Annotated in this window: 51 protein-coding genes (1 of these 51 only partly in view); 24 read left to right on the top strand and 27 right to left on the bottom strand. The window is 60.9% G+C overall.

Annotation, left to right across the window (positions count from 1 at the left end; genetic code table 11):
* A protein-coding gene (locus BN1123_RS05500) for a glycosyl hydrolase family 18 protein (RefSeq protein WP_052449244.1) crosses the window boundary here: on the top strand, positions 1-2,558 show its 3' portion. 481 nt of this gene lie to the left of the window's left edge; 2,558 of the gene's 3,039 nt are visible here — the last part of the coding sequence; the start codon falls outside the window, past its left edge; its stop codon occupies positions 2,556-2,558.
* A 139-nt stretch (positions 2,559-2,697) separates the two neighbouring features.
* Entirely contained in the window at positions 2,698-3,642 is a 945-nt protein-coding gene (locus tag BN1123_RS05495) for a chemotaxis protein CheV (protein WP_042025772.1), read from the top strand.
* A gap of 89 nt (positions 3,643-3,731) precedes the next feature.
* Here the strand turns inward: BN1123_RS05495 and BN1123_RS05490 are convergent, their stop codons facing one another.
* Positions 3,732-4,331, bottom strand: a complete 600-nt coding sequence (locus tag BN1123_RS05490; RefSeq protein WP_026458101.1) for an arylesterase — start codon at positions 4,329-4,331, stop codon at positions 3,732-3,734.
* 110 nt (positions 4,332-4,441) lie between these two features.
* Between BN1123_RS05490 and BN1123_RS05485 the strand changes: the two genes are divergently transcribed.
* Positions 4,442-5,137: an ABC transporter ATP-binding protein gene (locus BN1123_RS05485; RefSeq protein ID WP_042025769.1), complete on the top strand. Its 696-nt coding sequence runs from the start codon at positions 4,442-4,444 to the stop codon at positions 5,135-5,137.
* A 55-nt stretch (positions 5,138-5,192) separates the two neighbouring features.
* Positions 5,193-7,640, top strand: a complete 2,448-nt coding sequence (locus BN1123_RS05480; protein ID WP_042025768.1) for an ABC transporter permease — start codon at positions 5,193-5,195, stop codon at positions 7,638-7,640.
* 77 nt (positions 7,641-7,717) lie between these two features.
* On the opposite strand, the gene BN1123_RS05475 is transcribed toward BN1123_RS05480, so the two are convergent.
* Both BN1123_RS05475 and BN1123_RS05470 read right to left on the bottom strand, forming a co-directional pair.
* A complete protein-coding gene (locus BN1123_RS05475; RefSeq protein ID WP_042025767.1) occupies positions 7,718-8,623 on the bottom strand; it encodes a TIGR01777 family oxidoreductase in 906 nt (301 codons plus the stop codon).
* A 173-nt stretch (positions 8,624-8,796) separates the two neighbouring features.
* Positions 8,797-9,978: an aminotransferase-like domain-containing protein gene (locus tag BN1123_RS05470; RefSeq protein WP_042025766.1), complete on the bottom strand. Its 1,182-nt coding sequence runs from the start codon at positions 9,976-9,978 to the stop codon at positions 8,797-8,799.
* Between the two features lie 327 nt (positions 9,979-10,305).
* On the opposite strand from BN1123_RS05470, the gene trmB reads away from it, so the two are divergent.
* The 7 genes from trmB to BN1123_RS05435 all read left to right on the top strand — a co-directional run bounded on the left by trmB (position 10,306) and on the right by BN1123_RS05435 (position 15,906).
* Complete coding sequence (trmB, locus tag BN1123_RS05465; RefSeq protein WP_042025765.1) at positions 10,306-11,019, top strand: tRNA (guanosine(46)-N7)-methyltransferase TrmB; 714 nt, start codon at positions 10,306-10,308, stop codon at positions 11,017-11,019.
* A 13-nt stretch (positions 11,020-11,032) separates the two neighbouring features.
* The gene (locus BN1123_RS05460) at positions 11,033-11,365 is read left to right on the top strand and encodes a YggL family protein (RefSeq protein ID WP_042025764.1); all 333 of its coding nucleotides are present in this window, start codon (positions 11,033-11,035) and stop codon (positions 11,363-11,365) included.
* Between the two features lie 103 nt (positions 11,366-11,468).
* A complete protein-coding gene (gene glsB / locus BN1123_RS05455; protein ID WP_042025762.1) occupies positions 11,469-12,389 on the top strand; it encodes a glutaminase B in 921 nt (306 codons plus the stop codon).
* A 27-nt stretch (positions 12,390-12,416) separates the two neighbouring features.
* Positions 12,417-13,709 (top strand): rhodanese-like domain-containing protein, encoded by a 1,293-nt coding sequence (locus tag BN1123_RS05450; protein ID WP_042025761.1) that lies wholly within the window; start codon positions 12,417-12,419, stop codon positions 13,707-13,709.
* Between the two features lie 118 nt (positions 13,710-13,827).
* Positions 13,828-15,009, top strand: a complete 1,182-nt coding sequence (locus BN1123_RS05445; protein WP_042025760.1) for a S8 family peptidase — start codon at positions 13,828-13,830, stop codon at positions 15,007-15,009.
* Positions 15,010-15,108: 99 nt separating this feature from the next.
* Complete coding sequence (locus tag BN1123_RS05440; protein WP_026456840.1) at positions 15,109-15,318, top strand: YgdI/YgdR family lipoprotein; 210 nt, start codon at positions 15,109-15,111, stop codon at positions 15,316-15,318.
* 186 nt (positions 15,319-15,504) lie between these two features.
* Complete coding sequence (locus BN1123_RS05435; protein ID WP_042025759.1) at positions 15,505-15,906, top strand: DUF2541 family protein; 402 nt, start codon at positions 15,505-15,507, stop codon at positions 15,904-15,906.
* Positions 15,907-15,977: 71 nt separating this feature from the next.
* Here BN1123_RS05435 and mog read toward each other — a convergent pair whose 3' ends face one another.
* Positions 15,978-16,508 carry a molybdopterin adenylyltransferase gene (gene mog / locus BN1123_RS05430; protein WP_042025758.1) on the bottom strand — a complete coding sequence of 177 codons (531 nt, stop codon included), beginning with the start codon at positions 16,506-16,508 and terminating at the stop codon, positions 15,978-15,980.
* 396 nt (positions 16,509-16,904) lie between these two features.
* Between mog and BN1123_RS05425 the strand changes: the two genes are divergently transcribed.
* From BN1123_RS05425 to proX, 7 genes are all read left to right on the top strand, one after another.
* On the top strand, positions 16,905-17,237 hold the full coding sequence (locus BN1123_RS05425; RefSeq protein ID WP_042025790.1) for a DUF3135 domain-containing protein: 333 nt from the start codon (positions 16,905-16,907) through the stop codon (positions 17,235-17,237).
* Between the two features lie 224 nt (positions 17,238-17,461).
* Positions 17,462-18,259: a threonine/serine exporter family protein gene (locus BN1123_RS05420; RefSeq protein WP_042025757.1), complete on the top strand. Its 798-nt coding sequence runs from the start codon at positions 17,462-17,464 to the stop codon at positions 18,257-18,259.
* Positions 18,260-18,365: 106 nt separating this feature from the next.
* Positions 18,366-18,833, top strand: a complete 468-nt coding sequence (locus BN1123_RS05415; RefSeq protein WP_026456638.1) for a threonine/serine exporter family protein — start codon at positions 18,366-18,368, stop codon at positions 18,831-18,833.
* 24 nt (positions 18,834-18,857) lie between these two features.
* A complete protein-coding gene (gene folA / locus BN1123_RS05410; protein WP_042025756.1) occupies positions 18,858-19,358 on the top strand; it encodes a type 3 dihydrofolate reductase in 501 nt (166 codons plus the stop codon).
* 681 nt (positions 19,359-20,039) lie between these two features.
* A complete protein-coding gene (gene proV, locus BN1123_RS05405; protein ID WP_042025755.1) occupies positions 20,040-21,236 on the top strand; it encodes a glycine betaine/L-proline ABC transporter ATP-binding protein ProV in 1,197 nt (398 codons plus the stop codon).
* Entirely contained in the window at positions 21,233-22,387 is a 1,155-nt protein-coding gene (gene proW / locus BN1123_RS05400) for a glycine betaine/L-proline ABC transporter permease ProW (protein ID WP_042025754.1), read from the top strand. The genes proV and proW overlap by 4 nt, the downstream gene beginning before the upstream one ends.
* Positions 22,384-23,355, top strand: coding sequence for a glycine betaine/L-proline ABC transporter substrate-binding protein ProX (gene proX / locus BN1123_RS05395; RefSeq protein ID WP_042025753.1), 972 nt, complete (start codon positions 22,384-22,386; stop codon positions 23,353-23,355). The genes proW and proX overlap by 4 nt, the downstream gene beginning before the upstream one ends.
* A gap of 129 nt (positions 23,356-23,484) precedes the next feature.
* Here the strand turns inward: proX and BN1123_RS05390 are convergent, their stop codons facing one another.
* The 3 genes from BN1123_RS05390 to BN1123_RS05380 are packed head-to-tail and all read right to left on the bottom strand — an operon-like array spanning position 23,485 to position 27,783.
* Entirely contained in the window at positions 23,485-24,291 is an 807-nt protein-coding gene (locus tag BN1123_RS05390; RefSeq protein ID WP_042025752.1) for a phosphoadenylyl-sulfate reductase, read from the bottom strand.
* Complete coding sequence (gene cysI / locus BN1123_RS05385) at positions 24,281-25,993, bottom strand: assimilatory sulfite reductase (NADPH) hemoprotein subunit (RefSeq protein ID WP_042025750.1); 1,713 nt, start codon at positions 25,991-25,993, stop codon at positions 24,281-24,283. The genes BN1123_RS05390 and cysI overlap by 11 nt, the downstream gene beginning before the upstream one ends.
* Positions 25,993-27,783, bottom strand: a complete 1,791-nt coding sequence (locus BN1123_RS05380) for an assimilatory sulfite reductase (NADPH) flavoprotein subunit (RefSeq protein ID WP_042025748.1) — start codon at positions 27,781-27,783, stop codon at positions 25,993-25,995. Before BN1123_RS05380 ends, cysI begins: the two co-directional genes overlap by 1 nt.
* 198 nt (positions 27,784-27,981) lie before the next feature.
* Between BN1123_RS05380 and BN1123_RS05375 the strand changes: the two genes are divergently transcribed.
* Positions 27,982-28,788 (top strand): PhzF family phenazine biosynthesis protein, encoded by an 807-nt coding sequence (locus tag BN1123_RS05375; RefSeq protein ID WP_042025747.1) that lies wholly within the window; start codon positions 27,982-27,984, stop codon positions 28,786-28,788.
* A 131-nt stretch (positions 28,789-28,919) separates the two neighbouring features.
* Here BN1123_RS05375 and lysS read toward each other — a convergent pair whose 3' ends face one another.
* The gene (lysS, locus tag BN1123_RS05370; protein WP_042025745.1) at positions 28,920-30,455 is read right to left on the bottom strand and encodes a lysine--tRNA ligase; all 1,536 of its coding nucleotides are present in this window, start codon (positions 30,453-30,455) and stop codon (positions 28,920-28,922) included.
* A gap of 16 nt (positions 30,456-30,471) precedes the next feature.
* Positions 30,472-31,570 (bottom strand): peptide chain release factor 2 gene (prfB, locus tag BN1123_RS05365; RefSeq protein WP_124239217.1). Its coding sequence is split into 2 segments (ribosomal slippage): positions 30,472-31,494 and positions 31,496-31,570, totalling 1,098 coding nucleotides; the frame shifts between segments, so codons are not numbered across the junction.
* Positions 31,571-31,821: 251 nt separating this feature from the next.
* Here prfB and BN1123_RS05360 point away from each other — a divergent pair.
* On the top strand, positions 31,822-33,693 hold the full coding sequence (locus BN1123_RS05360) for a methyl-accepting chemotaxis protein (RefSeq protein WP_042025744.1): 1,872 nt from the start codon (positions 31,822-31,824) through the stop codon (positions 33,691-33,693).
* A gap of 270 nt (positions 33,694-33,963) precedes the next feature.
* Here the strand turns inward: BN1123_RS05360 and gltS are convergent, their stop codons facing one another.
* Positions 33,964-35,163, bottom strand: coding sequence for a sodium/glutamate symporter (gene gltS, locus BN1123_RS05355; protein ID WP_042025743.1), 1,200 nt, complete (start codon positions 35,161-35,163; stop codon positions 33,964-33,966).
* 508 nt (positions 35,164-35,671) lie between these two features.
* Here gltS and ansA point away from each other — a divergent pair.
* Entirely contained in the window at positions 35,672-36,679 is a 1,008-nt protein-coding gene (ansA, locus tag BN1123_RS05350) for an asparaginase (RefSeq protein ID WP_042025741.1), read from the top strand.
* A gap of 91 nt (positions 36,680-36,770) precedes the next feature.
* On the opposite strand, the gene BN1123_RS05345 is transcribed toward ansA, so the two are convergent.
* Positions 36,771-37,064 (bottom strand): YeaC family protein, encoded by a 294-nt coding sequence (locus tag BN1123_RS05345; protein WP_026457591.1) that lies wholly within the window; start codon positions 37,062-37,064, stop codon positions 36,771-36,773.
* A 59-nt stretch (positions 37,065-37,123) separates the two neighbouring features.
* The gene (locus tag BN1123_RS05340; protein ID WP_042025739.1) at positions 37,124-38,557 is read right to left on the bottom strand and encodes a glyceraldehyde-3-phosphate dehydrogenase; all 1,434 of its coding nucleotides are present in this window, start codon (positions 38,555-38,557) and stop codon (positions 37,124-37,126) included.
* Positions 38,558-38,754: 197 nt separating this feature from the next.
* On the opposite strand from BN1123_RS05340, the gene BN1123_RS05335 reads away from it, so the two are divergent.
* Positions 38,755-39,555, top strand: coding sequence for a DUF2989 domain-containing protein (locus tag BN1123_RS05335; RefSeq protein ID WP_042025738.1), 801 nt, complete (start codon positions 38,755-38,757; stop codon positions 39,553-39,555).
* A gap of 7 nt (positions 39,556-39,562) precedes the next feature.
* Positions 39,563-40,123, top strand: a complete 561-nt coding sequence (locus BN1123_RS05330) for an NUDIX domain-containing protein (protein WP_412149509.1) — start codon at positions 39,563-39,565, stop codon at positions 40,121-40,123.
* 62 nt (positions 40,124-40,185) lie between these two features.
* Here BN1123_RS05330 and lipA read toward each other — a convergent pair whose 3' ends face one another.
* From lipA to leuS, 14 genes are all read right to left on the bottom strand, one after another.
* Entirely contained in the window at positions 40,186-41,151 is a 966-nt protein-coding gene (lipA, locus tag BN1123_RS05325; protein ID WP_042025734.1) for a lipoyl synthase, read from the bottom strand.
* Complete coding sequence (gene lipB, locus BN1123_RS05320; RefSeq protein WP_026457355.1) at positions 41,148-41,825, bottom strand: lipoyl(octanoyl) transferase LipB; 678 nt, start codon at positions 41,823-41,825, stop codon at positions 41,148-41,150. Before lipB ends, lipA begins: the two co-directional genes overlap by 4 nt.
* Before the next feature lie 62 nt (positions 41,826-41,887).
* A complete protein-coding gene (gene ybeD / locus BN1123_RS05315; protein WP_026457356.1) occupies positions 41,888-42,151 on the bottom strand; it encodes a DUF493 family protein YbeD in 264 nt (87 codons plus the stop codon).
* Positions 42,152-42,421: 270 nt separating this feature from the next.
* Positions 42,422-43,612, bottom strand: a complete 1,191-nt coding sequence (locus tag BN1123_RS05310; RefSeq protein WP_042025733.1) for a D-alanyl-D-alanine carboxypeptidase family protein — start codon at positions 43,610-43,612, stop codon at positions 42,422-42,424.
* A 182-nt stretch (positions 43,613-43,794) separates the two neighbouring features.
* Positions 43,795-44,700, bottom strand: a complete 906-nt coding sequence (locus BN1123_RS05305) for a septal ring lytic transglycosylase RlpA family protein (RefSeq protein ID WP_042025732.1) — start codon at positions 44,698-44,700, stop codon at positions 43,795-43,797.
* Positions 44,642-45,640, bottom strand: coding sequence for a lytic murein transglycosylase B (gene mltB, locus BN1123_RS05300; protein ID WP_042025731.1), 999 nt, complete (start codon positions 45,638-45,640; stop codon positions 44,642-44,644). The genes BN1123_RS05305 and mltB overlap by 59 nt, the downstream gene beginning before the upstream one ends.
* Positions 45,640-46,743: a rod shape-determining protein RodA gene (rodA, locus tag BN1123_RS05295; RefSeq protein ID WP_042025730.1), complete on the bottom strand. Its 1,104-nt coding sequence runs from the start codon at positions 46,741-46,743 to the stop codon at positions 45,640-45,642. The genes mltB and rodA overlap by 1 nt, the downstream gene beginning before the upstream one ends.
* The gene (mrdA, locus tag BN1123_RS05290; RefSeq protein ID WP_042025729.1) at positions 46,736-48,658 is read right to left on the bottom strand and encodes a penicillin-binding protein 2; all 1,923 of its coding nucleotides are present in this window, start codon (positions 48,656-48,658) and stop codon (positions 46,736-46,738) included. Before mrdA ends, rodA begins: the two co-directional genes overlap by 8 nt.
* Positions 48,659-48,761: 103 nt before the next feature.
* Positions 48,762-49,229 (bottom strand): 23S rRNA (pseudouridine(1915)-N(3))-methyltransferase RlmH, encoded by a 468-nt coding sequence (gene rlmH, locus BN1123_RS05285; protein WP_042025728.1) that lies wholly within the window; start codon positions 49,227-49,229, stop codon positions 48,762-48,764.
* Between the two features lie 5 nt (positions 49,230-49,234).
* The gene (gene rsfS, locus BN1123_RS05280; protein ID WP_026456714.1) at positions 49,235-49,570 is read right to left on the bottom strand and encodes a ribosome silencing factor; all 336 of its coding nucleotides are present in this window, start codon (positions 49,568-49,570) and stop codon (positions 49,235-49,237) included.
* Between the two features lie 106 nt (positions 49,571-49,676).
* On the bottom strand, positions 49,677-50,345 hold the full coding sequence (gene nadD / locus BN1123_RS05275; protein ID WP_411662582.1) for a nicotinate-nucleotide adenylyltransferase: 669 nt from the start codon (positions 50,343-50,345) through the stop codon (positions 49,677-49,679).
* On the bottom strand, positions 50,342-51,379 hold the full coding sequence (gene holA / locus BN1123_RS05270) for a DNA polymerase III subunit delta (protein WP_042025725.1): 1,038 nt from the start codon (positions 51,377-51,379) through the stop codon (positions 50,342-50,344). The genes nadD and holA overlap by 4 nt, the downstream gene beginning before the upstream one ends.
* A complete protein-coding gene (locus BN1123_RS05265) occupies positions 51,379-51,861 on the bottom strand; it encodes an LPS-assembly lipoprotein LptE (RefSeq protein WP_042025723.1) in 483 nt (160 codons plus the stop codon). Before BN1123_RS05265 ends, holA begins: the two co-directional genes overlap by 1 nt.
* An 84-nt stretch (positions 51,862-51,945) precedes the next feature.
* Positions 51,946-54,522 carry a leucine--tRNA ligase gene (leuS, locus tag BN1123_RS05260; protein ID WP_042025722.1) on the bottom strand — a complete coding sequence of 859 codons (2,577 nt, stop codon included), beginning with the start codon at positions 54,520-54,522 and terminating at the stop codon, positions 51,946-51,948.
* A 145-nt stretch (positions 54,523-54,667) separates the two neighbouring features.
* On the opposite strand from leuS, the gene BN1123_RS05255 reads away from it, so the two are divergent.
* Positions 54,668-55,156 carry a zinc ribbon-containing protein gene (locus tag BN1123_RS05255; protein WP_026458125.1) on the top strand — a complete coding sequence of 163 codons (489 nt, stop codon included), beginning with the start codon at positions 54,668-54,670 and terminating at the stop codon, positions 55,154-55,156.
* 69 nt (positions 55,157-55,225) lie between these two features.
* Here the strand turns inward: BN1123_RS05255 and BN1123_RS05250 are convergent, their stop codons facing one another.
* Entirely contained in the window at positions 55,226-56,566 is a 1,341-nt protein-coding gene (locus BN1123_RS05250; RefSeq protein WP_042025721.1) for a TldD/PmbA family protein, read from the bottom strand.
* Positions 56,567-56,615 lie beyond the last annotated feature (49 nt).

Genomic DNA, 56,615 nt, shown 5'->3' with positions numbered 1-56,615 from the left:
CGCTGGACAAGGACGGCAAGGTGCTGAGTGAGGCGGACGCCAGTTTCAGCATCAATGCCGTGGTGGCGCCAGAAGCGCCCAAGGTGAACATCAGCAGCCCGGCCAATGGTGCCAAGGTGACCCTGGGCCGCAGCGTGGCGGTGAGCGGCAATGTGACCGACGCCAACAACGATGTCGCCAAAGTCGAGCTGTTTGTCGATGGCAAGAAGATAGGAGAGGACACCAGCGCGCCCTGGCAGGTAAGCTGGATCCCGCAAGCCAAGGGGGTGGCGGCACTCAAGCTGGTGGCGACCGACAAGGCAAACCTCACTGGCGAATCTGCCCTGGTCGACGTGCAGGTGGAAGAGGCTACCCTGCCACCCACCGGTGGCAACCTCTCCTGCGACATCCGCCAGATCTACCGCCCGGACGGCTACGAGTGCATGGGGGATGACCATGCCCGCCGGGTCATCGGTTACTTCACCTCCTGGCGTACCGGCAAGAACGGCCTGCCCGCCTATCTGGTCAACGATATCCCCTGGGACAAGATCACTCACATCAACTATGCCTTCGCGGCGGTGGATGAACAGAGCCATACCATCAAGGTGGATGACTCCGCCACCAAGATGACCTGGGACGGAGTGCCGGGCGCCGAGATGGATCCCGAATTCGCCTACCAGGGCCACTTCAACCTGCTCTCCAAATACAAGAAGCAGTACCCGGACGTGAAGACCCTGATCTCGGTCGGTGGCTGGGCCGATACCCGCGGCTTCTACACCGCCACCACCAAGGGCGACTGCTCGGTCAACACCGCCGGCATCAACGCCTTTGCCGACTCGGCGGTGAGCTTCATCCGCCAATACGGTTTCGATGGGGTGGATGTGGACTACGAGTACCCCACCTCCATGAAGGATGCGGGCAACCCGAATGACTTCCCGCTCTCCAACCAGTGCCGCGCCAAGTTGTTTGCCAACTACGAGGTGCTGATGAAGACCCTGCGTGAGCGGCTCGACAGCGCCGGCACCGAGGATGGCCGCAAGTACATGCTGACCATCGCCTCGCCGGCATCGGCCTATTTGCTGCGCGGTATGGAGAACTTCCAGGTCACCCAGTATCTGGATTACGTCAACCTGATGACCTATGACTTCCACGGTGCCTGGAACCATTTCGTCGGTCACAACGCGGCCCTGTTTGACAACAATGCCGACCCCGAACTCTCCCACTGGGGCGTCTATACCCAGACCCAGTTCGGCGGCATCGGCTATCTGAATGCGGCCTGGTCTGCCCACTACTTCCGCGGCGCCCTGGCGGCCGGCAAGATCAACGTGGGTGTGCCCTATTACACCCGCGGTTGGCAGGGGGTGAGCGGCGGTACTCACGGCCTGGGTGGCAAGGCGGCCTTGCCGAGCCAGAACGAGTGCCAGCCGGGCACTGGTGGCAGCACCATTCCGTGCGGCAATGGGGCGGTCGGCATCGACAACATCTGGCACGATCTCGACAAGAACGGCAAGGAGATCGGCGGTGGCGCCGTGCCCATGTGGCATGCCAAGAACCTGGAGCATGCGGCCAGCCTCGGCATCACTACCTTGCCGAGCTATGGCACGGCCTGGGGTCTGGATCCCAACAATCCGGCGCACGTGATGCAGGGACAATATGTCCGTTACTACGATGACAAGGCCCATGCGCCCTGGCTGTGGAACGAACAGAAGAAGGTGTTCCTCTCCACCGAAGATGAAGAGTCCATGGGCCACAAGCTCGACTACATCATCAAGCGCGGTCTGGGCGGCGTCATGTTCTGGGAGATGGCGGGTGACTACGCCTTCGATCCGGCCAAGAACGAGTACGGCATGGGCAGTACCCTGACTACTCTTGCCTACGAGAAGTTTGCCAAGGCCGCGCCTTACAATACCCAGCAGAACGATCTGCCGGCGCCGAGCGCCCAGCTCGACATCCAGGTCAGCCTGTATGGCTTCAAGGAAGGGGACTCCAACTACCCGATCAACCCGAAACTCAAGCTGGTCAACAAGTCGACCCAGACCATTCCGGGCGGCGCCAGAATCGAGTTCCTGGTCCCCACCTCCACCTCTGACACCATCACGGATCAGAGTGGCATGGGGCTCAAGGTGGTCGAAAGCGGTGGCAACGACAACTCGGAAGGCATCGCAAACGAGAAGGACTTCCACAAGGTGGCCATGAACCTGCCGGGCTGGCAGACCCTGGCACCGGGAGCCGAGGTGGAAGTGGCGATGACCTACTATCTGCCGGCCGCCGGCGTACCGAGCGGGATGCGCATCATCAGCGGCAGCCAGACCATAGGTCTCAAGGCCGAGTTCCCGACCCTGCCCGAAGCGGTACTGGGCACGGGGGGCACTGGTGGCGGTGGTTCCGATGGTTCGACCTGCAGCAGCCAGAACGTGGATCCGGCCTCCTACCCGGCCTACCCGAGCTGGCCGCGCGGGGATCACGCCAGCGGCGGCGATCGCATCACCCACAACAAAGCGGTGTGGCAGGCCAACTGGTGGACCAGCAGTGAACCCAAAGCCGGCGACGGCAGTTGGAAGTCAGTCTGTAGCTATTGATTTTAAAATCAATGTGATAAGTGAGGCTTCGGCCTCACTTTTTTTGTCTGATTGGTCGCTCTGCTGGAAAAAGCGTCTGCCTTTCCTGGCCGCTGCTCTCTATAATAGAGTCGATTAATAATCAGATGGATGTCAGCATATGGCGAGTATATTGGATTCAGTTGATCAACGAACCCAGCTGGTGGGCGAAAACCGCCTGGAGTTGTTGATGTTCCGCCTCGGCACCCGCCAGATGTTTGCGATCAACGTCTTCAAGGTGAGGGAGGTCGTCAAGTTGCCCCACCTCAACAAGATGCCGGGGTCCCATCACAACATCAGCGGCGTGGCCAATATCCGGGGTACCTCGATTCCGGTCATCAACCTACGCAGCGCCATCGGCATGCGCCCCATGCCCATCGACAGCGAATCCAACCTCATCATCACCGAATACAACCGCACCATTCAGGGCTTTCTGGTGGGGCAGGTGGCCAATATCGTCAATATGACCTGGAAGGATATTCTGCCGCCGCCGCGTTCCGCCGGGCGGGCGAACTACCTGACCGCCATCACCCGGATCCCGGAGGACGGGGTCGATCAGATCGTCGAGATTATAGACGTGGAGAAGGTGCTGGCGGAGATCATCACCTATGACATCCGCATCTCGGAAGAGGTGCTGGATCGGGAGATCCTGCCCGAGATGCACGGTCGCAAGGTGCTCATCGTGGATGACTCCAGTACGGCCCGCAATCAGGTGCGTGAAACCCTGGGGCAGCTTGGCCTTGAGGTTATCGAGTGTCAGGATGGCTTGCAGGCCCTCACCCTGCTCAAGGGGTGGTGCGATGCGGGCAAGAAGGTGACCGACGAGATCCTGCTGATGATCACGGATGCTGAGATGCCGGAGATGGACGGCTATCGCCTGACCCACGAGGTGCGCAGCGATGCGCGCATGGCCGATCTCTTCATCACCCTCAACACCTCCCTGAGCGGCAACTTCAACGAAGCCATGGTCAAGAAGGTGGGGTGTGACCGCTTCATCTCCAAGTTTCAGCCCGACTTGCTGGTCGGAGTGGCGCAGGAGCGTCTGCGCCAGGTGCTGGAGCAGTAAATTTCGTGTGTCTTTGATAAAACAAACATCCCGCCCTGGCGGGATGTTTGTTTATGGGGAGGAGGTCGGTATGAAGGACGGGTTAGGCCTCAGCGCTCTAACAGAGGCTCGATGAAACGGGCCACCTTGTCGCGGATTTGCGGCTGGGCGGCTGGCGTCGGATGGATGCCATCGTTCATCATGAGTTCAGGGCGCAGCGCAATATCATCCATGAAGAAGGGGAGCAGCGGCAGTTTGTTGGCCTCGGCCAGTTCCGGGAAGATCTGCTCGAACTGGCGCAGATAGCGGGCACCATAGTTGCGCGGCAGCTGGATCTGGGTCAAGACCACGCGCGTCTGGTTGGCCTTGGCCAAGGCAATCATGTCGGCCAGGTTCTTGCGGGTGATGGCCGGCGCGAAGCCGCGCAGACCGTCATTGCCTCCCAGCTCGATCAGCAGCCAGTCCGGCTGGTGTTCTTCCAGCAGGGCGGGCAGGCGGGCCAGTCCCCCCTGAGTCGTTTCGCCGCTGATGCTGGCGTTGATCAGGGAGTGCACAGCCCCTTCATTTTGCCACTTCTGGTTGAGCAGGGCAGGCCAGCTCTGCTGGGCCTGCATCTGATAACCGGCACTCAGGCTGTCCCCCAGCACCAGCAGGGTCTGGGCCTGAACGGATGAAATCAGGAAACAGAGGGCAAACAGAATACGCGCCATAACATCAACTCCCTTCAGTGATTGGCATTAAAAAAGGACAAGGGCCTGCACAGGGTGCCGACACTCTATGGTGACGGTCACCAAGGCCCTGAATAAACAGGATACGCAGCATGAGTTCAACACCCATTATCGTCGTCAGGAGCCTGGGCAAATCGGTTCGCCTCGGCCAGGAAAGCCTCACCATCCTTGAAGGGATCGATCTGCAAGTCAATAGCGGCGAGACGGTGGCCCTGGTGGGGGCGTCCGGATCGGGTAAATCCACCCTGCTGGGGCTGCTGGCAGGCCTCGATCTGCCGAGCCAGGGGGAGATAGAGATCCTCGGCAAATCCCTCGGCGAGCTGGATGAGGAGGGGCGGGCGCGGCTGCGGGCCGAGCAGATCGGTTTCGTATTCCAATCCTTCCTGCTGCTGCCCACCATGACAGCCCTTGAAAACGTGATGCTGCCGGCCGAGCTGCGCGGCGAGCGGGAGTGCGAGCAGAGGGCCCGCGAGCTGCTGGCGGCGGTGGGCTTGAGTGAACGGCTGCACCATCTGCCGCCCCGCCTCTCCGGTGGCGAGCAGCAGAGGGTCGCCATCGCACGAGCCTTTATGACCCGGCCCAGCCTGCTGCTGGCCGACGAGCCGACCGGCAACCTCGACAGCAAGACGGGCGAGAAAGTGATAGAGCTGTTGTTCGAGCTCAACCGCAAGCACGGCACGACCCTGGTGGTGGTGACCCACGACCACGAGCTGGCCCGGCGCTGCCAGCGCCAGATAGTGATGGCGGCCGGACGGCTGGATGGGGCAGCCGAAGGAGTGGAGGCATGAGACGATCCGGGACGGCATGCCTGCCTGTTTGGCCAGTAAATGGAGGTCAGGGGGAATGATGCAGTGGCGACTGGGATGGCGACTGCTTCGCCGGGAGGGATTCAACGGCGAGTTGCGCTGGTTTGTGCTGGCGCTGGCCCTAAGCGTGGCTTGCGTGCTGAGCGTGGCGCTGGTGGCCGATCGGCTTGATGCCGGCCTCAAGGCATCGGGCCGCGACTTTATCGGGGCGGATCGGGTGCTGCGCACCGCCACGGCCATGCCGGATGGCTGGTTGCAGCAGGCCAAAAATGACGGATTGGCGGTGCAGACTACGGTCAGCTTCAACAGCATGCTGTTTCATGGTGAGGCGCTGCAGCTGGCCTCCATTCGGGCGGTGCCGGACGGTTTTCCCTTCTACGGCAAGCTGGAGTTGACCCCGCAGCGTTCTCCCGCGCCCGGGGAGATCTGGCTGTCGGCCCGGGTGATGCAGCTGCTGGCGGCCAAGCCGGGGGACGAACTGGAGGTCGGCAATACGGTGCTGAAAGTGGCCGGGCTGCTTGGCGAGGAGCCGGATCAGGGCTTCAGCCCCTTCCTGCTGGCGCCCAGGGCTCTCATTCACAGTGCCGATATCGAGGCGACCGGCGCCCTGTTGCCCGGCTCGCGCCAGCAGTGGCGCTATCTGTTCCAGGGCTCGCGGGAGTCACTGGCCCGCTACGAGCTCTGGCTGGAACCAAAGCTGCAGCCGGGCCAGAAGTGGATCAAGCCGGATGACGGCGAGTCCCGGGTGGGGCGCTCGCTCGCCAATGCGGAGCGTTTCTTCCGTCTAGCCTCCTTAAGCGGCGTACTGCTGGGGGCGCTGGCCATGGGGATCGCAGTGCGCCACTTTGCCGAGCGCCAGACCAATATGGTGGCGCTGCTCAAGACCCTGGGGGCTTCCCGTGCCAGCCTGTGGCAACTGATGAGCGTGCTGCTGCTCTCCCTGACCCTGATTGGCGCCCTGCTTGGCCTGCTGGCGGGCACTGTGATGCAGTGGGTCACTCTGCAACTATTGGGAGCGTTGCTGCCCCCGGATCTGCCGCCTCCCTCCTGGCGTCCTTTCGCCCTCGGGGTGGCGGTTGCCTTCTTCATCACCCTGTTGCTCGCCTTCGTGCCCTTCCTGCGCCTGCTCAAGGTGCCGCCCCTGCGAGTGTTGCGCCGCGAGCTGGAGGCGAGCGTGCCCCCCTGGCTGGCGTTGCCGGTCGGGTTGCTCGGCCTGTTTGCCCTGGTGTGGGGCTTTACCGCCGACATGCGTCTGGCGTTCGGGCTGGTCGGGGGCATGGGCCTGCTGATGGGGTTGCTGGCGCTGCTGGCCGCCGGCTTGCTGCGGCTGGGGGCCAGGGTCAATGGCCCTCACGCCCTGCGTCTGGCACTGGCCCATCTCTCCCGCGAGCGCAGCAGCGGCCTGTTCCAGCTGGCGGGCTTTGCCTTGGCACTCATGCTGTTTGGCCTCTTGTGGGCGGCGCGCGTCGATCTGCTGGACGAATTCTCGGCCCGTCTGCCCGCCGATGCCCCCAACCGGTTTCTGGTCAATGTGGCGGAACATGAGCGCGAGGGGATCCTGGCCGATCTGGCGGCGGCGGGCGCGGTCACTTCGGACTTCTACCCCATGGTGCGCGGTCGCCTGACCCACATCGCCGGCGAGGCGGTGGGTGAGGGGGCCGCCAGCGGCCGCGAGGGGGTCGATCGGGAGCTCAATTTCACCACTACCAGCACCCTGCCGGTCGACAACCAGCTGGTGGCGGGGCGCTGGTTTGACGGGCCCGGGGAAGTGTCGGTGGACAGCGAGCTGGCCGGCAGGCTCGGCATCAAGCTGGGGGACATGCTCGGTTTCACTATTGACGGGCGCAGCTTCGGGGCTCGAGTGACCAGCCTTCGCAGCATCAAGTGGGACAACATGCGCCCCAACTTCTACATGATTTTCTCGGAGGATCTGCTCTCCTCCTTCTCCCGTACCTGGCTCGGCAGCTACCGCTTGCCCGCCGCCGGGCGCGCCGCCGAGGTGGAGATCATCCGCCGCCATCCCACGGTCAGCCTCATTGACGTAGATGACTTGATCGCCCGCCTGAGCCAAGTTTCCGCACAGGTGAGCCGGGCGCTGGCCCTGATGCTGGGGTTGGTGACGGTGGCGGCGCTGCTGGTGCTGCTGACCCAGACCCAGGCCAGCATGGCCCACCGGCGCCGCGAGCTGCTGCTGATGCGCACCCTGGGGGCCGGCAGCGCACTGCTCAAGAGGATGCTGCGTTGGGAGCTGGTGGCGAGCGGTGCACTGGCGGGGCTGTGCGCCGCCATGGTGGTGGAGCTCTGCTCATTCGGTCTGCAGTGGTGGTGGTTCGAGGGGCAGTGGCAGTTCCATTGGGCCATCTGGCTGACCTTGCCGGCCCTGGGGGCCGTGCTGGTGACGCTGGCCGGGCAGGGGATGCGTCGCCAACTGCTGGCGGGCACCCTGAGCGATCGCTTGCGCGGCTTGGGGCAGGGCTTGCTGTAAGCGGCGGCAGGCAAAATTGCAGTCAATAAAAACAACCCGGCCAATTGGCCGGGTTGTTTTTATTGGGATCGGGCGTGCTAGCGGGGAGATCTCAGCAGATTGGTGAGGGCCTGGGGGAGTTCAGGGTAAGTGAAGTGAAAACCGGCCTGCTGCAGGCGGGCGGGTAGCACGTGTTGTCCGGTCAGCAGCAGATCCGATGCCTCTCCCATCATCAGGCGCAGCAAGGCTGCGGGCACGAAAAAGAGATGGGGGCGGTGAAGGGTGTGCGCCAGAGTCTGGCTGAACTCCCTGTTGCTGACCGGATGGGGGGCGGTACCGTTGAAGATGCCGTCACACTCGCCGTGCTCCAGCAAAAACAGGATGGCACGCACCAGATCCTGCACATGGATCCAGCTCATCACCTGGTTGCCGGCGCCCATGGGACCGCCGAGACCAAACCGGTAGGGGGGCAGCATTTTGGGCAGGGCGCCGCCATCGGTGCCAAGCACCAGCCCGATCCGCACGATGCAGACCCGGGTCAGGCGGCTGCGGGCCTCCTGAGCCAGGGTTTCCCACTGCTGGCAGAGCTGGTGGGTGAACTCGTCGTGGGGCGTCTGACACTGCTCATCCAGCGGCGCATCGTCTTGCCTGCCATACCAGCCGATGGCGGAGGCGTTGATCAGCACCTTGGGGGGCGTGGTCGAGAGCTTGATGAGATCCACCAGCTGTTCGGTCAGCAGCCAGCGGCTGTCGCAGAGCAGCTGCTTGCGCTGCTCGCTCCAGCGTCCGGCGGCGATGGGCTCCCCCGCCAGGTTGATGACCGCATCCACGTCATTGAGATCGTCGAGCCTGTCCAGGCTGTCGAGCACCTTGATGTCGTGACCCAGCAGGGTATAAGCGCGACTGCCCTGGCGGCTCAATACTACCACCTCGTGGTTTACCTTGAGATGGGCCACCAGTCGACGGCCGATAAAGCCGGTGCCCCCCGTGATCAGAATCTTCATCGCTGTGCTCCCTAATTCGTTGTTTTCACTCTAATCAGCTCTTGGGCATTGAACAAGTGGCCGCTGGGTCATCATTGTCTGCCGGCTCTGTTACCGCCGCTGGATGCGGGCGAAAAAAAACCAGCGGATCACTCGCTGGTTTCAGGAACGTGCTCGCCGTCATGGCGGCTCTATCAGAGCATGCGGGTGAGAGCGCGGCAGAGGCGCTTGACCCCCTCTTCGATGGTTGCCTCATCCACGCAGGAGAAGCTCAGGCGCAGGGTGTTCTGGATCTCGGGGCGCACGTAGAAGGGGGCCCCGGGTACGAAGGCAACTTTCTCCTTGATCGCCTCGTCAAACAGCGCCATGGCACTGACGCTCGGCGGCAGGGTCAGCCAGAGGAACATGCCCCCTTCCGGTCGGGTGTAGCTGACGCCGGGCGGGCAGTGACGGGCCAGGGCAGCCTCCATGGCGGCGCGCTGGCGGCCATAGACCTCCTTGATCTTTTCCAGATGGGCATCCAGCGAGTTGTCGCAGAGGAAGCGGTGTAGCACCTGCTGGCTGAAGGCATTGCTGTGCAGATCGGTGGCCTGCTTGGCGATGGTGACCTTCTTGCGCAGCCAGTCCGGCACCAGCATCCAGCCGAGGCGGAAGGCCGGGACGACGGTCTTGGAGAAGGAGCCGAGCAGCACGGTATTGTTCGGCGCCAGCTTGGCGATAGGGGGCAGGTGCTCGCCCTCGAAACGCAGCTCGCCGTAGGGGTCGTCTTCCACCATCAGCAGCTCGTGGCGCACCAGCCGCTCGGCCAGCGCCTCGCGGTTGGCGCGGTTGTAGGAGACGCCGCTCGGGTTCTGGAAATTAGGCACGCCGTAGAGCAGCTTGGCGTTGGAACCCTGCTCCAGCAGCGCATCCAGCGCCGCCAGATCCAGCCCCTCCTCGCCGAGGGTGATGGGCTTGAAGGTGGGCTGATAGACGGAAAACGCCTGGATGGCGCCAAGATAGCCAGGCTCCTCGATGATGAGGTCTTGTCCTTCGTCGATCAGTACCTTGCCCAGCAGATCCAGCGCCTGCTGGGAGCCGCTGGTGATGAGGATGTTGTCCGGGTTGACCTGCATGCCGTGGCGGCTCAGATAGCGGTCGGCAATGTATTGGCGCAGCGGAGCGAAGCCCTCGGTGGCGGCATACTGCAGGGCGGCGGCACCCTGCTCGCGCAGCACGTCCTGGCAGGCCTGGTCGATGGCCTTGACTGGGAACAGGTGCGGGTTGGGCAGACCGCCGGCGAAGGAGATGATCTCCGGATTGGCGGCAACTTTAAGGATTTCGCGGATAAAGGAAGGCTCGACTTTTTCGAAACGCTGGGCAAAAAACGGCTGCATAGGACTCTCTCTGGCATGATGAGCGGTCACTCCATTCGACCGCCAAGTTATCCGGTTGTATCAGATTTAAAAAATGAGGCAATGGCTGTAACAATATTCGCCAAAAAAGAGCCGGTTTGGCGCCGTGGCGGCGGCCACTGCCCATGACTGCGAGATCCGCGGGCGTGGATGGAAGATTTGTTGTGCGAAACACTTGCGCCCAGTGGCTATCTTGGGATAATTCGCTCCCCTGTTTTCGCCAGGCGATGAAATAACGAGCGTCGAGCCGTCCTTGCGCTGAGCGGATCCAAGACGTATTACCCGGATTGATGAAATAACGAGACAATTATGCCTGTGACCCAAGATGTATTTAACGAAGACGGCAAGTTCATGCGCAAAATCCGCAGCTTTGTCCGTCGCGAAGGCCGCCTGACCAAAGGGCAGGAGAAGGCCCTGGAAGAACTCTGGCCGGTCATGGGCATCGATTTCGCGCCAGAGCCGCTCGATCTGGTCGCCCTGTTTGGCCGCGAAGCGCCGGTAGTGCTGGAGATCGGTTTCGGCATGGGCGCCTCCCTGGTCGAGATGGCCAAGAACGCCCCCGAGAAAAACTTCATCGGCATCGAGGTGCACACCCCGGGTGTGGGGGCTTGCCTGGGTACCGCCCAGGAAGCGGGCGTCACCAATCTCAAGGTCATTTGCCACGACGCGGTCGAGGTGCTGGAGCACATGATCCCGAACGGCTCTCTCGCCTGCCTGCAGCTCTTCTTCCCTGACCCCTGGCACAAGAGTCGCCACCACAAGCGCCGCATCGTGCAGCCGGCGTTCGCCCAGGCCATTCGTCAGAAGCTGGCCATCGGTGGTGTCTTCCACATGGCCACCGACTGGGAAAATTATGCCGAGCACATGCTGGAGGTGATGAGCGCTGCCGAGGGGTACGAAAACACCTCTGCCACCGGCAACTGGGTGCCGCGTCCCGACTGGCGTCCGCTGACCAAATTCGAACAACGGGGCCATCGTCTTGGTCACGGGGTTTGGGATCTGATTTTCAAACGTGTCAACTAACTAAGGAGCTATCATGGCCAATCGTAGCCGCCGCCTGCGTAAGAAACTGCGCGTCGATGAATTCCAGGAAATGGGGTTCGACATCGGTTTCAACTTCCCGGTCGGCACTGCCGAAGAGACCATCGATGCGGTAGTCGATGCGATGATCGATGAAGTGATTGAACCCCGCAAACTGGCCTTCGCCGGTTCCGGCCACCTGGCCTGGGAAGGGATGATCTGCACCCAGCAGCTCGGCAAGTGCACCGAAGAAGATCGCGCCGCCGTCAAAGCCTGGCTGGAAGCCAAGGGGATGGAAGCTGTGGTGGTCAGCGAGCTGTTTGACCTCTGGTACGGTGAACCGGCCTAATCATCTCTTGCCCATGGTGGGCAGATAGACAAATCCCGCCGCTGGCGGGATTTTTGTCAGTGGACCCGGGTTCTTCGCAGCCGTTTTAGTCATGGAATCGCTTATGGTGTTGTCATCCGAATTACTGGCCAGCATTCTGGAAGAGGTGCGCCCGCTGCTGGGGCAAGGCAAGGTGGCCGACTACATTCCCGCCCTGGCCCAGGTGCCCGCCGATCGGCTCGGTATGGCGGTCTGTACCGTGGAGGGAGAGCTGTTCACCGCAGGTGATGCCTTCGAGCCCTTCTCCATCCAGAGTATCTCCAAGGCCCTGAGCCTTACGCTGGCCCTCACCCTCTATCAGGAGGAGGAGATCTGGGCCCGGGTGGGCAAGGAGCCGTCCGGTCAGCCATTCAACTCCCTGGTCCAGCTGGAATTCGAACAGGGCATTCCCCGCAACCCCTTCATCAATGCCGGAGCCCTGGTAGTGAGCGATCTGCTGGAGACCCGCCTGACCGCCCCGCGCCAGCGTACTCTGGAGCTGGCCCGCCGTCTTTCCGGCAACCCGGCCATCATGGCGGATCAGATAGTGGCTCGCTCCGAATACCAGCACTCCGCCCGCAACGCCGCCATCGCCTACCTGATGAAGGCTTATGGCAACTTCGAAAATGAAGTGGACAAGGTGCTGCAAAGCTACTTCAATGCCTGCGCGATCCGTATGAGTTGCGTCGATCTGGCGCGGGCCTTCATCTATCTGGCCAACCGGGGTGTGCCGCTCGGTGAGACGACGCCGCTGCTGCCGGCCCGTACCACCAAGCAGGTCAATGCCCTGCTTGCCACCTGCGGCCTCTATGACGAGGCCGGTGATTTTGCCTATCGGGTGGGGATGCCGGGCAAATCCGGGGTCGGCGGCGGCATCATCGCCCTCATCCCGGGTGAGTTGTGCGTCTGTGTCTGGTCGCCCGAGCTCAACAAGGCCGGCAATTCGCTGGCGGGCACGGCGGCGCTGGAGTTGCTGGCCGAGCGCTTGGGCCGCTCCATTTTTTAACCTTGTTCAATGAATCGAGAGATCATCATGAAACGATATCTTCGCTCTCTGCAGGCCGCACTGGCGACCTTGCTGCTCTGGTGTGCCTGGCCCGTCCTTGCTGCCGAATTGCCGTCGCTCATCCTGACCGATGCCAAAGCCAAGCAGGCGGTCATCCTGGATACCCGTGCCAGCTACTTCTATCAGGGGTGGCCAATGGAGGGCGAGCAGCAGGGTGGCCATGTGGCCGGGGCCGAACTCCTCTCCGCTGACTGGAAATACAGTGATGAAGAGTGGCCCAAGGCGCTTGCCGCCAAGGGACTGAAAGCCGATCGCCCGGTCGTTCTCTACGGTGCGCCGCGCGAGGTGGCCGAGGTGGCCCGCCTGTTGCGCCAGCAGGGCATCAAGCAGCTGTTCGAGCTGCAGGATTGGCAGAGTGTCCCGCGCGAGCATCTGGTTCGCTGGCAGCAGCTGGTCTATCCGCAGTGGCTGGCCGATCTGCAGGCCGGCAAGCCGGTAGTTGCCGCGCCGAAAGGGGAGTGGAAGTTGTTCGAGGTGGATTGGGGGGCACCCAAGGCCTACCTTATCAGCCACATTCCGGGGGCGGGGTATATCGACACCAACCGCCTGGAGGAGGAGCCGCTGTGGAACAAGGTCTCTGACGAGGCGCTCAAGAAGCTGCTGCTGGAAAATGGTATCCGTCACGATACCACCATCATCCTCTATGGTCGCAACACCATGGCGGCGGCCCGGGCGGCCCACCTGATGATGTATGCCGGAGTGGAAGATGTGCGGCTGCTGGACGGCGGCCTGGAGGCCTGGTTTGGCCAGCATCTGCGCACCGAAACCGGCCTGCCCAACACCTTTGCACCGGTCAAAGAGTTCGGGGCCACCATTCCTGTGCATCCCGAGTACCTCACCACTCTGGCCCAGGCCAAGGAGCTGCTCAAACAGCCCGATGGCGCTCTGGTCAGTGTTCGTACCTGGGACGAGTTTGTCGGCAACTCCTCGGGTTACAGCTACATCAAGCCGAAAGGGGACATCCCGGGGGCCAAGTGGGGGCGTGGTGGCGTGGATGCCAACAGCATGAGCGGCTTCCACAACCCGGACGGCACCATGAAACCGGCCGGCGAGATCCTCGCCATGTGGGATGAGTGGAACATAGAGCCGACCCAGCAGGCCGCCTTCTATTGCGGTACCGGCTGGCGCGCTTCCGAGGCCTTCTTCTACGCCTGGCTGATGGACTGGAAACGGATCAGCGTCTATGACGGTGGCTGGTACGAGTGGAGCATGGATCCCATGAATCCCACGGTGACCGGTGAGCGTCAGCCCGCCAAGTAATTGATAATCGTGAAAAGGCCGGACATCTGTCCGGCTTTTTTTATCCCGGTTCGTGTCAGTGGCCACGGAACACTACACTTTTTGCGAAGAGATATCAGATCGACGTGAGGAGTGACTGATGAAACGGATATGGATAAGTCTGCTGGTGGCAGGGATGTTGGGGCAGGGGGCCATGGCCGCAGAGCGGGCCCGCTATCTGGTGCAGATCAAACCGGGTGCCAGCGACTCCGTGCTGGTCCAGAGTCGGGGGATGGGGGGCGAGCTGGCACTGGCGCTGACGGAGCAAAATGCCCTTGCACTCTGGTTGCCGTCGACGGCAGTCACAGCCTTGGCGCGTAATCCCAACGTGCTCTGGGTTGAACCGGATGCCAAACGTTATGCCAGTGCCGAAACGCTGCCTTACGGCATTCCCATGGTGCAGGCGCCGCAGCTGAGCGATGCGGCGGCCGGGGAGGTGCTGGTATGCATCATCGACTCGGGTTACAGCGGCAATCATCCCGACTTGCCGCATGGGGCTCAGGTACAGGGCAGTGACAATGCCGGTACCGGCAGCTGGAGCAGCGACGAAAATGGCCACGGCACCCATGTGGCGGGCACCATAGCCGCAGTGGGTGGCAACGACATGGGCGTGGTCGGGGGGCTGCCGAACCAGAGCGTGCCGCTGCACATCATCAAGGTGTTTGGCGCCAATGGCTGGGCCTATACCTCCAACCTGGTGGGGGCGCTTAACGCCTGCCAGCAGGCAATGTCCAGCCGTGGTTTTACCCGCATGGTCATCAATATGAGTCTGGGGGGGAGTGTCCCCAGCAAGACCGAAGAGAGAGCCTTCAACCAGGCCTACAGCCAGAATGTGCTGAGCGTGGCGGCGGCAGGCAATGCCGGCAATACCAGCAAGTCCTATCCTGCCTCCTACAGCAGTGTGGTGAGCGTGGCAGCCATCGATGCCAACAAGCAGCTTGCCTATTTCTCCCAACGCAACGATCAGGTGGAGCTGGCGGCCCCCGGTGTCTCGGTGATGTCGACCGTGCCGGGCGGTTACGCCTACTACAGTGGCACTTCGATGGCGACCCCCCACGTGGTCGGGGTGGCCGCCCTGGCCTGGTCGCAGCGGCTGGAGTGCAGCAACGATCAATTGCGCCAGACCTTGCGCCTCAGCTCTCAGGATCTGGGTACGGCCGGACGGGACAACAGCTATGGCTACGGCCTGGTGCAGGCCAGGGCGGCTGCGGATCGGCTGGCGCTCGGGTGTGACGGCAGCACTAGCAGCACGGGCGGTGGCAAGCAAGGTGGACGCAAGTAGCTGATAGTTGGCTAAAATCCCTCAGGCTTGGCGATTCTGGACTAGGCTTCAAACACCGCCCTCGGTGTTGAGGGAGAACACAGGGAGATGAGACTGGTGATGAAACAACTGATGATTATCCTGGTATGTGCATTCGGGTTGGTGGCGTGCAGTTCCCAATACATCATGAGTACCAAAGACGGGAAAATGATCACCACCGACAGCAAGCCCAGGCTGGACGAGAGCACCGGCATGTATCGTTATTACGATGAAGAAGGGCGTGAGGTGATGATCAAGAAGGATGACGTCACCCAGATCATGGAGCGCTGATTGCCATCAGTGGTCACAGGGGCTGCCCATGGGCGGCCCCTGTCATTTTCGGGCCTCTCCCCCGAAATGATTAATTCGCTCACACTTTGTTATTAGTGGATGATTTTTCAGCAATATTTATTAATCAGGTACAGCTGCCGTTATGGTTGCGCCGCTATCATGACGCTCCGTTTTATTGGAGGTGTTATGTCCCTGATGTCTGTCCTTAAATCACGTTTTTCCGTCCGAGCCCTGCTGGGGGGCGCCTTGCTGGCCGTTGCATCGAGCAGCTACGCAGGTGATGACCAATTTACCCTGGGACGGACTATACTGCTGGGGGCCGGGGATCATGGCGCAACCATCCCTTTGGTGATCTGCCGTCAGACCAAATATATCAAGGTGAAGGCCGAGCGGGATTTGACCCTGGAGCGTGTGGTGGTGACCTATGGTGGTGATCGCACCAAAACCATCTATTTTGATCGGGAAATGCGTGGCGAGAAAGAAACGGAGTGGCGCTCGCTGGGTTCACGTCGCTGCGTGAAGAAAATTGAAGTCTATGGTAATTCAGAGCGTAGCAAGGCTGGCGTTAAAGTATTTGGTCGCAAGTAAACGAATACTGCCTGGATATTAATTTTCTTGTTCCGTGAATATGGCGAGCCGGGTGGCTCGCCATTTTTTTATTATTTTTTCGGACGGAAGGGTTTGATGACGGTTTCATCGCATTCGAGATAAGGTCCTTCCATCAGATCGATACAGTAGGGGATGGCGGGGAAGACGGCGTCCAGGCACTCACGGATGGACTTTGGCTTGCCCGGCAAGTTGACGATCAGGGTGTCATCCCGCAAGCCGGCGGTCTGGCGGGAGAGAATGGCGGTTGGCACAAACTTGAGAGATTCGGCCCGCATCAGCTCGCCAAAGCCGGGCATCATGCGATCGCATACCGCTTCGGTGGCTTCCGGGGTGACATCTCGCTTGGCCGGGCCGGTACCGCCGGTGGTGACCACAAGGCAGCACTCCTCTTCATCCGCCAGGCGGATCAGGGTTGCCTCGATCTGATCCTGCTCATCCGGGATCACCTGGTAAACAGGCTCCCACTCCGAAGTCAGGTAGGCGTTTAGGGTGTCGATGATGGCCTTGCCGGAGAGGTCTTCATAGATGCCGGCACTGGCACGATCGCTGACAGTAACGATACCGATTTTTGCCTTGCTCATGGTCTGCTCTTGGTTGCGCTGAATAAGTGGAAAATAAAATAGCATAATCAGCAAGATAAGTTAAACGATGGTAGCTTGGGCAGCGATGCTTGATTGAAATATAAGTGTCGAATGAAGCAAAAATAATGAGTCTGGTTCGTTTGGTCGCAATAAAAGAGGAGCGGGATAATACAAAATTGTATAAGTGGAACCGAGTTCAGGATTGAATTAATAATTTATTGAAATGTATCGATAATTACAGGCTTTGCTGTCAGTTTGAGTCTTATTGTTTCTGGCAAGGCGCACTTTTGGGAGTGAACCCGGGATTGTTCAGGCGTATATAAAAACGAGAGAGGCCGATGATGAGCCGTCGTCTTTTCTCAGTCCATATTGCGGTGCATGATGGAGGGCATCTTTATGGAATTGCCTGATTTCGATACCCTGAAAGAGCTTGCCGCCACTGAGCCGGCCCAACTCGAGACGATACTGCAGCAACAGATAGATGAGTTGATGGCCCGGGCGGGGCCTGAGCAGCAGCGTCGTCTGTTGGGCCTGCAGTTCCAGATTGATGGCCAGCGCCGTCTGGCAAAAAACAATCTCGACAGTTGCATCCGGATTGCCAATATGATGAAAGACTCCTTTTATTTGATGCAAACCGAAATGATGCAATTCAAGGAGGAGGAGCTGCCAGATGAAAACGATAGCAGCAGCAAAATAGTCCGGCTGGCAGATTATCAACATCTTAAATAATCTTCTGTAGTTTATTTTTACCTGATTAAATCCAGCAAGCCTGACAGGAATATAGTCGGAGAGGGGATTCTGTTGTTATTTATAAGATGACTTGTAATGAAGTTGTGATTGCCTTGGCGTTATTTAATAAATAATGACGATATGTCACTGATAGCAGTAGATGAATAGCGGCAAGAAGTAAGCTAGTATGACCAAAGTTTTAATTGCTACGACTCGAAGGGATTATGAGAAGTATCACGCCAAGGCGGGTGTTGTCGCGGGAGCAGCAGACCGAGATCACCCGCATTATCGTCAAGGTGGGGCAAATGCTGGCCCAGTTTGGCGCAGAAAGCCGCATCATAGAGCAGACCACGGTTCGGTTGGGGTTGGCGCTGGGGCTGGAGAGCGTCGAGATGGCCATCTCCTCCAGCGCTATCGTGCTTACCAGCCTCTATCAGGGAGGATGCGTCACCACCACCCGCAGAGTACGGGAGCATGGCATCAATATGCAGGTGGTGTGCGAAATCCAGCGTATCTGCATCATGGCGGAAAAAGAATTGATTGGTGCCCGAGAAGTGCGCCAACGGCTCGAGGCCATAGTGCCGTTTCACTACCATCCCTGGTTGGTGGTGCCCATGGTCGGGCTATCCTGCGGCGCGTTCAGCCTGCTGTTTGGCGGTGACTGGCCCATCTTCCTGGTCACCTGTTTCTCCTCCGCCGTGGCGATGCGGGTGCGCCAGCTGATGGCTCGCCATCACCACAGCCCCTTGATCAACTTTGCTGTGACCGGCTTTATCGCGACCCTGCTCTCCTCCAGCGCCACCTTCTTCCATTGGGGTGAGCAACCCTATCTGGCCATGGCGGCCAGCGTGTTGCTGCTGGTGCCGGGCTTCCCGCTCATCAATGCGGTCTCCGATATGGTGAAGGGCTACTTCAATATGGGGCTGGCCCGCTGGGGCACGGCGACCCTGCTGACCATCAGCGCTGCCATCGGTATTATCCTGGCGATGACGGTGACGGGCATCTGGGGGTGGAAGGTATGATGGTTGTTGACTCTGAGTTGGCACATGAGGATCTGGCCATCAGCGCAGGAAGCCATATCGGCATCATTCTGACCATCTCGGTGACCGGAATCAGGGGGGGGACAGTATGATGGATCTGCTCTGGCTGCTGGCCAAGGATGCCTTCTGGTCGGCCATACCGGCGGTGGGTTTTGCCATGATCTTCAACGTGCCGCCGCGCATGCTCAAATATTGCGCCATGGGCGGGGCGCTGGCCCACAGCCTGCGTACCCTGCTCATCCATTACGGCATGACCATCGAATGGGCTACCCTGGCGGCGGCGACCACGGTCGGGTTTGTCTGCGTCTACTGGTCACGCCGCCTGCTGGCGCCCCGCCCCGTATTCAGCGTCGCTTCCATCATTCCCATGATCCCGGGCAGCTATGCGTTCAAGACCATGATTGCGGTGGTTGAGCTCAATATCTCGGGGGTGAGCATGGAGCTTATCCAGAGCGCGGTGGAGAACGGGTTAAAGTCTATCTTTATCGTAGGGGCCCTAAGTTTTGGGTTGGCGATCCCCTCTCTGGTCGTATATCGTAACCGGCCCATAATTTAGATGGTTTTGTGAGAGGCTGACACCATGAAGATTTCCATGATCGCCGCCATGGCCCAGGATCGGGTGATCGGCAAGGACAACCAGATGCCTTGGCATCTGCCGGCCGATCTGGCCCACTTCAAGCGGGTCACGCTCGGCAAGCCGGTACTGATGGGGCGCAAGACCTTCGAGTCCATTGGTCGCCCCTTGCCCGGGCGTCGCAATTTGATTATTAGCCGCAACGCCGCCTATGCAGCCCCTGAAGGAACCGAGGTATTTCCATCCATCGAGGCCGTGTTGGCAACGCTGGCAGAGGTGGGGGAAGTGGACGAGTTGATGGTGATCGGCGGTGGTCACCTCTATGGCCAGCTGCTGGCCAAGGCCGATTGCCTCTATCTGACCCGCATCGAGCTGGCGGTGGAGGGGGACACCCGCTTTCCTGCGTTTGATGACGGCCAGTGGCAGCTTGTTGAAAGCGAAGCCCATCCCGCCGACGAGAAAAACCCGCATCCCTATCGTTTCGAGACCTGGCAGCGCTGCTGCTGAACCTCATTGCATCATCGTTGAAGCCAAAAAGCCCCTGGTGCCGCACAAGGGGCTTTTTCTTGCAATGAAGCTTCTGCCTGGCAGACAAGATCTCTGCCATGGCTGCACCAAAGCGCGCTACTTCATTCGCTCCTTTTTTGGCTTGATATCGTTAGGGTTGTAATAATTTTTACAGCTTTGATGACTGTTCGGGAGCATGTCCCGGCGCCACCCCCGAAAAGCCTGATCTTTCTCCCGCTCTTCCTGACTGGTCAAAACGCAACAATGATGAGTTACCTGACCACATAATTCATGCTGGCATGGTCCATGCTTTTTTGACTCTCAAGCTTTCCTGTTTTTCATCCCGGCGATGGCGTCGCCAACCTTGTTAATACGGGTGATTCTGAACCTGCTGACGACTCCCATTTTCTTGCCAGCGTTCCCTCTGTCACTGACTGTTCAATAAAAATATCAATTATTTAAATGGCGAAGCATTTTTCATCCTGTCATCTGAATAATGTTCAACTTAATGTATTTTTATTGTTCAAATAAACCCTTTTCAATCAATGAATTGGCTGATTCCGTTCTTTTGGGTTGGGATATAACCCTTTTTTTCTAGATACAAATTGCTTAGTGTTAAAAGTAATTGGCTCACGTTCGGCAGGCAAATTGTCAAGATGTCGACCATGAAAAAAGGACAGTATGACAGTCAAAATCGAAGTCAAATCACTCTATAAAATCTTCGGAGAACAGCCGGAAAAGGCGTTCAAATTGCTGGCGAAAGGGCACGATCGCGCCAGCATTCTAAAAAAGACCGGACAGACCCTGGGTGTGCAGGGGGTCGATCTGGCCATCCACGAGGGGGAGATCTTCGTCGTGATGGGTTTGTCCGGCTCGGGTAAATCTACTCTGGTGCGGCTCTTCAACCGGCTGATCGAGCCGACCCGTGGTCAGGTACTGATCGATGGTGAAGACATTGCCACCATCTCGGACAGAGAACTGCGTCAGGTGCGGCGCAAGAAGATCAGCATGGTGTTTCAGTCTTTTGCTCTTATGCCTCATCTGACCGTGCTGGAAAATACCGCCTTTGGCCTGGAGCTGGCTGGTGTGCCACTTCTCGAGCGCCAGCAAAGTGCCCGTCAGGCTCTCGATCAGGTGGGGCTGGGGCCCTGGATGAATGCCTTCCCCGACGCCCTCTCCGGTGGCATGAAGCAGCGGGTTGGCTTGGCCCGCGCACTTGCCAATGATCCCGACATTCTGTTGATGGATGAGGCCTTCTCCGCGCTGGATCCGCTGATCCGCACCGAGATGCAGGATGAGTTGCTCAAGCTGCAGGCCAGCCATCAACGCACCATCGTCTTCATATCTCACGACCTGGATGAGGCGATGCGCATCGGTGATCGCATCGCCATCATGCAGGATGGGCAGGTGATCCAGGTCGGGACGCCCGACGAGATCCTGAGTCAGCCTGCCAACGACTATGTGCGTGCCTTTTTTCGCGGTGTGGATCTGGCCAACGTGTTCAGTGCCCGCGATATCGTCAGCCGCAAGCAGATGCCGCTTATCAAGAAGCACACCACGGACGGGCCGGCCAACGCCCTGCGCCAACTCAAGCAGCAGGATCGTGAGTTTGGTTATGTGGTTGATCGTGCTCGTCGTTTCGTGGGCGTTGTCTCTCTCGCATCGCTGGCGCGCACTGTGGATAGCAAGGGCAGCCTGGAACAGGCCTTGCTGGATGAGGTGACGCCGCTATTGGCTGATACCCCGCTGCATGAGCTGATCAGCCAGGTAGCGGCGGCTCCCTGCCAGGTGCCGGTTATTGAGGAAGATGGTACTTACCTGGGCCTCATTTCGAAGGCGAATCTACTCAACACCCTGGACAGGAGTACCCCGGCATGAAGCAATTACTCTCCCTCTGCCTGGCACTCCTGTTGCTGGCAAGCTACCCCGCATGGGCTGAAGAGGCGACGGCCAATCATCAAGATGATGCGGTCAGCAGTGAGACTAAGGACGCGGCCGAGGATCCCTGGGGCAGTTCAACCGAGACGGCGGTGGCCAGCAATGACTGGCAGGCCGAGCTTGCTGCGAAAGCGGAAGAGCCGGCTTTCGACCCCCTGGATCCTTTCCAGCATGCCTGGGTGCCACTCGATAGCTGGGTCGAACAGGGCATTGGCGTGCTGGTGAGCAACTTCAGACCCCTGTTCCAGATCATACGTGCACCCGTCGAAGTGACACTCAATGCGCTGACCAGTGCGCTGCAGAGCATTCCTTCTTCCATCATGGTTGTGCTATTGACCCTGGTTGCCTGGCAACTGGTCAGTGGGCGGATGGCGTTGGGGACGTTGGTCTCGCTGATCGGCATAGGTCTTATCGGTGCCTGGGCTGATGCCATGGTGACCCTGTCGCTGGTGCTGACTTCACTCTTCTTCTGCATCCTGATTGGCTTGCCGGCCGGTATTCTGCTGGCCCGTAGCGAGAAAGCGACCAGCTGGACCCGGCCGTTGCTGGATGCCATGCAGACGACCCCGGCCTTTGTCTATCTCATCCCCATCGTCATGTTGTTTGGCATAGGGAATGTGCCCGGGGTGGTGGTGACCATCATCTTTGCATTGCCGCCCATGATCAGACTGACCATCCTCGGCATTCGTCAGGTACCGGAGGATCTCATCGAAGCCGGGAATTCATTTGGTGCCAGCCCCTCCCAGCTGCTGCTCAAGGTGCAGCTGCCGCTCGCCATGCCCACCATCATGGCAGGGGTCAATCAGTCGCTGATGCTTTCCCTCTCCATGGTGGTGATCGCCTCCATGATAGCCGTGGGGGGTCTTGGCCAGATGGTATTGCGCGGTATCGGACGTCTCGACATGGGGATGGCCTCGGTAGGGGGGCTTGGCATTGTGCTGCTGGCCATAGTGCTGGATCGCATGACCCAGGCGATGGGCCAGTCCAAATCAGGGCATGTTGGCCGCTGGTATCGGCGTGGTCCTATTGCCCTGTTGCTCGCCCCGTTCGAACATCGCCACAAGACTCACACCAAAGGAGGACAAGTATGAAAGCCATTACCCAAGGAATGACGCTGGGTTGCCTGCTGCTGAGCACGGCCGCCATGGCCGGTGTCACGGTTCAACCCATCCAGAGTACGTTGCCGGAGGAAGCCTTTCAGACCCTGCTGGTGAGCAAGCTGCTGGGTGAGCTGGGTTATGATGTCAAACCAGCCAAAGAGGCGGACTACAACGTAGGATATGCCTCGGTCGCCAGTGGCGATGCCACTTTTCTCGCTTTCAACTGGGATCCGCTCCATAAGGACAAGTATGAAAAGGCCGGGGGCGATACCAAGTTCTACCGCAAGGGTACCTATGTGACCGGGGCGGCCCAGGGTTATCTCATCGACAAGGCTACTGCCGACAAATACGGCATCACCAACATAGCCCAGTTGAAGGATCCCAAGCTGGCTGCCCTGTTTGACAGCGATGGCGATGGCAAGGCTGATCTGGCCGGCTGCAATCCGGGTTGGGGCTGCGAGATGGTGATCAATCATCAGCTCAAGACGTACGGTCTGGCACAGACAGTGACGCATCAACAGGGCAATTATGCGGCCATCATTGCCGACACTATTACCCGCTTCAAGGAACAAAAACCCGTGCTCTACTACACCTGGACCCCGTACTGGGTGAGTGGTGAGCTGGTGCCCGGCAAGGATGTGGTATGGCTGGAAGTGCCTTATACCGCCTTGCCAGAGGGACGTGAGGGGGATACCCAATTGGCGAATGGCAAAAACTATGGCTTTGAAATGAATACCATGCACATAGTGGCTAACAAGGGGTTTGCCGAGGCCAACCCCTCTGCCGCCAAGCTGTTTGCCGAGATGAAGCTGCCCATCAATGACATCAACGTACAAAATGGGCTGATGAAGCAGGGTCAGAACAAGCCGGCGGATATCGAGCGTCACGCAGATGCCTGGCTCAAGGGGCACAAGGATTTGGTCAACGACTGGCTGACTCGGGCTCGCGCCGCGAAGTAAGCGGGGGCTGGGAACAAGAAAATGCAGCCATACCGCTCAGGTATCCAAGTTCTTTGAGTGTCACTTATAAAAGCGCCCGGCAGTTGCCGGGCGCTTTTTGTTGTCGGAAGGGTGCGTTGCCGGACGGGATCAGATGCCTGAACCGTCGCTCTCGCCGCTCTCCTCGTGCAGGCCGCATTCACGCTTGAGGCCGAAGAAGCGGGTCTGCTCCTCGCTCATGCCAGGCTCCCACTTGGTGGTGGTGTGCACGTCGCCGACCGACAGGTAACCTTGCTCCCACAGGGGGTGGTAGGGGAGGTCGAACTCCTTGAAGTAGTAGAAGACGTCCTTGTTGCTCCAGTCGATCACCGGCAGGAACTTGAAGCGGCCGCGCTGGATGGCCAGCACCGGCAGTGTGCCCCGGCTGCCGGACTGCTCCCGGCGCAGGCCCGAAAACCAGGTGCGGGCGCCGAGCTCGTTCAGGGCGCGGTCCATGGGCTCCACCTTGTTGAACTGGTTGTAGCGGGTGATCCCCTCCACTCCCTGCTCCCACAGGAGGCCGAAGCGGGCCTCCTGCCAGGCCGGACTGAGCGCGGCCCGGTAGATTTTGAGGTTGAGGGCGAGACGCTCGGTCAGCTCGTCGATAAAGCGGTAGGTCTCGGGGAAGAGATAACCGGTATCGGTCAGCACCACGGGCACGTCGGCCCGCTCGCGGCTCACCAGGTGCAGCATCAGCGCCGCCTGGATGCCGAAGCTCGATGACAGCACGTGCTCTCCTGGCAGGTTGGCCAAGGCCCAGCGCACCCGCTCGGGGGCGCTCATGGCGTCCAGCGCCCGGTTGAGGGGCGCCAGCGCCTCGACCTGCTCCTCCCGGCTCAAGGCCAGCAGGGCGTCGAGGTCGAGCCGACCGTCGGCGGTGCGCGCCAGCCGGGCTGTATCAGTCTGTTCAGGCTGCATAGAAGTCCCTCGCGGAGTCGATGACCGGAGCTATGATGCCGGCGCGAATGACGAAGTCGCCGAAGCACTCGCCCGGGTTGCGATCCTTGGCCCAACGGCCGATCAGGGCGTCCAGTTCGGTCAGGATCTGCGGCTCTGTGATGTTCTCCAGGTGCAGGCGCGGGATGCGGGTTCCCTCCAGGTTGCCACCCAGGTGCAGGTTGTAGCGACCCGGCGCCTTGCCCACCAGTCCCACCTCCGCCAGCATGGCGCGGCCGCAGCCGTTGGGGCAGCCGGTGACCCGGAAGATGATGGCGTCATCGGCGAGATCGTGCTTGGCTAGCAGCCCCTCGATGTCGGTGACGAAAGCCGGCAGCATGCGCTCGGCCTCGGCCATCGCCAGCGGGCAGGTGGGCAGGGCCACGCAGGCCATGGACTGCTTGCGCTGCTCGCTCACGCCGTCATCCAGCAGGCCGTACTGGCGCGCCAGGGCTTCGATGCGGGCCTTCTCGCTGGCGGGTACCCCTGCGATGATGAGGTTCTGGTTGGCGGTCAGGCGAAAATCCCCCTGATGCACCTTGGCGATCTCCAGCATGCCGCTCTTGAGGGGCTTGCCCGGGAAGTCCAGCAGGCGGCCGTTCTCGATGAACAGGGTCAGGTGATGCTTGCCGTCGATCCCCTCCACCCAGCCGAAGCGATCGCCACGGCTGGTGAACTCATAGGGACGTACCGGCCCGAACTGGATACCGGCACGGCTCTCCACCTCGGCTTTGAAGGCCTCGACGCCGACGCGCTCGAGGGTGTACTTGGTCTTGGCGTTTTTGCGGTTGACCCGGTTGCCCCAGTCGCGCTGGGTGCTGACCACGGCGGCCGCCACCTCCAGCACGTGGGAGAGGGGCACGAAGCCGAAATCGCTCGCCTTGCGCGGGTAGGTGCTGGTGTCGCCGTGGGTCATGGCCAGACCCCCGCCCACCAGCACGTTGAAGCCCACCAGCTTGCCACCTTCGGCGATGGCCACGAAGTTGAGATCGTTGGCGTGGATGTCCACGTCGTTGTGGGGCGGGATCACCACGGTCGTCTTGAATTTGCGCGGCAGGTAGTTGGAACCCAGGATCGGCTCCTCGTCATCCCCCAGCTTCTCGCCGTCCAGCCAGATCTCCACGTAGGCGCGGGTCTTGGGCAGCAGGTGCTCGGAGATCTTCTTGGCCCACTCGTAGGCCTCCTGGTGCAGTTCGGATTCCACCGGGTTGCTGGTGCAGAGCACGTTGCGGTTCACGTCGCCCGCGGTGGCGATGGAATCGATGCCGGTGCTGTTGAGGGTCTGGTGCATCAGCTTGATGTCGCGCTTCAGTACCCCGTGGAACTGGAAGGTCTGGCGGGTAGTCAGGCGGATGCTGCCGTACAGGCTGTGTTCCTCGGCAAACTGGTCGATCACCTGCCACTGGGCCGGGGTGATGATGCCGCCGGGCAGGCGGGCACGCAGCATGACGTTGTGCAGTGGCTCCAGCTTCTGGGCCGCGCGCTCGGGGCGAATGTCGCGGTCATCCTGCTGATACATGCCGTGAAAGCGGATCAGCTGGAAGTTGTCGCCGTTGAAGCCGCCAGTGAGCGGGTCCTTGAGATCCTGCTCTATGGTGCCGCGCAGAAAGTTGCTCTCGCGTTTCAGACGTTCGTTGTCCGCCAGCGGTCCTTCCACCGGTCCTGGAATAACTTGTTTGCTCATCAATAGACATCCCTTTGATAACGTTTGGCACGACGCAATTCGCTCAGATACTCTTCTGCTTCCTCACGGCTCTTCTGGCCATGTTCGGCAATCACATCCAGCAGGGCTTCCTGCACATCTTTGGCCATATGATTGGCATCGCCGCACACATAGAAGTGAGCGCCTGCTTCCAGCCACTGGTAGAGCTCGAGCCCTGCCTCGCGCAGGCGGTCCTGCACATAAATCTTGTTGGCCTGATCCCGGCTGAAGGCCAGGGAGATCTTCGACAGCAGGCCCGATTTCACATAGCGCTGCCACTCCACCTGATAGAGGAAATCCTGGGTAAAGTGCGGATTGCCGAAGAACAGCCAGTTCTTGCCGTCGGCCCCTTGCGCTTCCCGCTCCTGCAAGAAGGCCCGGAAGGGGGCGATGCCGGTGCCAGGGCCCACCATGATGACGGGGGTATCGGGGTTTTGCGGCAGGCGGAAGTTGTCGTTGTGCTCCACGAATACCCGCACCTCGGCATCTTCAGGCAGACGGTCCGCCAGGTAGGAGGAGGCGGCGCCGCTGCGCACTGTGCCATCTTCCTGCGGGTAGCGCACCACGCCGACGGTCAGGTGCACCTCTTCCTCCACCTCGCTCTGGCTGGAGGCGATGGAGTAGAGGCGCGGAGTGAGCGGGCGCAGCAGGCCGATCAGCTGTTCGGCTGTGAGCGCGGTCGGGAAGCGCTTGAGCACATCCACTACCTGGGCGCTGGCCACCAGCGCGTTGACCTGGGCCTTGTCACCGGCCAGATCTTTGAGCGCCGCGTTATCCGATATGTCAGCGAGCCCTGTGATAAAGCCGCCGTGCAAGCGGGTCAGCTCCAGCTCGCGGCTGAGCACCTCGCGCAGGCTGCCGCGGGCGGTGGCCTCGTCGCCGGAAAGATGAGCCAGCGCCAAGACCTCACCGACCAGGTCGGCATCGTTGTCAAACCAGATGCCCAGCGCATCCCCCGGCTGATAGTGGATGCCGGACTCTTCGAGGCTGATCTCGATGTGGCGGATATCCTTGGTCGAGTCGCGACCGGTGATCTTCTGGTTGACCGAGAGCCTGGCCGGGAAGGGGTTCTCCTTGCTGTACTGGCTGTGGCCGACCGCCTGCTGTACCGCGCTGGCCACGCTGCTGCCGGCAGGGCCGGCAGAGAGAGTGGCGGCGATGGCGTTGAGCGCCTGTTCGCCCCACGCCTTGGCGGCATCCTGATAATCCACGTCCAGGCTGGCGAGTTCATGCACCCGATCGGCGCCGGCCTTGGTCAGCAGGCTGTCAAAGTCCTTGCCGGTCTGGCAGAAGAACTCATAGGAGCTGTCACCCAGCCCCAGCACGGCGAACTTGAGCCCTTCCAGCTTGCCGACCTTGCCCTTCTTGAGCTGCTCGTACAGATCGACCGCGCTCTCCGGTGGTTCACCCTCCCCGTAAGTGCTCACTACCACCAGCAGGTGGGTCTCTTTCTTGAGCTGCTTGGGTTTGTAGTCCGTCATGGAGGTGAGGGTCACCGGCAGGCCACGGGCCTCGGCCTGCGCCTTGATGGCGCTGGCCACGCCCTTGGCGTTGCCGGTCTGGGAGCCGTAGAGAATGGTCAGATTGCCGGCGGGGGCAACGGCTGCAGTGCTTGTAGCGACAGGCTGTTGACCGGACTGGGAGAGACCGTAGAGATAACCGCTGACCCAGGCCAGTTGCTGGGTATTGAGGGTTGAAAGTGCCTGGCTCAGCTGACGTTGCTGCTCATCAGAGAGGGGGGCGAGGTGGGTCAAGGGATCCTTCAATTGCATCACACACATCTTCCATGGGCTGATTTTTGGTCAGAGTAAGGGGTGTGATGGATAACAACAAAGAATAAAAATATCTTCTTTATTCCATTGTTGCATTAAAAGGAGAGGGTGCAGGGATGTTAGCCATTCGGGGCGTGACGATTGTCATGGTATAAACAGCCATGAATGAGCCCCGGATTGATCACACAGGAAGCGTGAATGTCGACCATCAGATTGTTTCATGTCAATGCCTTCAGCAGGCAGCCCTTTGGCGGCAACCCGGCGGTGGTGGCGCTGGGGCCGAGCCAACCGGATGCCGGATTGCAGGCCATGGCGGCCGAGTTCAACCTCTCGGAGACCGCCTTTCTGACACCCCTTGGTTATGCCCATTACCGACTGCGTTGGTTTACTCCCAAGGTCGAGGTGGATCTCTGTGGCCACGGCACTCTGGCTGCGGCTCATGTGCTGTGGCAGACGGGAGCATTGGCTGTGCACGACATCATTCGCTTCGAGACCCGCAGCGGCGAGCTTCTGGCCCGGCGCGAAGGGGAGTGGATCTGGCTCGATTTCCCGTGCATTGCCCCGGCGCCGCTCGTTCTGGATCCGGCCTATGCGGCGGCGGTCGGTTGCCAGCCGCTGCAAACCCTGGCGGCCGGCGCCAAGTTCTTGCTGGAGCTGGCCAGCGAGGAGGAGGTCCGTGCGCTCACCCCAGATTTTCAGGCCCTGCGAGCGCTGCCCGGTCGTGGCCTGATGGTGACGGCGCCCTCGCGCGATCCGGACCATGACTTCGTCTCCCGCTACTTCGCCCCCTGGGTCGGGGTAGACGAGGATCCGGTGACCGGCTCCAACCACTGCGCCCTGGTGCCCTTCTGGGCCGAACGGCTAGGCAAACAGCAACTGCGGGCCCGCCAGATCTCGGCCCGGGGCGGTGAGCTGCGGCTTGAATTGCAGGGAGATCGGGTGCTGATGGCGGGTCAGGCCGTCACCTTGTGGCAGGGGGAGTGGCTGCTACCGCCGGCCTTATAAGCGGCAAGCTAGCGGCGTATTGAGCGTTCGCCACCGGCTGTGCCCGCCATAAAAAAAACGCCCCGCAGTTGCGGGGCGTTTTGATTGTCATGGACGGCAGCTGTGCTGCTGCGGCCCTGTTTCTTCGGCTCTTACTTTTGTGGACGCAGAGCCGGGAACAGGATGACGTCGCGGATGGTGTGGCTGTTGGTGAACAGCATCACCAGACGGTCGATACCGATGCCCTGACCAGCAGTCGGCGGCAGACCGTGTTCCAGCGCGGTCACGAAGTCGGCGTCGTAGAACATGGCTTCGTCATCGCCTGCGGCTTTCTGGTCAACCTGAGCCTGGAAGCGCTCGGCCTGATCTTCCGCATCGTTCAGCTCGGAGAAGCCGTTGGCCAGCTCGCGGCCGCCGATGAAGAATTCGAAGCGGTCGGTGACGTCCGGGTTCTGGTCGTTGCGACGGGCCAGCGGAGAGACGGCGGCCGGGTACTCGGTGATGAAGGTCGGTTGCAGCAGCATGTGCTCCACGGTCTCTTCGAAGATCGCGGTGATCACATGACCCAGCTCCCAGCTCTTCATCAGCTCGATGTGCAGGCGCTTGGCGACGGCGGTGGCCTTCTCCAGGGTCGCCAGATCGTCGCGGGTCACATCCGGGTTGTACTTCAGGATGGAGTCAACCATGGAGAGGCGCTGGAACGGCTGACCGAAATCGATGGTCAGGCCCTCTTCGCCCTCTTTGGCGTAACGGATCTTGGTGTCGCCCAGGATGTCCTGCGCCAGGGTGCGCAGCATCTCTTCGGTGAGATCCATCAGATCGATGTAGTCGGCGTAGGCCATATAGAACTCGAGCATGGTGAACTCGGGGTTATGGCGAACGGAGATACCTTCGTTACGGAAGTTGCGGTTGATCTCGTACACGCGCTCGAAACCACCGACCACCAGACGCTTCAGATAGAGTTCCGGAGCGATACGCAGGTACATGTCGATGTCCAGCGCATTGTGGTGGGTGATGAAGGGACGTGCGGAGGCGCCACCCGGGATGACCTGCATCATGGGGGTTTCCACTTCCATGAAGCGCTTGTCGTTCAGGAACTTGCGGATACCGGCCACCACCTTGGTACGGGTCACGAAGGTCTTGCGGGACTCTTCGTTGGCGATCAGATCCAGGTAACGCTGACGGCAGCGGGCTTCCTGGTCGGTCAGACCCTTGTGCTTCTCGGGCAGCGGGCGCAGTGCCTTGGTCAGCAGGCGGATGTCGGAGACGTGCACGGACAGCTCGCCGGTCTGGGTCTTGAACAGGGTGCCTTCGACACCGACGATGTCACCCAGATCCCACTTCTTGAACTGCTCGTTGTAGAAGCCTTCCGGCAGGTCGTCACGAGTCACATAGACCTGGATCTTGCCAGCCATGTCCTGCAGGGTCGCGAAGGATGCCTTGCCCATGATCCGGCGGGTCATGATACGACCGGCAATCTTCACCCGTTTACCCAGGGCAGTCAGCTCCTCGGCGCTTTTGTCGCCAAACTCTGCCTGCAGATCGCCGGAGAGGCTGTCACGACGAAAGTCGTTGGGGAAGGGATTGCCCTGGGCGCGCAGGGCGGCCAGCTTGGAACGACGCTCTGTCATCTCATTGTTGAGTTCGAGAGTTTGGTCGACTTCCGGAGTAGTGGTTTGTTCAGACATGGTGATTCCTGCTTGTTTACAGACCTGATTTCAGGCTGGCTTCGATAAACTTGTCCAAGTCACCGTCGAGCACCGATTGAGTATTACGGGTTTCGACGCCGGTGCGCAGATCCTTGATACGGGAGTCATCCAGCACGTAAGAGCGGATCTGGCTGCCCCAACCGATATCGGACTTGGTCTCTTCCAGGGCTTGTTTCTCAGCGTTTTGCTTCTGAATTTCCAGCTCGTAGAGCTTGGCTTTCAGCTGCTTCATACACTGATCTTTGTTTTTGTGCTGGGAACGGTCGTTCTGGCACTGTACCACGACACCGGTCGGGACGTGGGTGATACGCACCGCGGATTCAGTCCGGTTAACGTGCTGACCGCCGGCACCGGAGGCGCGGTAGACGTCGATACGCAGATCGGCCGGGTTGATATCGATTTCGATATCGTCGTCGATTTCGGGATAGACGAACACGGAGCAGAACGAGGTGTGGCGACGGCCACCGGAATCGAACGGGGATTTGCGAACCAGACGGTGCACGCCGGTTTCGGTGCGCAGCCAGCCGAAGGCGTATTCGCCGGTGAACTTGATGGTGGCGGACTTGATGCCGGCCACGTCACCCTCTGAGCATTCGATGAGCTCAGGCTTGTAGCCGTGGGCATCGCCCCAGCGCAGGTACATGCGCAGCACCATGTTGGCCCAATCCTGTGCTTCGGTACCACCGGAGCCGGATTGAATGTCGATATAGCAGTCGGAACCGTCGTGCTGGCCGGAGAACATGCGGCGGAACTCCAGCTCCACCAGCTTGGCTTCCAGCTGCTCGGCTTCGGCGATGGCTTCGTTGAAGGTCTCTTCGTCTTCCCCTTCCACGGCCAGGCTGACCAGCATCTCGACATCTTCCACGCCCTGGGTCAGGGTATCGATGGTGCCAACCACGTTTTCCAGCGCGACACGCTCCTTGCCCAGCGCCTGTGCGCGCTCCGGCTCATTCCAGACGTCGGGCTGTTCCAGCTCGGCGTTTACCTCTTCCAGACGCTCTTTCTTGGCGTCATAGTCAAAGGTACCCCCTAAGAAGCTCGGTCCGCTCAGACAGCTCCTTAAGTTTGTTCAATACAGGATTAACTTCGAACATCGTGAAAACTCTCAGGATCGATGTGATTTGAAAACGGGTCATTCTAGCCAATTGTGGAAGGAATAAACAGGGCCGCCTGTCCTTGTGCGTGCCCTGTAGGCAATTTCTGGTGCAGTTTTCCCCACTCCAGTAGAAAATACCGCCCGCAACCCGGAATAAGGGTTCAGTTCTGGCTAATAACGTCGCTATAACATACGGGTGCCATGCACTTTTTGGGAAATCCTGTTCCTGATCTCATAAGAAGAACCATGATGAAAAATCTATCACTCAAGCAAAAGATACTGTTATCGGTGGTGATCGCCCTCTCGCTGGTGATCACCTTGCTCTCCTGGCAAGGCTACAGCAGCCAGAAGTCGCTGCTGTTGCAAGGCAGTCAGGAGCAGGTACAGCGTCTGGGTAACCAGCAGGCTGAACGGATCAGCGACTGGCTGGCTGCCCGTCGTGATGTAGTGCAGGCCCTTGGCAACAAGGCTGGCGCCGAGCCCCTCAATGCCCTGCAGCAGGCACAGGTCTCCGGCCGCTTCCAGCTCACCTATTTTGGCGAGAGCAGCGGCAAGATGAATGACTCTGACCCCTCCATCAACCGTGACGGTTATGATCCCCGCTCCCGTGGCTGGTATCAGGAGGCCATGGCCAAGGGGGGCATGATAGTCACCAAACCCTATCTGGACGTGGCCTACAACATCCTGGTGGTGACCCTGGCCCAACCGGCCCAGGGCGGTGTGGTTGGCGGCGATCTCTCCATCGCCTCCCTGGTGGAAGACGTCACCAAGATGACTCTGCCGGCCGACGGTTTCGCCGTCATGATGCACAAGGACGGCACTGTCATCGCCTACAAGGATGCCGCCAAGGCGATGAAGCCGACCACCGAGATCGACAACGATCTGACCAACGCCCTGATTGAACAGAGCAAGGCCAGCCACGAGCTGGTGCCGGCCTACTTCGATGGCGAAGGGCGCGACAAGCTGCTGTGGGCGGTGGACATTCCGGATACAGACTGGGAGCTGGTACTGGTACTGGACAAGGCGACCCTGGAGGCGCCGCTCTCCTCCCTGTTGATGACCCAGCTCGGCCTGGCTCTGCTAGTGCTGGTGGGCAGCATCCTCGCCATCTCCTGGCTGGTCAGCCTGCTGCTCGGCCCGCTCACCAAGGTTTCCCAGGCACTGGCCCGCATTGCTGACGGCAACGGCGATCTGACCCAGCGCATCAAGATCGACACCAATGACGAGGTCGGTCAGCTGGCCAACAGCTTCAACCGTTTCGTCGGCAGCCAGCACCAGCTGATCGGCAATATCCGCAAGCTGGCCAGCGAGCTGGACGCCGATGCCGAGCGCAGTCTGGTGACCAACCAGGCGGCGGTCGAAGAGCTGCAGCGCCAGCAGCAGGAGGTGACCATGGTCGCCACCGCGGTGACCGAGATGGCGAGCGCCACCCAGGAGATCGCCAACAACGCCGAGAGCACAGCTGCTGCGGCCCAGCAGTCGGCCCAGAGCAGTGAGCAGGGCAAGATGCTGGTCAACAAGACTCGTCAATCCATCAACGGTCTGGCCGATGAAGTGGGTCAGGCGACCGAGGTGATCGGCGAGCTGAGCCGTCACGCCCAGGCCATCTCCGGCATCCTCTCCACCATCCAGGGCATCGCCGAGCAGACTAACCTGCTGGCGCTGAACGCGGCCATCGAAGCGGCCCGTGCCGGCGAGCAGGGTCGCGGCTTCGCCGTGGTGGCGGACGAGGTGCGGGTGCTGTCGCGCCGTACCCAGGACTCCACCCAGGAGATCCAGTCCACCATAGAGACGCTGCAGCAGACCACCTCCCGTGCCGTGAGCCTGATGCAGACGAGCCAGGGGCTGGCCGACAATAGCGTGCAGGATGCCGATGCCGCCGCCGCCGCGCTCGAAGAGATCACCCAGGCCGTCTCCCTCATCTCCGACATGGCGGGCCAGATTGCCACTGCCGCCGAGGAGCAGACCCAGGTGACCGGCGAGATCACTCAGAACACCACCGCCATCAAGGATGTGAGCGACGAGATCACCGCCGCCGCCATGCGGGATCTGGATCAGGCCGCCGGACTCAAGGGACGGGCAACCGATCTGAACCAGCAGGTCGCGACCTTTATCCTGTAATCAGGCAGACCCGTTGCAACCGAGCCCCGCGATCGATGATCGCGGGGCTTTTTATTGGCCGTTATCGTGGTAGTCGCGGTTGGTAAAGGGGAGGTAGAGGGAGAAAACCTGCGTTTAACTCCCATGTGCCATGTGCCATGTGCCATGTGCCATGTGCCAGGTGACAGCATATCTGGCCTTTGGTCAGCACTTTGCCATGCAGACTGATGCCCAAAACAGAGAGCCCACCTTGCGGTGGGCTCTTGTCATCATGGTTCTGTCTGGTCGGGATTACAGGAAGGGCAGCGCCATAAACAGTTTGATCACCATGGCGTTGATGATGTCGATGAAGAAGGCCCCCACCATGGGCACCACCAGAAACGCCAGGTGAGAGGGGCCGAAGCGCAGGGTGATGGCCTGCATGTTGGCAATGGCCGTCGGGGTCGCCCCCAGGCCAAAGCCGCAGTGACCTGCCGCCAGCACGGCCGCATCGTAGTTTTTACCCATGACCCGGAAGGTGACGAAGACGGCGTAGAGCGCCATCGCCACTGTCTGGGCGGCCAGCAGGATGAAGATGGGCAGCGCCAGGCTGGCCAGATCCCACAGCTTCAGGCTCATCAGCGCCATCGCCAGGAACAGCGACAGGCTGATGTTGCCGAGCAGGGAGACTTCGCGGTCACTCACCTCATGCCAGTTGAGCAGGGTCAGGGCGTTGCGCAGCAGTACGCCGACGAACAGCACGCAGACGAAGATCGGCAGCTCGAGGACACTGCCCTTGAGGTAGAGGGAGAGCAGCTCGCCCCCTTTCAAGCTGATGGCGATGAGCGCCAGGGTCTCAATCACGCTGAACGGGGTGAGCGGGCGCTCCATGTCGGGCATCTCGAAGCCCTGGGGCGCGTCATCCTGGTTGTGCTCTTCGCCCGGCACCTGCACCTTCTTCACCAGATAGCGGGCCACCGGACCGCCGATGAGGCCCCCCAGCACCAGACCGAAGGTGGCGCAGGCGATGGCGAGTTCGGCGGCAGACTGCACGCCGTACTTGTCGGAGAAGGTGGTACTCCAGGCCGCTCCGGTGCCGTGGCCGCCGGAGAGGGTGATGGAGCCGGCCAGCAGCCCCATGTGGGGATCCAGACCGAGCAGAGTGGCCAGGCCCACCCCCAGGCTGTTTTGTACCAGCAGCAGGCCGGTGACCACCATCAGGAAGGTGACCACCGCCTTGCCGCCGCGTTTGAGGCTGCCCAAATCGGCGGAGAGGCCGATGGAGGCGAAGAAGGCCAGCATCAGCGGGGTTTGCAGGCTGGTGTCGAATTGCAACTCCATCTGCAGGGTGGAGCGCAGCAACAGCAGTACCAGCGCGACCACCAGGCCGCCGGCAACCGGTTTGGGGATGTTGAAGGTGCGCAGCAGCCCGACGCGGGTAACCAGCAGACGACCAAGCAGCAACACCAGGGTGGCGGCGACAAGAGTGGCGTAGGAATCAAGTTGTAGCATTCAGTACTCCCATGTTGATTGGCTGTGTCTTTCGGTGGTGAAGACTCACAGATTCAGCCGGGATAAAAACAGTGCGGCGAACGTGCCAGCAAAGAAGGGGAAAGGTTCCCCGCTCCATGAAGATGGAGCCAGTGCGGGCCTGACATGCTCAGGCATCCAGATGAGATTTTGGTAAAATCCGGCGGACTGTAGCAAAAAACACCTATTAATTCCATATTTCATGCCTTGTTGACCATTATTTGTTCTTTTTTCGAGATTTAATACCTATGGGGTAGGGCGTGTTGAGGTTCGAAATGATTGGCTCCTGCTGCCTGTCCAACTCAGCCCGGGCGTGGGAAAAACAGCGTGTTTGACTGAGGGATAACAATGGATATGGCACACCTTGCCGCCCCATCGTGCCCGGGCAGGCATCACAAGATGCGACGGATGGGGTGTGAAGAAGAGGGGCTATCCCTATATAATCCGCCGGTTTCCGGCCCACTGATCCGGCCAACCAAGAGGAGAGGGTGTGAAGAAGTCCATCTACATCGCCTACACAGGCGGCACCATTGGGATGCAGCGTTCCGACCACGGCTATGTGCCGATGGCGGGCTTTATGGAAGATTGTCTGGCGCGGATGCCCGAGTTTCATCGGCCCGAGATGCCCGATTACCATATTCACGAATATGATCCCCTCATCGACTCCTCCGACATGACCCCGGCGGACTGGCAGCGCATCGCCGAGGACATTCGCGACAACTACGAGAAATACGACGGTTTCGTCATTCTGCACGGTACCGACACCATGTCGTTCACCGCCTCGGCGCTCTCCTTCATGCTCGAAGATCTGCACAAGCCGGTCATCATCACCGGCTCCCAGATCCCGCTCGCCGAGCTGCGCTCCGACGGCCAGCAGAACCTGCTCAACGCCCTCTATATCGCGGCCAACTACCCGATCCACGAGGTGACGCTCTTTTTCAACAACCAGCTCTATCGCGGCAATCGCAGCAAGAAGGTGCATGCGGACGGCTTCCACGCCTTCGACTCGCCGAACTATCCGCCGCTGCTCAACGCCGGCATCGCCATCTCCCTGGAGGCAGGCGAGCTGGGGGTACCGTCCGATCAGCCCCTGGTGCTGCACGACATCACCCCCCAGCCCATCGGCGTGGTGACCCTCTATCCCGGGATCTCCAGCGAGGTGATCGCCAATATCCTGCAGCAGCCGGTGAAGGCGCTGATCCTGCTCTCCTTCGGGGTCGGCAATGCACCGCAGAATCCGACCATGCTGGCGCTGCTCTCCGAGGCCTCGGCCCGCGGCGTCATCATCGTCAACCTGAGCCAGTGTCTGCATGGCAAGGTCAACATGGGCGGCTATGCCACCGGCAACGCCCTCTCCCGCGCCGGGGTCATCTCGGGCTTCGACATGACCGCCGAGGCGGCACTGACCAAGCTGCACTTCCTGCTGAGCCAGGGCTTGCCCTCCCACCGCATTCGCGAGCTGATGCAGCAATCCCTGCGTGGCGAACTGACCCCCTGATGAGCGGGTAAGGTGCGGATAAAACAAGAGGGGAGCCATGATGGCTCCCCTCTTTGTTGTGCGCTGCCAGCAGCGACTTGTCGGGTCAGTCTCAGTGGCTGAGGTCGACCCGCACTATCTCTTCTTCGTCGCGGTACTGGCGCTTGAGCTCGCTCTTGCTCTTCATCACGATCTCGCCGTCACGGCCAATATTCATGTGCTCGGGATTTTCAAGGTGCATCGCCTGCCAGGCCATCACGGCCTGCAGGGAGGTGGCCTTCTGCTCGTCGGTGAGGGGCTTGCCATCTGGCCACTTGCCAAGCTCGACCGCGGTCTTGAGCCGCTCGTACACCTCTTTGGGCATCTGCCTGATTGCTTGTTGAAACTCACCTTGTTGATACGACATCCGGCCTCTCCTTGAAATTGAGCCATGAACCCGGGCTTGGGCGGGCAGATCCTGGCGGGTTATGCAGGTAGATCCTGACGGACTACGCCAGCCATCTGCTCCATCACCCGCACTACCTGACAACTGTATCCGAACTCGTTGTCATACCACACGTAGAGCACGCAGTGATCCCCTTCGGCGATGGTGGCCTGGGAGTCCACGATGCCGGCGAAGCGGGAACCCACCATGTCGGAGGAGACCAGCTCGGTGCTGGCACTGAAGTCAATCTGGCGATGCAGGGCCGAGCTCAGCGACATCTGTTGCAGATAGGCGTTGAGGCTCTCCCGATCGGTGGCCTGCTCCAGCGACAGGTTGATGATGGCGAGCGACACGTTGGGAGTCGGCACCCGGATGGCGTTGCCGGTGAGCTTGCCCTTGAGTTCGGGCAGCGCCTTGGCTACCGCCTTGGCGGCACCCGTGCTGGTCATCACCATGTTGAGGGCTGCACTGCGACCGCGGCGCTCGCCCTTGTGATAGTTGTCGATCAGGTTCTGATCGTTGGTGTAGGAGTGCACCGTTTCGACGTGGCCGTGGCGGATGCCGTATCTCTCCTGCATCACCTTGAGCACAGGGGTGATGGCGTTGGTGGTGCAGGAGGCGGCGGAGATGATGCGATCTTCCGGGGTGATCACCTCATGGTTGACCCCGAATACCACGTTCTTCATCTCGCCCTTGCCGGGAGCGGTCAGCAGCACCTTGCCGGCGCCGCGCGCCTTGAGATGTTCACTGAGGCCTGCCTCGTCGCGCCAGACGCCGGTGTTGTCGATGATCAGGGCGTTCTGGATGCCATAGGCGGTGTAATCGATATCGGCCGGGCTATTGGCGTAGATCACCTGGATGTAGGTGCCGTTGGCGATGATGGCGCTGCGCTCCACGTCCACTTCGATGGAACCGTTGAAGGGGCCATGGACGGAGTCGCGGCGCAGCAGGCTGGCGCGTTTTTCCAGATCTCCGTCACGACCGCCGCGTACCACGATGGCGCGCAGGCGCAGGGAGTTGGCGGCGCCGGTACGTTCGATCAGCAGGCGGGCCAGCAGGCGGCCGATGCGACCAAAACCGTAGAGCACTACATCCGTCGGCTGGGGAACCTCACCACGGCCCAGGGCCGGTGCCAGTTTGGCTTTCAGATAGTCCTCAATGCCCGCCTCATCCTGATGCTCCTGCCAGTAACCAACGGCCAGTTTACCCAGATCGATCTCGGCAACAGTCGGTTTCAGGGCCACGATGGCCTGCAGCAGGGGAAAGCTCTGTTGGATGGGGAGGGGGGCGCCCTGGTGGCGGCGTACGACCCTGTGGGCCTTGAGGATATCGATGGTGGAGGCGTTTTGCAGCGGACGTCCGTAGACGGTGATCTCGACCCCTTGCTGGCGATAGAGACGACCAATCAGGGGTTGCATGGCTTCGGCGAGCTCCTGGCTCTCCTGCCACGCTTGCAAGTAGTGCTCGTGGGTCATTAACCAGATCCTTTATTTCACGTTGTTGGTGCAAATAGAAAATCGTCGAATGCAGATCACTGTAGGGGTGTATATTTCGTTATATTATTCTGCAGTCGCGGCCTTGAGTGGCGCGCGCATTGTAATGGATATGTAACCGGTTTGCTAGCCGGAGGTGGCCGCATCAGGCTCCTATTGTAATTAACCAGATGTGAGTCATGACAGATCTGCCTATGCGCCCAACACTCATCCTGCTCCCGATCATGTTTGCCGCCGCAGGCTGCAATGACGATCGGCTCCACAACATTTGCAACAACCATCCCGAGTTGTGTCAGGACTTGGTGGACGATGGCTGGTGCCGCTACGAGCGTACCGACATCATCCGCAGCCGTTTCTACCTCAAGGAGGAGGAGACGGATCGCCGCAAATACGAGCTGATTCGCAACCTTGAGCGCTACCTCAAGTGCGCGGAGCGCTCCACCAACATCGAATACAAGAATGCCAAGGAGCTCAAGAGTCCGCGGGTGGAAGGCATGCTGGCCGCCGGCGAACAGCTGGCCCAGCTGGATGTGGCGACCCGCAACTCCCAGGACCCCTACCTGCTGCTTTGGCACTGGACCAACAACACCAACGAGCTGGCTCGCCAGCAGTTCATGGCGCTCGAGGGCAAGCCGGTGCTCGAGGAGCCTGAATTGCAGCTGGCGCTGGGGGGCATCTATGCCAAGAGCGATCCGGCCAAGGCGATCGACACCCTGCAGCACGGCCTCTCTCTCTACCGGCAGGGGGACGCGGTCAACAGCCGCCTGCTGACCTCCCTCAGTACCCTCTACATGGGTCAGAAGCAGTATGGGCAGGCCTACCTCTGGGGCAAGGTGAGCGAATCGTTCAAAGGCTCTCCCGAGGTCTCCACCGCACGCTTTGGCATCTATCACACCCTGAGCAAGACCGATCTCGAAGCCTACGACAAGCGGGCCGCCGAGCTGGTCGAGCAGATCCGGCAAGGCAACTACCGGCCTTGAGACAATGATGACGTTACAGACACAGACTTCCTGTTGGCCCGACCCCTTTGCCATCGACTTTGTCCACGGCCAGGTGCCGACCGATGGCAGCACCCTGGAGCGCCTGACGGTGCGCGCCGTGGTGGCGCGAGATGACGAGCTGCTGCTGGTGCACTCCCGGGTCAATGGCGACTTCATGTTCCCGGGCGGCGGCGTCGAGGCAGGTGAGAGCCATGCCCTGGCGCTGGCCCGCGAACTGCGAGAGGAGTGCGGCGCCGAGCTGCTGGAGGTGGGGCCCCTGCTCGGCGAGACCCGCGAGTACCGGCCGGCCCGGGAGCAGGGGGTCGATGCCTACTGCATACGCTCCCTCTATTACCTCTGCCGGATCGGGGAGACGCTGGTGGCCCCACAGCCCCAGCCCTACGAGATCCGGCTCGGTTTCGTACCCGGCTGGATCGCCATCGAGGAGGCGCTGCAGATCAACAAGACCCAGCTGGCGGGCCCCTGTCCGCAGTGGACTGTGCGCGAGACCCGGGTGCTGGCCCAGCTGCAGCTCTGGTGGCAGCGCGGCGTGTTCGATGAGTGGTAATGTCGAGAAGCGGATATAAAAAGAGCGCCTTGTGGCGCTCTTTTTGATGGCAAGGGATGAGGTTACTTGACCTCTTCGCCCTTGGCCTGCAGATCGGCGTGATAGGAGGAACGCACGAAGGGACCGCAGGCGGCGTGGCTGAAGCCGAGCTCCATCGCCACGTCTTTCAGCTCGTCGAACTCTGCGGGCGGCACGTAGCGCTTCACCGGCAGGTGGTGGCGGCTCGGCTGCAGATACTGGCCCAGAGTCAGCATGTTGACGCCGTGCTCGCGCAGATCCTTGAGCACCTCGACTATCTCTTCGTTGGTTTCGCCAAGACCCATCATCAGACCGGACTTGGTCGGTACGTGCGGGTGCATCTCCTTGATGCGGCGCAGCAGCTCCAGCGACCACTTGTAGTCGGCGCCCGGACGGGCCACCCGGTACATACGCGGGGCGGTTTCCAGGTTGTGGTTGAAGACGTCCGGCGGGGTCTCGCGGAACACCTCGAGGGCCTGCTCCATGCGACCGCGGAAGTCCGGGGTCAGGATCTCGATGCGGGTCTGCGGGCTGTGCTCGCGGATCTGCTTGATGCAGTCGGCGAAGTGCTGGGCACCACCGTCGCGCAGATCGTCGCGGTCCACCGAGGTGATCACCACGTACTTGAGGTTCATCTCCTTGATGGTGAGCGCCAGCTTCTTCGGTTCTTCCGGATCCAGCGGGAGCGGACGGCCGTGGGCCACGTCGCAGAAGGGGCAGCGACGAGTACAGATGGCGCCCATGATCATGAAGGTCGCCGTGCCGTGGTTGAAGCACTCCGCCAGGTTGGGGCAGGAGGCCTCTTCACAGACCGAGTGCAGCTTGTTCTTGCGCAGGGTGCTCTTGATGTGCTCGATCTTCTGGCTGGAGGGGGGCAGTTTGATCCGCATCCAGTCCGGCTTGCGAAGGAGTTCTTCGTTGGGATCCGGCATGAATTTCACCGGGATCAGGGCCATCTTGTCGCCATCGCGCAGCTTGACGCCCGGCTCCATACGAACGGGTTTGCTCATGATTCACTCTCGGTGTTTGTTATTGTCTGATAGCCAATCAGGCTGGCCAGTTCGGCCACCAGAATGGATTGCGCCTCGGCCACGCTTTGCGGGCCGCCCAGGGCGCTGGTCTGGGTCATGGCCATGCCCGCGTAGCCGCACGGATTGATGTGCAGGAAGGGGGTCATGTCCATGTTGATGTTGAGGGCCAGCCCGTGAAACGAGCACCCCTTGCGGATGCGCAGGCCGAGGGAAGCCAGTTTGGCCTCCATGCCGAGCTCGTTTTTCACGTAGACACCGGGGGCGTCCGCTTTGGCATAGGCCGTGATGTCGCTTTTCGCCAGGGTATTGATGATGGCGGTCTCCAGCGCGGTGACCAGTTCGCGCACCGTCAGCTTGCAACGGCGCACATCCACCAGCACATAGAGCACCAGCTGGCCGGGACCGTGATAGGTTATCTGGCCGCCGCGATCGCTCTGTACCACCGGGATATTGCCCGGGTTCAGCAGATGTTCGGCCTTGCCGGCTTGCCCCTGGGTGTAGACGGGATCGTGCTCCACCACCCAGAACTCGTCCGGGGTCTCGCCGGTGCGGCTGTCGGTGAAGGCTTTCATGGCGTCCCATACCGGTTGGTAGGGACGACGGCCCAGATGTCTGACGATAAGCGTGGGCTGGGCGGGGATCCGGGATGACATGGCTTCCTCACGGCAGGCTGCTGCCAAAAACAGTCGCCCCGCAGAACGGGGCGAGAGAGACGTTACAGTACGTATTTCACCAGCTCGATCTTGCCGAGGGCGGTATACATCGCCTCGATGTGCTCCTTGCTCTGGGCGGTGACCGTCACTCGGACCGAGTGATAGTTACCCTTGGAGCTGGGCTGGACGGTCGGGCTGTAAGTTCCGGGGGCGTGCTGCTGCAGCACTTCCACCACCATGTCCGGCAGCGCCGGATCGGCGACGCCGAGCACCTTGAACGGGAATTTGCAGGGAAACTCCAGCAGTTCATCAAACTTGGTATTCATTTACTCACCTTTTGCATCGTCACGGGGACGACTTCATCTTGGATGGCTAGTTGCCGGTGGCCCCTTGGGGCCGCCATTGCTGTCTATATGGGCACGATCCTGGCCAGGATCAAGGCCCGGAGCGGTCAGACAAGAATGGGAGTGCTGCTTTTTACCACAAATCGGGGTGTGGCGGAACCTGCAGTTTGCAGGGTTATTCACTGCCCTGACGGCCAGAGACAGCAGCGGCGCCTGTTGGCGCCGCTGCTGGGTGAGGATTGTGCGTCTCTGTTACTTGAACCAGCTGGAAACCAGCAGTACCAGATAGTCCCACAGACGGCTCATCAGACCGCCTTCCTGCACTTCTTCCAGAGCAACCAGCGGAACCTGCTTGATCTCCTTGTCGCCCTGCTTGAGGAACACGGTACCGACTCGCTGACCCTTGGCCAGTGGAGCTTTGAGCTCGCTGTCGAGCTGGAAGTCAGCTTTGAGGTTGTTGCCCTGACCGCGGGTCACCAGCACGGAGACATCCTGGTCGACGCCCAGTTTTACCTCGGACTTGTCACCCATCCAGATCTTCTGGGTGACCAGCTCGGTACCAGCCTTGTACGGGGTCAGGCTCTGGAAGAAACGGAAACCGTAGGTGAGCAGCTTCTTGCTCTCGGCGGCGCGGGTGGCTTCGCTGTTGGCACCCAGCACGACTGCGATCAGGCGCATGCCTTCGTTGTTGGTGGCGGAGGAGACCAGGTTGTAGCCCACCTGGCTGACGTGACCGGTCTTGATGCCATCCACCTGCAGGGACTGGTCCCACAGCAGGCGGTTGCGGTTGTGCTGGGTGATGCCGTTGAAGACGAAGGACTTCTGGGAGTAGATCTTGTACTCCTCCGGCAGATCGCGGATCAGCGCCTGACCCAGACGGGCCATGTCATGGGCGGTACTGTAGTGGCCTTCCGCATCCAGACCGTGGGGGTTCACGAAATGGCTGTCATTCATGCCGAGCTTGGCTGCCCAGCTGTTCATCAGGCTGGCGAAGGAGTCGGTGCTGCCCGCCAGGAATTCGGCCATGGCGACGCAGGCGTCGTTGCCGGACTGGATGATGATGCCCTTGTTGAGATCATCAACGGAGACCTGTTTGCCCACCTCGATGAACATTTTGGAGGAGTCGGCGTAGTTCTTGGACCAGGCGTTCTGGCTGATGGTCACCATGTCGGTGCGCTTGATGTTCCCCTTGGCCAGCTCCTGGCCAATGATGTAGGAGGTCATCATCTTGGTCAGACTGGCAGGCGGCAGACGCTCTTCGGCGTTCTGCTCGGCCAGCACCTGACCGGAGTAGTAATCGATGAGAATATGGGCCTTGGCGGAGATTTCCGGCGCGGCGGGAACGACCACAGGGTTGGCGTTCGGCGTAGGGACAGGCGTGTTGGCCTGAGCGGTGGCGCTTATCAGAGAGGCCAGAATAACGGAACGGGCAAATTTGGACATCTTGAAATTCCTGCGAGCCAGATGGGGAATGAATGCGGGCCTAACTATACCAGATGCACCCGCCGGTCATAGTCCGACGTGGCGATCAACTCTGGTTTTTTATCCATCGGCCCCGTTCACCACGCCACAAAGCGACGTGATGAGCGGGTTTGCCGGCAGATAGACCCACAATCTGGAGGGGATCAGGGCACGATGAACGCCTGTTCCAGCCCACCCTGGCGAACTTTTTCCAGTGTGCTCAGTTGTTGGTCGGCCGGGATCGGGCCTATCAGCACCCGGAAGATGGCGCCATGGGTGTCGATCCGGTAGGGCACGCCGTAGCGCTGGGTCATTACCTTGCCCATCGCCTCGGCTCGCTCCCGGGAGCCGCTGGCCAGCACCTGGATCATCTTGCCCTGACCACTGGCCGCCTGGGGCTGAGCCTGTTTGGCCGCAACCGGCTTGCTGGCGCTGCTGGCCGGTGTGGCCGGCTTGGGCGAGGGGGCAACCTGGGTGTCTGCCGGTGTCTCGGCCGGCAGCATCGGGGCCATCGGCTCCATGATCACCCGCTGATCCGGCGTGTCGCTGATGAGTTCAAGCCGCACACGGGCCTCGCCGGTGTGGACCATGTCCAGCTGCTCGGCGGCGGCGTAGGAGAGGTCGATGAGGCGGCTGCTGTCAAACGGACCGCGGTCATTGACCCGCACTATGGTCTCGAGGCCGTTGTCCAGATTGGTGACCCGCACATAGCTCGGGATCGGCAGGTTGCGGTGGGCGGCGCTGAACAGCTTGCTGTCCAGCACGTCGCCGTTGGCGGTCTTGTTGCCGTCCAGATCCTTGGCCAGCCAGCTGGCGGTGCCCTCCTCGGTGTAGTGCTTGATGTCGCGCCATACCTCGTATTTCTGCTTGCCAATCCAGTAGTTCCGGTTGCCGCTGGTACTCAGGGGCTCGGGGCGCGGAATGGCGCCAGTGGCTTGCGGTATCTCGATAACGGGCGGTTTGCTGACCGGTGCTTGCTGTTCGACCGGGGCGCTCTGTTCCGGCTGGCTGCTACAGGCGGCCAGCAACAAGCTCAGGCTGAGCGGGAGGAGTTTGTGACGAAGTTGCATACGCTTCCTGAATGGCTTGGCTAAGTTGGTACACCGCCATCGCATAAAGGGGGCTGCGATTGTAGCGGGTGATCACATAAAAATTATGCCGTGCGACCCAGTATTCCGGTCCATCGGCTTGTTCGAATGCCAGCAACTTGACCGGCGTCTGTGGGGTCGGCGGGATGGCAAGCTCGATGCCTGCCGCCGCCAGTTCCGCCCATTGTTGTGTCAGCTCGGGCTCGGATCTCAGCAGGGGCTCGATCGCCAGCAAACCGGTCTGGGCCGGTTCGACCACCGACTCGCCCCAGCGCCACTGATGTTCGGCAAAGTAGTTGGCCACGCTGCCGATGGCATCGGCCGGATTGGCAAACAGATCCCGTTTGCCGTCACCGTCGAAATCGACGCCGTAGTGACGATAGCTGGAGGGCATGAACTGCCCCATCCCCATGGCCCCGGCGTAGGAGCCCTTGAGGCGCGCCAGCGGCCAACCCTCTTCCCGGGCCAGCAGCACCAGCTGGGCAAACTCCTTGGCGAAGAAGTCGGCCCGCGCCGGATAGTGAAAACCCAGGGTATAGAGACTGTCCAGTACCGGATGACGCCCCATCTGTCGGCCGTAGAAGGTCTCGACCCCTATGATGGCCACGATGAGCGCCGCAGGCACCTTGTAGGTCTGCTCGGCCCGGCTCAGGGTGGCGGCATGGCGCTGCCAGAAGCGCAGTCCGTCGGCAATCCGCTCCTGAGTCACGAACAGCGGTCGGTAGCGATACCAGGGCTTGGCCTCCCAGGGACGGTTGATGGTGTCGAGCACCTCTTGGCGCAGCTTGGCCTCCTTGGCGGCAGCCTGCAGCGCCGCCAGCGGTACCTGTTGCTGCTCGGCGAGCTGCGCCAGACGCTCCTGCGGCACACCGGCCTGGGCCGTCATGGCCCAGAGGGAGAGCAGTGCCCAACCCCATCTCATCAGGCGAGTAGCCTTCTATGAGTCTGGATTGACATCAGTATGCCAAAACCGGCCATCAGGGTCACCATGGAGGTGCCACCGTAACTCACCAGCGGCAGCGGTACCCCCACCACCGGCAGTATGCCGCTCACCATGCCCATGTTGACGAACACATAGACGAAGAAGGTGAGGGTCAGGGCGCCGCCAAGCAGACGTTCGAAGCTGCTCTGGGCCTGCATCGAGATAAACAGGCAGCGGCTGATGACATAGAGGTAGAGCACCAGCAGCAGGGCGACGCCCACCAGACCGAACTCCTCGCTGAATACCGCGAAGATAAAGTCGGTGTGGCGTTCGGGCAGAAATTCGAGCTGGGACTGGGTGCCCTGCAGCCACCCCTTGCCGAAGACGCCGCCGGAGCCGATGGCGATCTTGGACTGGATGATGTGATAGCCACGGCCGAGGGGATCTTTTTCCGGGTCGAGCAGCATCAGTACCCGCTGGCGCTGGTATTCGTGCATCAGGAAGAACCAGAGCACCGGCATGAAGGCCAGTGCCATTACCACCGCCAGCCCGATCAGCCACCAGCTCAGTCCCGCCAGGAAGATGACGAAGAAACCGGAGGCTGCCACCAGGATCGAGGTGCCGAGATCGGGCTGGGCCGCGATCAGCAGGGTCGGCAACAGCACCATGACCAAGGCGATCGCCACGTGGCTGAGCTTGGGGGGCAGCGAGTGGCGGCTGAGCCAGGCGGCCACCATGATGGGCATGGAGAGCTTCATCACCTCGGAGGGCTGGAACTTCATAAAGCCGAGGTCCAGCCAGCGCTGGGCCCCCTTGCCGATATGGCCGAACACATCCACCGCGATGAGCAGCAGCACCACCACCACAAACAGCGGCACCGACCAGCGGGCATAGAGGGAAGGGGGCAGCTGGGCCATGGCGATCATCAGGGCGAAGGCGATCCCGCCGCGTACCAGCTGGCGCACGATGGAGTCCATGTCCTGACCTGAGGCGGAGTAGAGCACCACCATGGATAGGGCCATCACGGCCAGCAGGCCGAGAAACAGTGGCAGGTCGATATGCAGCTTGTACCAGATGCTCTGCTGGCGGGCAGAATTACTCATGAGGGGCGACCTCTTCAGATTGGGGCTGCTTGACCGGCGCCGGCGGCAGCTGGGGGTCGGGCGGCAGCAGATAGGCATCCAGCATCTGGCGTGCGATAGGCGCACCGGCTCGACCACCGCCGCCACCAATCGAGTTCTCCAGCACCAGGGCGACTACCGCCTTGGGCGCTTCAAACGGCGCATAGGCGACGAACAGTGCGTTGTCGCGGTGCTCGGCCTTGACGGTTTTGATGTTATAGACCTGGTTCTCCTTGAGACCGACCACCTGGGCGGTACCCGACTTGCCACCCGAGGAGTAGGGGGCTTTGGCGAACGAGAGGCGACCACTGCCCTCGCGGCCATGGTTGACGCGCCACATGCCGTCCTGGGCCACTTTCCAGTAGCTGTCGTTTTTCACCTGCAGAGCCATCTTCTGGTTGACCGGGGCGTCTTCGTTGCCTGTGGCTGAAGTCAGGCGCTTCAACAGGTGAGGTGTCACGTCGTGGCCGTTCTGGGTCAGTATGCTGATCGCCTTGGCCAGCTGGATTGGCGTGGCACTCCAGTAACCCTGACCGATGCCGACCGAGATGGTATCGCCCTGATACCAGGGCTGGCGCCAGCGCGCCATCTTCCAGTCGCGGGACGGCATGACACCCTTGGTCTCTTCATAGAGATCGACGCCACTGTAGCGGCCGAAGCCGAACTTGGTCATGTAGTCGTGGATCTTGTCGATGCCGACCCGGTAGGCGAGATCGTAGAAGTAGGTATCCGCCGACACCTCGATGGCACGGTAGACGTCGAGCCAGCCATGGCCCCAGCGGCGCCAGTCGCGAAACTTCTTGGTGGTGCCCGGAATGGAGAAGCTGGGGCCGCCGAAGTAGCGATAGTTGGGGGTAATGGCCCCCTCGTTGAGCCCCATCACCGCCATCATGGGCTTGACGGTGGAGGCGGGGGCATAGATGCCCTGGGTGGTACGGTTTACCAGGGGACGGGCCGGATCGTTGAGCAGCGCCGAGTAGTTGGCGCTGGAGATGCCGGTCACGAACAGGTTGGGGTCATAGCTCGGGCTCGACTCCATGGCGATGATGGCACCGGTGGAAGGATCCATCATGACGATGGCTCCCCGCTGGCCTCCCAGCAGCTGCTGGGCCTTGAGTTGCATCCGGATGTCGATGTTGAGGTAGATGTCCTTGCCCGGGATCGGCGGCTGGAACTTGAGGGTGCGCACCACCCGGCCGCGGTTATTGACCTCGACTTCCTGATAGCCGGCCACCCCGTGCAGATCGTCCTCGTAGTATTTCTCCACCCCCTGCTTGCCGATGTCTTTGGTGGCGGCATAGTTGGCGAGCTTCTCCTCCTTTTCGAGGCGTTCCACGTCGCGGGTGTTGATCTTGGCCACATAGCCGAGGGCATGGGTGAGGGTATCGCCAAACGGGTAGTAGCGCTTGAGGTAGGCCTCGATGCTGGCGCCTGGGTAGTTGTGCTGGTTGACCGAGAAGAGGGCTACCTGATACTCGGTCAGCTTCTCGTACAGCGCCACCGGCTTGAAGCGGCGCTGACGTTTCACCTCGGCCAGGAACTTCTCCTTGGTTCCCTCCGGCAGCTTCAGCAGGGCGATGAGGTCGTCGGCGGTCTTCGCCAGATCCTTGGTCTCTTCCGGCACGATTTCCAGGCTGTAGACGGGGCGGTTCTCCGCCAGCAACACGCCGTTGGCGTCATAAATGAGGCCGCGGGGCGGCGCCACCGGCACGACCCGGATCCGGTTGTCATTGGAGCGGGTCTGATAGGTGTCGTAGGACTCTACCTGCAGGTAATAGAGATTGCCCAGCAGCACCAGCATCAGCACTATGATGCCGATGTAGGCTACCAGGGTGCGCCGGAAGAACAGATTGCCCTCGGCACTGTGATCGCGCATCTCGATGCGTTGTTTCAGCATGCCTCTACCTCAACTCCATGGGGGGCAATAACAGCAAGAACGGCATGGTTCACTCTCTGTAGTACGCAAATGCAGCAGGGACGATCGGCCACGACATCATGGATCACTCCCTGTGATACGGGTGATTGGTGGTGATGCTCCAGGCCCGGTAGAGGCTCTCGGCTACAAGAACTCGCACCAGCGGGTGGGGCAGAGTCAGCGGTGACAGGGACCAGCTCTGCTCAGCCGCGGCCTTGCATTCGGGCGACAATCCCTCGGGCCCGCCCACCAGCAGGGCCACGTCGCGGCCGTCCAACTTCCACGCCTCGAGCTGGTTGGCCAGTTGCTCCGTGGTCCAGGGCTTGCCCGGGATATCCAGGGTGACGATGCGCGAGCGACCGGCTGCCGCCAGCATGGCCTCCCCCTCTTTTTGCAGGATGCGGGGAATGTCGGCATTCTTGCCGCGCTTGCCGGCGCCAATTTCCACCAGCTCGAACGGCATGTCTTTCGGGAAACGGCGACGGTACTCTTCGAAGCCATGTTCTACCCAGGCGGGCATCTTGGTGCCCACCGCAATCAACTGGATCTTCATGGTCGTTACGCCTGGATCGGGGCGCCGCCCCACAGTTTTTCCAGTTGGTAGAAGTCGCGATATTCGTCCTGCATCACGTGCACGATCACCGACCCCATGTCTACCAGTACCCATTCGCCGCTCAGCTGGCCTTCCACGCTCAGCAGATCGAGTCCGGCATGGCGGGCTTCGCTGGCCAGATGACTGGCGATGGCGCAAACGTGGCGGTTGGAGTTGCCAGAGCAGATGATCATGGTATCAGTGATGCTGGATTTGCCGCGCACATCGATGGTGATGATATCGCGGCCTTTCATGTCATCGATCTTGTCGATGATAAAGGCGTGTAGTTCTTGGCCTTGCAATGAGTCTCTCCTGTATTCCGGCGCGCTCGTACGGCGTGAGGGCGGCGGATTATATCATGGTCAATCCCGTTTCCCCATTGGGCTGAGACGGGATTACGACAGGGTCTTACTGGCCGGTGGCGCGGTAGAGCCCCTGTTGATCAATATAGTGTGCAACCGACTCGGGCAGGAGGTAGCGGACATCCTGTCCCGCCTCCAGCAGCGCTCGCAGCCGGGTAGCCGACAGCGCGACGGGCTGGTTGTCCGCCAGCCAGATATGGCCGGCCAGACGCTGATGCAGTGCCTGCACCCGGGTGGTCTGGTGGCGAGCCAGCAAGTCGGCGATCTCCGCGGGATAGTCGGGCTGCCAGCCGGGGCGTGAACTCACCACCAGATGGGCATAATCGAGCAGCTCCTGCCAGCGATGCCAGCTTGCCAGGCTCAGCAGCGAATCCATCCCCATCAGAAAGCAGAGCGGCGTGTCGGGCAGCTCATTCCTCAGCTCGACCAGTGTATCAATGGTCCAGGAGGGCTTGTCCCGCCAAAGTTCCCGTTCATCCACCACGAAACCGCGATTCTCCGCCGCCGCCAACCGGACCATGGCCAGACGCTGTTCGCTCGAGCAGAGGGGGTGTGCCCTGTGAGGCGGAATATGGTTCGGGATCAGGCGGATCTCTTCGAGCCGCAAGGCATCGCGCGCCTCGATGGCGGGTCTCAGGTGGCCGATGTGAATGGGATCGAAGGTCCCCCCCAGCAGGCCGACAGGAGCCTTCAGCGGGCCGATTGAAGCCTTCAGCACGGACTCTCCTCCATCGCCAGCGGCAACGGGGTGCCATCGCGAAAGCCGAGAGCCAGGGTCTGCAGCATCAGCCAGGCTTGCTCGGTATCGAAGCGGCGCTGGGCGTCATCGAGCCGGGCCATCAGTTGCCACAGCTGCTGCAGTTTGGCGAAGGGGAGCCGGGTCAGCGTCTGCTGGATCAGCTGCTGGCGGCTCTGCCAGATGCGCAGTCGGCTGAAATGCTCCCCCAGCGGTTGGCCACTGCGCATGGCCAGCGACAGCTCGGTGAGCTGCTCCAGCTCGCGGCACAGGGTCCATGCCAGCATGCCGGGTTCGGTGCCCTCGGCACGTAGGGCCGCCAGGATCCGCTGGGCCCGGTTCACCTTGCCCTCCAGCAGGGTATCGACCAGCTGGAACGGGGTAAAGTGGGCGTGGCGGATGATAGTCTCCTGCAGATAGGCGACGCTGATGGGCTGGGGCGGCGAGAGCAGGGTCAGCTTCTCTATCTCCTGGCTCGCGGCCAGCAGGTTGCCCTCATAGCTGTGACACATGAAGTTGATGGCATCCGGCAGCGCCTTGAGACCGAAACGCTGGAAGCGAGCATTCATCCAGCGCGGGAAAAACTTGGGCTCGGGATGGTTGACCGGCACATAGGTGCCGATCTGGTAGAGCTTGTCGAACCAGGCCGCCTTCATCTGGGTCTGGTTGAGACGACCGCCGCTCAACACCAGCAGCAGGTCGGGGTGGAGCTGTTTGCCGATCTCGCTGATGCGGGCGGCGAGATCCTTGTCGACCTTGGCGGGCAACTCCAGCTCGATGATTTGGCGGGCGGAGAAGAGGCTCATGGCTTGGCAGGCGTCGTAGACCTGATTCCAGTCCAGTCCCTGCTCGACCACGAAGGTATGGCGTTCATCGAATCCCTGCTTGCGGGCGATCTGGCGGATGGCGTCGAGCGCCTCCAGCCGCAGCAGTGGCTCGTCGCCAAAAACGAGATAGCAGGGCCGAAGCCCTGCTTTGAGGTGTTCACCAAACTGCTCGGGGTAGATCCGCATCAGAAGCTGACCTGGCTCAACTGACGGATCACCTGGCTGGCCGCCTGCTCCTGCATCTCGCGGTTGAGCTGCTCCTGCTCGCGGGAGGAGGCCAGCGCCGCATCCGGCTTGTTCAGGAAGCTGCGGTTGAAGTTGATGGGGAAGACTTGAGTCGGCTTGCCCGGTACTGCGACGGTGAAGCGGGTGCTAAAGCCCAGCACATACTCGGTATCGGCCCCCAGGGCATTGACCGAGGCAACCTGGCTGGAGCTGCCGATGCCGCCCAGAGTCAGCACCGGGATGCCCTCCTTGTCGGCCAGGGTGACGCCCGCAGCCTTGAGGCGGGTGGTGACCAGGCGGTAGAAGTCGCTCTTGTTGTCGCCCACGACCTTCATGGTCATCAACTCCGCCGGGATGCCGGTGCCGCGCATATGAAAACCGCAACCCTGCAGCAGCAGGGCTGCCAGCATGATGGCCATCCAGCGAGTGAAGATGGAGCCCATATGAAATCCTCTTTGCGTTAAGTGAAGAGCGGCGGGCGCAAGGCCCGCCGTTATCATCCGTTTACCGTCACCGCTTGGCAACGATCAGTTGGCAACGATGTTGAGCAGCTTGCCCGGCACATAGATCACCTTGCGAACGGTCAGGCCGTCGGTGAACTTCTGTACCGAGGCGTCGGCCATGGCCAGCTTCTCGACGTCGGCCTGGTTGATGTCGGCCGGCACGGTCAGTTTGCCGCGCATCTTGCCGTTGATCTGCACCACCACCAGCTTCTCGGTCTCGACCATGGCGGCCTCGTCGGCGACCGGCCAGGTGGCGTGGTCGATGTCCTCGCCTTTGCCCAGCATCTTCCACAGCTCGAAGCCGATGTGCGGAGTGATGGGGTAGAGCATGACCACGACCGCTTCCATCGCTTCCTGCATCAGGGCGCGATCCTGAGGCTCGGAGCCCAGTTTGGCCAGGTTGTTCATCAGCTCCATGATGGCGGCGATGGCGGTGTTGAAGGTCTGGCGACGACCCACGTCATCGCTCACCTTGGCGATGGTCTTGTGCAGCTCGCGACGAATCGCCTTCTGCTCGCTGGAGAGGGCGGCCACATCCAGCGCCGGCACGGCGCCACCGGCAACGTGTTCGAAGGTGATGCGCCACAGGCGACGCAGGAAGCGCTGGGCACCTTCCACGCCGGAGTCGGACCACTCCAGAGTCATCTCGGCCGGGGAGGCGAACATCATGAACAGGCGGACGGTGTCGGCGCCGTAACGCTCCACCATCAGCTGCGGGTCGATGCCGTTGTTCTTGGACTTGGACATCTTGGTCATGCCGGAGTGGATGACTTCGCGGCCCTCAAGGTCCACCGCCTTGATGATGCGGCCTTTCTCGTCACGCTCCACCTTGACGTCGGTCGGGCTGACCCAGACGTTGCCACCCTTTTCGTCCTTGTAGTAGAAGGCGTCGGCCAGCACCATGCCCTGGCAGAGCAGGCGCTTGAACGGCTCGTCGCTGTTCACCAGGCCCGCGTCACGCAGCAGCTTGTGGAAGAAGCGGGCGTAGAGCAGGTGCATACAGGCGTGCTCGATGCCGCCGATGTACTGATCCACCGGCAGCCAGTGGTTGGCGGCCGCGGGATCCAGCATGCCCTTGTCGTAGTCCGGGGAGCAGTAGCGGGCGTAGTACCAGGAGGACTCCATGAAGGTGTCGAAGGTATCTGTCTCGCGGAACGCTTCCTGACCGTTGTAAGTGGTCTTGGCCCACTCGGCATCGGCCTTGATCGGGCTCTGGATGCCGTCCATCACCACGTCTTCCGGCAGCAGTACCGGCAGCTGGTTTTCCGGCGTCGGCACTACTGTGCCGTCAGCCAGGGTCAGCATGGGGATGGGGGCGCCCCAGTAGCGCTGACGGGAGACACCCCAGTCGCGCAGGCGGTAGTTGACGGTGCGTTTGCCCTTGCCAATTGCTTCCAGCTTGGTGGCGATGGCATCGAAGGCCGCCTGGAAGTCGAGACCGTCGAACTCGCCGGAGTTGAACAGCACGCCTTTCTCGGTGTAGGCCGCCTCGCTCACGTCTACTTCGCCATCGGCCGGCTTGATCACCGCCTTGATGTCGAGGCCGTATTTGGTGGCGAATTCGAAGTCACGCTGGTCGTGACCCGGTACCGCCATCACGGCGCCGGTGCCGTAGTTCATCAGCACGAAGTTGGCGACCCAGACCGGGGCCTTGCGACCATCCAGCGGATGAATGGCGTAGAGGCCGGTGGCCATGCCCTTCTTCTCCATGGTGGCGAGCTCGGCTTCGGCCACCTTGGTGTTCTTGCACTCTTCGATAAAGGCGGCCAGCTCCGGATTGTGTTCGGCAGCCTGCAGGGCCAGCGGGTGGCCGGCGGCGATGCCCACGTACGTCACGCCCATGAAGGTGTCCGGACGGGTGGTGTAGACCTCAAGGTGCTCATCCTGCCCGTCGATGGCGAAGCTGATGTTGACCCCTTCGGAGCGGCCAATCCAGTTGCGCTGCATGGTCTTGACCATCTCGGGCCAGCCTTCGAGGTTGTCGATGTCGTTCAGCAGCTCTTCGGCATAGTCGGTGATCTTGATGAACCACTGGGGGATTTCTTTCTGTTCCACCGGGGTGTCACAACGCCAGCAGCAGTTGTCCACTACCTGCTCGTTGGCCAGCACCGTCATGTCGTTCGGGCACCAGTTGACGGAGGAGGTCTTCTTGTAGACCAGGCCCTTCTCGTAGAGCTTGGTGAAGAACCACTGCTCCCAGCGGTAGTAATCCGGCTTGCAGGTGGCCAGCTCGCGATCCCAGTCATAACCCAGACCCAGCATCTTCAGCTGGTTCTTCATGTATTCGATGTTTTCGTAGGTCCAGGGCGCCGGCGCCGTGTTGTTCTTGATGGCGGCGTTCTCGGCCGGCAGGCCGAATGCGTCCCAACCTATGGGTTGCAGCACGTTCTTGCCATTAAGGCGTTGATAACGTGAGATAACATCACCTATGGTGTAGTTGCGCACGTGACCCATGTGTAGACGACCAGACGGATAGGGGAACATGGACAGGCAGTAGAACTTCTCCTTGTCTACTTTCTCCACGGCCTTGAAGGTTTTCTTGGCATCCCAGTGCTTTTGCACTGCTGGTTCGATTGATTGGGGAACGTATTGCTCTTGCATTGGTGACATCCGGATCTGTGAAATGGATAGATAAATCAGCTGGGAAATCGCAATAGAATACCCATATCCTGCGGCGGCAACAACCGCCAGCGTCCCTCGGGCCTCAAGCCGGGTCTGATCGGGGTTTAGTAGAGGAGGAACGGCCATGGACAAACATAAAAAAGGATACGAAACCTTCATCGCCGAGCTGAAAAAGCAGTGGCAGGAGACCGGAGAGTTCCAGGGAGAGCGTCTCAACCGGATGATTGCCAGGGTGCAGGCCTATCTGGAGGCAGCCAGCGATCTGACCCAGGACGAGCTGGCCCTGATCGCCGAGTACGTGAAGCGGGATCTGGGCAACTATGATGAGGGGCGCAGTGATGAGGCGGTGGAGGAGTCAGCCTTTATGCTGGCGCTCAAGGACACTGCCTGGTCCTGGCTGGCGGACGTGACCGATCGGGCCCAGGTGGAGTGGCGCGAATTGGCGGACGAGCTGGAGCATAAGGGCGTCTACGAGGCGGGGGAGTGGGTCGGGCTGGGGGTCATGGAGTGCAACCAGTGTGGCTGGCGCCATAAGGTTCTTCGTCCCGAGCAGCTGGATACCTGTCCCGAATGCGGCGGCACCGAATATCACCGCGAACCCCTCTCGCCCTGATTGCCAATCTCTTGAGCATCCAACGAAAAGAGGCGCTATCAGGCGCCTCTTTGTGATTCCTCAGTGGCGTTACTTGCCCGCCACCGCAAGGCCGCCAAAGCGGATCAGCGGGGCATAGAAGCCCTTGCCATCGTTGTGATGCAGGGTATCGCCGACTGCTTCCAGCTCCCCCAACAGGCGATAGAAGTTGCCCGCCACCGTGATGCCGCGCACCGGCTGGATACGCACCCCGTCACGACAGAGGAACCCTGACGCCCCAAAGGAGAAGTCGCCGCTGACCGCATCGGCGCCCGAGTGCAGGCCGTCCAGCTTGACCAGCTCCAGATAGTCGCCGCTCTGCACCTCTGTCTCGCTATGAGGGCCGGTACCGAACACCAGGTGACGAGGGGTCACATCCAGCGCACTGCGGGCGCCGCGAGCCGCCGAGCCGTTGCTCGCCACGCCGAAGTGGCGGGCGGTGGCGCTGTTGTGCAGCAGGGTCTTGAGTTCCCCCTCGCCAATCAGCAGCAGATCCGAGGTGGGGGCACCCTCGCCGTCGAAAGCCTTGATGTTCATGCCGCCCGGCATATGGACCCGGCTCTCCAGAGTGAGCCAGCGGGAGGCAACAGGTTGCCCCACCTTGTCCCGCCAGGGGTTGATCCCCTGCTGGGCCCACTTGCCCGAGAGCGCCGCCTGGAAGCAGCCAAACAGGCTGGCCAGGCAGTTGGTGTTGAAGATGACACTGTAGCGGCCGCTCGCGACCGCCTCACCCGGCAGCAGGCCCGCAGCTACGGTATGGATCTGTTGGGCAAGGGTCTGGCTATCCAGCTCGTCGAAGCGACGGCCATATTGCCCCTGGGAGTGCATGGATTGCCGGCCATCTCGCTCGACCAGGGCCGAGGTGTAGCAGCCGACGGAAAATTCGCCGTGCTCGCAGAAGGTGCCCAGACTGTTGGCGAGCCAGAGACGGCTCTCCCCTTCGAAGAAGCTGTTGTAGGGGGCGCCGGTCACATCCGGTAGGGCCAGCATGTCCGATTCGAGGCGCAGGGCCAGGGCGATCTTCTCCTCCACTGGCGTGGTGTCGGGCTGATTGATCTCGGCGTAGTCGGTGGTGAGCCGGCTGTTGGCGACCGAGATGGCCTGATCCGCATCCACCTTGGCGAAACGGCTGGCGTCACAGGCATCCTGCAGCATGGCATCGAGCGCGGCCTCATCGAGGGACTCGGAGTAGGCGATGCCGACCCGGCCCTCTTTGATCAGGCGAATACCAATCTGCTGGCTGCTGGTGACCTTGTATTCCCCAAGCTCCCCCTTGTCGGCCTTGAGGGAGAAGGCCCTGTCCTGATTGGCGATGATATCCGCCTCGGCATTGAGGCTAGCGACCTTGTCCAGCAGGCGGGCAAGCAGTTGATTCATGTCGATGGTGCTCATCAGGCGTTCCCCCCTACCAGCATAAGGTCCACTTTCAGGCGCTTAATGG

This window comes from Aeromonas enteropelogenes (genome assembly GCF_000819845.1).
GTDB lineage: Bacteria > Pseudomonadota > Gammaproteobacteria > Enterobacterales > Aeromonadaceae > Aeromonas > Aeromonas enteropelogenes.
This window is presented reverse-complemented; position numbering and strand designations above follow the sequence as displayed.

What these genes read in the sequence shown, in the direction of transcription:
- mrdA (WP_042025729.1), bottom strand. Translation starts at nt 48,658, where the DNA reads ATGCTGAAACAACGCATCGAGATGCGCGATCACAGTGCCGAGGGCAAT.
- BN1123_RS05485 (WP_042025769.1), top strand. Translation starts at nt 4,442, where the DNA reads ATGAGTTCAACACCCATTATCGTCGTCAGGAGCCTGGGCAAATCGGTT.
- lipB (WP_026457355.1), bottom strand. Translation starts at nt 41,825, where the DNA reads ATGTCATCCCGGATCCCCGCCCAGCCCACGCTTATCGTCAGACATCTG.
- BN1123_RS05335 (WP_042025738.1), top strand. Translation starts at nt 38,755, where the DNA reads ATGACAGATCTGCCTATGCGCCCAACACTCATCCTGCTCCCGATCATG.
- cysI (WP_042025750.1), bottom strand. Translation starts at nt 25,993, where the DNA reads ATGAGCAAACAAGTTATTCCAGGACCGGTGGAAGGACCGCTGGCGGAC.
- BN1123_RS05420 (WP_042025757.1), top strand. Translation starts at nt 17,462, where the DNA reads ATGAGAAGTATCACGCCAAGGCGGGTGTTGTCGCGGGAGCAGCAGACC.
- BN1123_RS05435 (WP_042025759.1), top strand. Translation starts at nt 15,505, where the DNA reads ATGTCCCTGATGTCTGTCCTTAAATCACGTTTTTCCGTCCGAGCCCTG.
- gltS (WP_042025743.1), bottom strand. Translation starts at nt 35,163, where the DNA reads ATGCTACAACTTGATTCCTACGCCACTCTTGTCGCCGCCACCCTGGTG.
- BN1123_RS05495 (WP_042025772.1), top strand. Translation starts at nt 2,698, where the DNA reads ATGGCGAGTATATTGGATTCAGTTGATCAACGAACCCAGCTGGTGGGC.
- BN1123_RS05345 (WP_026457591.1), bottom strand. Translation starts at nt 37,064, where the DNA reads ATGTCGTATCAACAAGGTGAGTTTCAACAAGCAATCAGGCAGATGCCC.
- BN1123_RS05440 (WP_026456840.1), top strand. Translation starts at nt 15,109, where the DNA reads ATGAAACAACTGATGATTATCCTGGTATGTGCATTCGGGTTGGTGGCG.
- BN1123_RS05330 (WP_412149509.1), top strand. Translation starts at nt 39,563, where the DNA reads ATGACGTTACAGACACAGACTTCCTGTTGGCCCGACCCCTTTGCCATC.
- rlmH (WP_042025728.1), bottom strand. Translation starts at nt 49,229, where the DNA reads ATGAAGATCCAGTTGATTGCGGTGGGCACCAAGATGCCCGCCTGGGTA.
- BN1123_RS05450 (WP_042025761.1), top strand. Translation starts at nt 12,417, where the DNA reads ATGAAACGATATCTTCGCTCTCTGCAGGCCGCACTGGCGACCTTGCTG.
- mltB (WP_042025731.1), bottom strand. Translation starts at nt 45,640, where the DNA reads ATGAGATGGGGTTGGGCACTGCTCTCCCTCTGGGCCATGACGGCCCAG.
- lipA (WP_042025734.1), bottom strand. Translation starts at nt 41,151, where the DNA reads ATGAGCAAACCCGTTCGTATGGAGCCGGGCGTCAAGCTGCGCGATGGC.
- lysS (WP_042025745.1), bottom strand. Translation starts at nt 30,455, where the DNA reads ATGTCTGAACAAACCACTACTCCGGAAGTCGACCAAACTCTCGAACTC.
- BN1123_RS05480 (WP_042025768.1), top strand. Translation starts at nt 5,193, where the DNA reads ATGATGCAGTGGCGACTGGGATGGCGACTGCTTCGCCGGGAGGGATTC.
- BN1123_RS05265 (WP_042025723.1), bottom strand. Translation starts at nt 51,861, where the DNA reads ATGGGCTCCATCTTCACTCGCTGGATGGCCATCATGCTGGCAGCCCTG.
- mog (WP_042025758.1), bottom strand. Translation starts at nt 16,508, where the DNA reads ATGAGCAAGGCAAAAATCGGTATCGTTACTGTCAGCGATCGTGCCAGT.
- leuS (WP_042025722.1), bottom strand. Translation starts at nt 54,522, where the DNA reads ATGCAAGAGCAATACGTTCCCCAATCAATCGAACCAGCAGTGCAAAAG.
- ybeD (WP_026457356.1), bottom strand. Translation starts at nt 42,151, where the DNA reads ATGAATACCAAGTTTGATGAACTGCTGGAGTTTCCCTGCAAATTCCCG.
- BN1123_RS05375 (WP_042025747.1), top strand. Translation starts at nt 27,982, where the DNA reads ATGTCGACCATCAGATTGTTTCATGTCAATGCCTTCAGCAGGCAGCCC.
- BN1123_RS05340 (WP_042025739.1), bottom strand. Translation starts at nt 38,557, where the DNA reads ATGACCCACGAGCACTACTTGCAAGCGTGGCAGGAGAGCCAGGAGCTC.
- BN1123_RS05445 (WP_042025760.1), top strand. Translation starts at nt 13,828, where the DNA reads ATGAAACGGATATGGATAAGTCTGCTGGTGGCAGGGATGTTGGGGCAG.
- BN1123_RS05250 (WP_042025721.1), bottom strand. Translation starts at nt 56,566, where the DNA reads ATGAGCACCATCGACATGAATCAACTGCTTGCCCGCCTGCTGGACAAG.
- BN1123_RS05415 (WP_026456638.1), top strand. Translation starts at nt 18,366, where the DNA reads ATGATGGATCTGCTCTGGCTGCTGGCCAAGGATGCCTTCTGGTCGGCC.
- proV (WP_042025755.1), top strand. Translation starts at nt 20,040, where the DNA reads ATGACAGTCAAAATCGAAGTCAAATCACTCTATAAAATCTTCGGAGAA.
- BN1123_RS05380 (WP_042025748.1), bottom strand. Translation starts at nt 27,783, where the DNA reads ATGCAATTGAAGGATCCCTTGACCCACCTCGCCCCCCTCTCTGATGAG.
- rodA (WP_042025730.1), bottom strand. Translation starts at nt 46,743, where the DNA reads ATGAGTAATTCTGCCCGCCAGCAGAGCATCTGGTACAAGCTGCATATC.
- BN1123_RS05475 (WP_042025767.1), bottom strand. Translation starts at nt 8,623, where the DNA reads ATGAAGATTCTGATCACGGGGGGCACCGGCTTTATCGGCCGTCGACTG.
- BN1123_RS05460 (WP_042025764.1), top strand. Translation starts at nt 11,033, where the DNA reads ATGGCCAATCGTAGCCGCCGCCTGCGTAAGAAACTGCGCGTCGATGAA.
- folA (WP_042025756.1), top strand. Translation starts at nt 18,858, where the DNA reads ATGAAGATTTCCATGATCGCCGCCATGGCCCAGGATCGGGTGATCGGC.
- proW (WP_042025754.1), top strand. Translation starts at nt 21,233, where the DNA reads ATGAAGCAATTACTCTCCCTCTGCCTGGCACTCCTGTTGCTGGCAAGC.
- holA (WP_042025725.1), bottom strand. Translation starts at nt 51,379, where the DNA reads ATGCGGATCTACCCCGAGCAGTTTGGTGAACACCTCAAAGCAGGGCTT.
- trmB (WP_042025765.1), top strand. Translation starts at nt 10,306, where the DNA reads ATGCCTGTGACCCAAGATGTATTTAACGAAGACGGCAAGTTCATGCGC.
- BN1123_RS05360 (WP_042025744.1), top strand. Translation starts at nt 31,822, where the DNA reads ATGAAAAATCTATCACTCAAGCAAAAGATACTGTTATCGGTGGTGATC.
- BN1123_RS05490 (WP_026458101.1), bottom strand. Translation starts at nt 4,331, where the DNA reads ATGGCGCGTATTCTGTTTGCCCTCTGTTTCCTGATTTCATCCGTTCAG.
- glsB (WP_042025762.1), top strand. Translation starts at nt 11,469, where the DNA reads ATGGTGTTGTCATCCGAATTACTGGCCAGCATTCTGGAAGAGGTGCGC.
- BN1123_RS05255 (WP_026458125.1), top strand. Translation starts at nt 54,668, where the DNA reads ATGGACAAACATAAAAAAGGATACGAAACCTTCATCGCCGAGCTGAAA.
- BN1123_RS05470 (WP_042025766.1), bottom strand. Translation starts at nt 9,978, where the DNA reads ATGCAGCCGTTTTTTGCCCAGCGTTTCGAAAAAGTCGAGCCTTCCTTT.
- BN1123_RS05305 (WP_042025732.1), bottom strand. Translation starts at nt 44,700, where the DNA reads ATGCAACTTCGTCACAAACTCCTCCCGCTCAGCCTGAGCTTGTTGCTG.
- BN1123_RS05310 (WP_042025733.1), bottom strand. Translation starts at nt 43,612, where the DNA reads ATGTCCAAATTTGCCCGTTCCGTTATTCTGGCCTCTCTGATAAGCGCC.
- BN1123_RS05425 (WP_042025790.1), top strand. Translation starts at nt 16,905, where the DNA reads ATGGAATTGCCTGATTTCGATACCCTGAAAGAGCTTGCCGCCACTGAG.
- BN1123_RS05390 (WP_042025752.1), bottom strand. Translation starts at nt 24,291, where the DNA reads ATGCAGCCTGAACAGACTGATACAGCCCGGCTGGCGCGCACCGCCGAC.
- proX (WP_042025753.1), top strand. Translation starts at nt 22,384, where the DNA reads ATGAAAGCCATTACCCAAGGAATGACGCTGGGTTGCCTGCTGCTGAGC.